Annotated in this window: 38 protein-coding genes, 3 pseudogenes and 1 riboswitch; of the genes and pseudogenes, 20 read left to right on the top strand and 21 right to left on the bottom strand. The window is 68.9% G+C overall.

The window, feature by feature from the left end:
• Positions 1-31: 31 nt before the first annotated feature.
• From ABZV91_RS15750 to ABZV91_RS15730, 5 genes are all read right to left on the bottom strand, one after another.
• A complete protein-coding gene (locus tag ABZV91_RS15750) occupies positions 32-1,468 on the bottom strand; it encodes a wax ester/triacylglycerol synthase family O-acyltransferase (protein WP_355241354.1) in 1,437 nt (478 codons plus the stop codon).
• 615 nt (positions 1,469-2,083) lie between these two features.
• On the bottom strand, positions 2,084-4,123 hold the full coding sequence (locus ABZV91_RS15745) for a glycosyltransferase family 39 protein (RefSeq protein ID WP_355241373.1): 2,040 nt from the start codon (positions 4,121-4,123) through the stop codon (positions 2,084-2,086).
• Between the two features lie 62 nt (positions 4,124-4,185).
• The gene (locus tag ABZV91_RS15740) at positions 4,186-5,439 is read right to left on the bottom strand and encodes a bifunctional glycosyltransferase family 2/GtrA family protein (RefSeq protein ID WP_355241351.1); all 1,254 of its coding nucleotides are present in this window, start codon (positions 5,437-5,439) and stop codon (positions 4,186-4,188) included.
• 341 nt (positions 5,440-5,780) lie between these two features.
• Positions 5,781-6,620 (bottom strand): bifunctional hydroxymethylpyrimidine kinase/phosphomethylpyrimidine kinase, encoded by an 840-nt coding sequence (gene thiD / locus ABZV91_RS15735; RefSeq protein ID WP_355241348.1) that lies wholly within the window; start codon positions 6,618-6,620, stop codon positions 5,781-5,783.
• 224 nt (positions 6,621-6,844) lie between these two features.
• Positions 6,845-7,402, bottom strand: coding sequence for a TetR/AcrR family transcriptional regulator (locus tag ABZV91_RS15730; protein ID WP_355241345.1), 558 nt, complete (start codon positions 7,400-7,402; stop codon positions 6,845-6,847).
• 39 nt (positions 7,403-7,441) lie between these two features.
• On the opposite strand from ABZV91_RS15730, the gene ABZV91_RS15725 reads away from it, so the two are divergent.
• Positions 7,442-8,686, top strand: a complete 1,245-nt coding sequence (locus ABZV91_RS15725) for a KasA/KasB family beta-ketoacyl-ACP synthase (protein WP_355241342.1) — start codon at positions 7,442-7,444, stop codon at positions 8,684-8,686.
• 172 nt (positions 8,687-8,858) lie between these two features.
• On the opposite strand, the gene ABZV91_RS15720 is transcribed toward ABZV91_RS15725, so the two are convergent.
• On the bottom strand, positions 8,859-9,212 hold the full coding sequence (locus tag ABZV91_RS15720) for a nuclear transport factor 2 family protein (protein ID WP_355241339.1): 354 nt from the start codon (positions 9,210-9,212) through the stop codon (positions 8,859-8,861).
• Positions 9,213-9,330: 118 nt separating this feature from the next.
• Between ABZV91_RS15720 and ABZV91_RS15715 the strand changes: the two genes are divergently transcribed.
• Together ABZV91_RS15715 and ABZV91_RS15710 are read left to right on the top strand one after the other, a co-directional pair.
• Positions 9,331-10,110: a helix-turn-helix transcriptional regulator gene (locus ABZV91_RS15715; RefSeq protein WP_355241336.1), complete on the top strand. Its 780-nt coding sequence runs from the start codon at positions 9,331-9,333 to the stop codon at positions 10,108-10,110.
• A gap of 123 nt (positions 10,111-10,233) precedes the next feature.
• Complete coding sequence (locus tag ABZV91_RS15710) at positions 10,234-10,857, top strand: SDR family oxidoreductase (protein WP_355241333.1); 624 nt, start codon at positions 10,234-10,236, stop codon at positions 10,855-10,857.
• Between the two features lie 301 nt (positions 10,858-11,158).
• Here the strand turns inward: ABZV91_RS15710 and ABZV91_RS15705 are convergent, their stop codons facing one another.
• Entirely contained in the window at positions 11,159-12,307 is a 1,149-nt protein-coding gene (locus tag ABZV91_RS15705) for a GTP-binding protein (protein ID WP_355241330.1), read from the bottom strand.
• Positions 12,308-12,560: 253 nt separating this feature from the next.
• Between ABZV91_RS15705 and ABZV91_RS15700 the strand changes: the two genes are divergently transcribed.
• Positions 12,561-12,980, top strand: a complete 420-nt coding sequence (locus ABZV91_RS15700; protein WP_355241327.1) for a hypothetical protein — start codon at positions 12,561-12,563, stop codon at positions 12,978-12,980.
• A gap of 100 nt (positions 12,981-13,080) precedes the next feature.
• Here the strand turns inward: ABZV91_RS15700 and thiC are convergent, their stop codons facing one another.
• Positions 13,081-14,709: a phosphomethylpyrimidine synthase ThiC gene (thiC, locus tag ABZV91_RS15695; RefSeq protein ID WP_355241324.1), complete on the bottom strand. Its 1,629-nt coding sequence runs from the start codon at positions 14,707-14,709 to the stop codon at positions 13,081-13,083.
• Positions 14,700-14,824, bottom strand: a riboswitch (TPP riboswitch). (Overlaps the previous gene by 10 nt.)
• Positions 14,825-14,889: 65 nt before the next feature.
• Between thiC and ABZV91_RS15690 the strand changes: the two genes are divergently transcribed.
• Positions 14,890-15,468, top strand: coding sequence for a Uma2 family endonuclease (locus ABZV91_RS15690; protein ID WP_355241321.1), 579 nt, complete (start codon positions 14,890-14,892; stop codon positions 15,466-15,468).
• Between the two features lie 5 nt (positions 15,469-15,473).
• Here ABZV91_RS15690 and ABZV91_RS15685 read toward each other — a convergent pair whose 3' ends face one another.
• The 3 genes from ABZV91_RS15685 to ABZV91_RS15675 are packed head-to-tail and all read right to left on the bottom strand — an operon-like array spanning position 15,474 to position 17,929.
• Complete coding sequence (locus tag ABZV91_RS15685; protein ID WP_355241370.1) at positions 15,474-16,289, bottom strand: exodeoxyribonuclease III; 816 nt, start codon at positions 16,287-16,289, stop codon at positions 15,474-15,476.
• 49 nt (positions 16,290-16,338) lie between these two features.
• A complete protein-coding gene (locus tag ABZV91_RS15680) occupies positions 16,339-17,349 on the bottom strand; it encodes a GNAT family N-acetyltransferase (protein ID WP_355241319.1) in 1,011 nt (336 codons plus the stop codon).
• On the bottom strand, positions 17,339-17,929 hold the full coding sequence (locus tag ABZV91_RS15675) for a peptide deformylase (RefSeq protein WP_039827051.1): 591 nt from the start codon (positions 17,927-17,929) through the stop codon (positions 17,339-17,341). The genes ABZV91_RS15680 and ABZV91_RS15675 overlap by 11 nt, the downstream gene beginning before the upstream one ends.
• A gap of 246 nt (positions 17,930-18,175) precedes the next feature.
• Between ABZV91_RS15675 and ABZV91_RS15670 the strand changes: the two genes are divergently transcribed.
• The 5 genes from ABZV91_RS15670 (at position 18,176) to ABZV91_RS15650 (ending at position 22,671) form a co-directional block, all read left to right on the top strand.
• Positions 18,176-18,523, top strand: coding sequence for a DUF3263 domain-containing protein (locus ABZV91_RS15670; RefSeq protein WP_355241315.1), 348 nt, complete (start codon positions 18,176-18,178; stop codon positions 18,521-18,523).
• Positions 18,524-18,593: 70 nt separating this feature from the next.
• Positions 18,594-19,151, top strand: a complete 558-nt coding sequence (locus tag ABZV91_RS15665; protein WP_355241312.1) for a LytR C-terminal domain-containing protein — start codon at positions 18,594-18,596, stop codon at positions 19,149-19,151.
• 125 nt (positions 19,152-19,276) lie between these two features.
• The gene (locus ABZV91_RS15660; protein ID WP_355241309.1) at positions 19,277-19,960 is read left to right on the top strand and encodes a superoxide dismutase family protein; all 684 of its coding nucleotides are present in this window, start codon (positions 19,277-19,279) and stop codon (positions 19,958-19,960) included.
• A 22-nt stretch (positions 19,961-19,982) separates the two neighbouring features.
• A complete protein-coding gene (locus ABZV91_RS15655) occupies positions 19,983-21,128 on the top strand; it encodes a glutamate--cysteine ligase (RefSeq protein WP_355241306.1) in 1,146 nt (381 codons plus the stop codon).
• An 88-nt stretch (positions 21,129-21,216) separates the two neighbouring features.
• Positions 21,217-22,671: a DUF5933 domain-containing protein gene (locus ABZV91_RS15650; protein ID WP_355241367.1), complete on the top strand. Its 1,455-nt coding sequence runs from the start codon at positions 21,217-21,219 to the stop codon at positions 22,669-22,671.
• Here ABZV91_RS15650 and mnhG read toward each other — a convergent pair.
• From mnhG to ABZV91_RS15615, 7 genes and pseudogenes are all read right to left on the bottom strand, one after another.
• The gene (mnhG, locus tag ABZV91_RS15645) at positions 22,631-22,978 is read right to left on the bottom strand and encodes a monovalent cation/H(+) antiporter subunit G (protein ID WP_355241303.1); all 348 of its coding nucleotides are present in this window, start codon (positions 22,976-22,978) and stop codon (positions 22,631-22,633) included. The two genes, ABZV91_RS15650 and mnhG, sit on opposite strands and share 41 nt — an antisense overlap.
• Entirely contained in the window at positions 22,975-23,235 is a 261-nt protein-coding gene (locus ABZV91_RS15640; protein ID WP_355241300.1) for a monovalent cation/H+ antiporter complex subunit F, read from the bottom strand. Before ABZV91_RS15640 ends, mnhG begins: the two co-directional genes overlap by 4 nt.
• On the bottom strand, positions 23,232-23,786 hold the full coding sequence (locus tag ABZV91_RS15635; protein ID WP_355241297.1) for a Na+/H+ antiporter subunit E: 555 nt from the start codon (positions 23,784-23,786) through the stop codon (positions 23,232-23,234). Before ABZV91_RS15635 ends, ABZV91_RS15640 begins: the two co-directional genes overlap by 4 nt.
• The gene (locus ABZV91_RS15630) at positions 23,783-25,378 is read right to left on the bottom strand and encodes a Na+/H+ antiporter subunit D (RefSeq protein ID WP_355241295.1); all 1,596 of its coding nucleotides are present in this window, start codon (positions 25,376-25,378) and stop codon (positions 23,783-23,785) included. The genes ABZV91_RS15635 and ABZV91_RS15630 overlap by 4 nt, the downstream gene beginning before the upstream one ends.
• Positions 25,379-25,416: 38 nt before the next feature.
• Positions 25,417-25,755, bottom strand: a pseudogene (locus ABZV91_RS15625) (Na(+)/H(+) antiporter subunit C); the annotation flags it as partial.
• Positions 25,752-28,541 carry a Na+/H+ antiporter subunit A gene (locus tag ABZV91_RS15620; RefSeq protein WP_355241292.1) on the bottom strand — a complete coding sequence of 930 codons (2,790 nt, stop codon included), beginning with the start codon at positions 28,539-28,541 and terminating at the stop codon, positions 25,752-25,754. The pseudogene ABZV91_RS15625 and the gene ABZV91_RS15620, both read right to left, overlap by 4 nt.
• Before the next feature lie 161 nt (positions 28,542-28,702).
• Complete coding sequence (locus ABZV91_RS15615; RefSeq protein ID WP_355241289.1) at positions 28,703-30,952, bottom strand: AAA family ATPase; 2,250 nt, start codon at positions 30,950-30,952, stop codon at positions 28,703-28,705.
• A gap of 277 nt (positions 30,953-31,229) precedes the next feature.
• Here ABZV91_RS15615 and ABZV91_RS15610 point away from each other — a divergent pair, with 277 nt between their 5' ends.
• Entirely contained in the window at positions 31,230-33,245 is a 2,016-nt protein-coding gene (locus ABZV91_RS15610) for a serine/threonine-protein kinase (protein ID WP_355241286.1), read from the top strand.
• Between the two features lie 33 nt (positions 33,246-33,278).
• Here ABZV91_RS15610 and ABZV91_RS15605 read toward each other — a convergent pair whose 3' ends face one another.
• Entirely contained in the window at positions 33,279-33,746 is a 468-nt protein-coding gene (locus tag ABZV91_RS15605) for a hypothetical protein (RefSeq protein ID WP_355241283.1), read from the bottom strand.
• Between the two features lie 107 nt (positions 33,747-33,853).
• Complete coding sequence (locus tag ABZV91_RS15600) at positions 33,854-34,015, bottom strand: hypothetical protein (RefSeq protein ID WP_355241280.1); 162 nt, start codon at positions 34,013-34,015, stop codon at positions 33,854-33,856.
• Positions 34,016-34,215: 200 nt separating this feature from the next.
• On the opposite strand from ABZV91_RS15600, the pseudogene ABZV91_RS15595 reads away from it, so the two are divergent.
• Positions 34,216-34,667, top strand: a pseudogene (locus tag ABZV91_RS15595) (SRPBCC family protein).
• On the opposite strand, the gene ABZV91_RS15590 reads toward ABZV91_RS15595, so the two are convergent.
• On the bottom strand, positions 34,642-35,688 hold the full coding sequence (locus tag ABZV91_RS15590; protein WP_355241277.1) for a beta-ketoacyl-ACP synthase III: 1,047 nt from the start codon (positions 35,686-35,688) through the stop codon (positions 34,642-34,644). The pseudogene ABZV91_RS15595 and the gene ABZV91_RS15590 sit on opposite strands and share 26 nt — an antisense overlap.
• Positions 35,689-35,947: 259 nt before the next feature.
• Here ABZV91_RS15590 and ABZV91_RS15585 point away from each other — a divergent pair, with 259 nt between their 5' ends.
• The 8 genes and pseudogenes from ABZV91_RS15585 to ABZV91_RS15550 form a co-directional block, all read left to right on the top strand.
• Entirely contained in the window at positions 35,948-36,208 is a 261-nt protein-coding gene (locus ABZV91_RS15585) for a GlsB/YeaQ/YmgE family stress response membrane protein (RefSeq protein ID WP_355241274.1), read from the top strand.
• A gap of 142 nt (positions 36,209-36,350) precedes the next feature.
• Complete coding sequence (locus ABZV91_RS15580) at positions 36,351-37,076, top strand: phosphatidylserine decarboxylase (protein ID WP_355241272.1); 726 nt, start codon at positions 36,351-36,353, stop codon at positions 37,074-37,076.
• Positions 37,076-37,999, top strand: coding sequence for a phosphatidylcholine/phosphatidylserine synthase (locus ABZV91_RS15575; protein WP_355241364.1), 924 nt, complete (start codon positions 37,076-37,078; stop codon positions 37,997-37,999). Before ABZV91_RS15580 ends, ABZV91_RS15575 begins: the two co-directional genes overlap by 1 nt.
• A 58-nt stretch (positions 38,000-38,057) precedes the next feature.
• Positions 38,058-38,816, top strand: coding sequence for a Clp protease N-terminal domain-containing protein (locus ABZV91_RS15570; RefSeq protein ID WP_355241269.1), 759 nt, complete (start codon positions 38,058-38,060; stop codon positions 38,814-38,816).
• A gap of 170 nt (positions 38,817-38,986) precedes the next feature.
• A complete protein-coding gene (locus tag ABZV91_RS15565) occupies positions 38,987-39,280 on the top strand; it encodes a hypothetical protein (protein WP_355241266.1) in 294 nt (97 codons plus the stop codon).
• Positions 39,281-39,648: 368 nt separating this feature from the next.
• Positions 39,649-41,274, top strand: a complete 1,626-nt coding sequence (groL, locus tag ABZV91_RS15560) for a chaperonin GroEL (RefSeq protein ID WP_355241264.1) — start codon at positions 39,649-39,651, stop codon at positions 41,272-41,274.
• 145 nt (positions 41,275-41,419) lie between these two features.
• On the top strand, positions 41,420-42,580 hold the full coding sequence (locus ABZV91_RS15555; RefSeq protein WP_355241261.1) for a tetratricopeptide repeat protein: 1,161 nt from the start codon (positions 41,420-41,422) through the stop codon (positions 42,578-42,580).
• Between the two features lie 240 nt (positions 42,581-42,820).
• Positions 42,821-42,998, top strand: a pseudogene (locus ABZV91_RS15550) (TCP-1/cpn60 chaperonin family protein); the annotation flags it as partial.

The raw sequence follows: 42,998 nt of genomic DNA, 5'->3' as shown, positions 1-42,998 counted from the left end.
CCCGCCGGTATCCGGCGGGGCCCGCGGCGCGTCAGCCGAGGGCTTCGGCCAGCTCGCGGAACGATTCCCGCAGCAGCTCCCGATAGCGGTCGGGGTCCGGCATCATCGCCTTGTCGACGCTGAAGGTGAGTACTATCTCCTCGCCCTGTGCCGAGATCAGGTGCCGCAGTCCGTCACCGTCCATCGGCGGGAGGACACCGAACACCCGCAGCACCGGCGCGCCGCGGAAGGACAGCCCGGCGCCCAGCGGCGGAACATTGCTGATCGTGGTGTTGTGCAGCGGAACCGAGGACAGATCGGTGAACGAGCGATGTGCTCGCGCCCAGCCCGCCGCCCGCAACAACCAGGCCGGGGCGGTCTCGACCCGCGCGGCATGCCGGAGCACCGCCGGATCGCTGTGCCGGCGACGCTCCCGGCGTACCGACTCCCGGATCGCCGCCAAACGGGCCCGCGGATCGCGGTGATCGGTGTGCAGATCGACCGTCATCTGGCACAGCTGGTTCGCCGAATCCCATTGCGCGACACGGCGCATCGACATCGGGACCATCGCCGCCAATGCCGCCGGTGGCGTCTCGTCCTTCTCGTCGAGGTAGGCGGCGAGTGCACCCGACACCACGGTCAGCACGACATCGTTGACCGTGACGCGTTCGGCGCACCGGTCGCGCAATGCCGTCACTTCGGACAACGGCAGGAACACCTGCTCGACCAGTACGGTCGGGCCGATGGTGCGGTTGAAGCGGGTCGCGGGGCGTAGTGGCGCCGGTTCGTGCAGCAGTCCGGCCTCGATCCGGGCTCGCGCCGCGGCGTTCGCCGCCCGGGTACGCGACAGTCCTCTCGCGAAACGGCCCATACGGTAGGGAAACAGCGCGGCGGCACGTAACCCCGCCGCCGATCTCGACCACCGGTTCGCCGTCGGTGCGGCCGGTGCCTCCCGGCCGCCGAAGAGCTCCAGTTCGAGTTCTCGGGTCGCCACACCGTCGCAGGCGCTGTGGTGGAATTTCAGCGCGACGACCGTGACTTCCCCCGGAATCTCCGGAACGGCGCGGACTCGGTCGAACACCTGGATCTGCCATGGCGGTCGCGTGAGATCCATTGGTGCCATGGCTATTCCCGCGAGCCGGGCTCGCACGGTGTCCCAGTCGGCTCCCGGAAGGCCGGCTACCACGTGCTCGGCGATATCGAGTGCCGGATCGGGCACCCAGTACGGCAGGTCCAGATCCAGTGGTACACGCTGCAATCGCCGCTGGAACAGGGGCGCGAAACCCAGCCGCGCTCGCGCCCAATCCCGCAACGCGGCGGAATCCACCGGCTCGGTCCCGGTGGAGTCGAAAATATAAACCGCGACGATATTGGAAGGGTGCCGATCGGTTTCGTCGTAGACGAACACCGCGTCGCGGGCCGCCAATTGCTCTTTCGCCACAATGCCTTTGGCTCTTTTCGTGGCGAGAACTCCACTGTTCCCGTACATCACCATGTTTCCTGCCGAGCGGTATCGATATGAGGAATTGCCTGGTCGTGCCAGGCGGCTGAGTCGATCCTAGCGTTCCGGCGCGCGGCGTCCGGAGTGAATCGAACTGTCAGGAACATCGAAATTTCAGAACTCGGTGAATTAGCGGGGATGTGCGGAGGAGTGCCGCCCGGAATTCTTCTCTGTCTCGGACGGCGTATCGGGATAGTACATCCCGGTCGGTTTCCCGAATGGGTTCCTTGTTTCCGATCCCGGGGCATTGTCTCGTTCGCCCGGGGGTGTGCGGCCGGCCCGTGCCGCTCGCCGGGGCCGCCGCTCGGCGGTGGGCCGAGAACCTCGCGTAATAGCGGGGAAGAATCAACTGGACCGGATCGCCGGATATTTGCTCCAGGAGGCGTTGGATCGTGGAACCACGTGCGCCGCCACCGTGTTCCGGCCGGCGGGGCGGAACATGACCCGCCCGGCGGGTGGGCGGTGCCCGACTCGGACAATCGAGCCGGGCAGTGCTGCTACGGCGTTCTCGACGAGTGGTCCTCCCGGCCCGAGCGGCACGGCGGGCGGGACGCCGACGGCCCGGACCGAACAAGGTACGGGCCCTCGGCGTTCGCGGCCGGCTCATTTCGGCGCGGTGAGATCGTAGAGCGTGACTCCGTCCACTTCCTTCGCGGTGAAGTTGTCCGCGACCCACTGGGATATCGCGGAGGTCGTGCCCTGCCGGCCGCCCGGCCCGAATCCGCCGCCGCCGATGAAGTAGTGGATCTGTCCGGCGGCCACGTACTGCTGGAACTGCTCCAGCGTGGGCGAGGGATCGCTGCCGTTGAACCCAGCGATCGGCATGACGGGCAGTTCGGCGGCCAGCTGATATCCGGCGGCGCCGTTGGAGGAAATGGTGGCCGCGACCCAGGTGTAGGCGTCGCCGTTCTCCTTCAGCAGTGCCACGACCGCGTCACCGGGACTGCTCGCGTTCAGGAATCCGCCACCGGGCCCGCCCCGGCGGTTGCCGTCGCGTCCACCGTCGGTGCCGGTGGCCCGGGCACCGGGCGCGGTCCCGCCGTCCGTCGTCCCGGGCATACCGTCGGGACCACCGTTCGTTCCCGGCCTCCCGCCGGGCCCGCCGTTCATTCCGGGCATACCACCGGGACCACCGTTCATACCCGGCAGTCCGCCGTCGTCCATGCCGACCGGAAAGCCCGGCATCTCGCCACCCATACCGGGCGGACGCATCCCGCCGAACATCCCCGTGTTCGGTCCGGCGGTCGGAATCGCGCCGGCGTGACCGGTGTTCAGAGTATCGACGGTGTAGGCGACCGGCCCGGCCAGACCCACCGCCGCGGCGAGTACCGCGGCCGCCGCGGCCGCCCGACCGCGCAGCGGAACGATGAGCGTGACCGCCGCGACGATGCCACCGGCCAGCACCGCCCACCGCAGCCACGGCAGGAATTCCGCACTGCGCGAGAGCAGCATCCAGGCCGTGGCGGTGGTCAGCCCCACGGCCGCCGCGGCCGCCGCGCGCACCCACCACCGGGACCGTTCGCGCCAGAACAGCACCGCGCCGATGCCCACCAGCGCGGCCACCGCCGGAGCCAGCGCCACCGTGTAGTACTGGTGGAAGATGCCGGCCATGAAGCTGAACACCAGGCCGGTGCCCAGCAGCCAGCCACCCCACAGCAGCACCTGTGCGCGCGGACCGTCGGCGCGGGGGGCGCGCCCGCGCAGCAGCAGTCCGGCGGCCGACACGACCAGCGCCGCGGGGATCAGCCAGGCGATCTGTCCGCCCTGCATCTGGTCGAACATGCGGGTTATCCCGGTCCGGCCCCACATACCGTTGCCGCCGGGCGGTAGTTCACCGCCCGGGCCGACACTGCCGGTCTCGTTACCGTTCAATCGGCCCAGCCCGTTGTAGCCGAGAGTCAGTTCGATGATCGAATTGTGCTGCGAACCACCGATATAGGGCCGAGAATCGGCAGGCCACAGCTCCACGGCCAGTATCCACCAACCGGCCGCCACCACCATGGCGGCACCGGCGGCGAACAGCTGCGCGATACGTGTGCCTAGCCTCGGCGGTCCGGCGAACAAGTACACCAGCGCCAGGACAGGCACCACCAGCATGACCTGCAATTGTTTGGCCAGGAAGCCGAACCCGATGAAGGTGCCGGTGAGCAGCAGCCAGCGCCAGCGCCCGTCGTCGAGCGCGCGCGTCATCGCCCACACCGCGGCGACCATCAGCAACACCAGCAGCGCGTCCGGATTGTTGAACCGGAACATCAGCGCGAACACCGGGGTCACCGCCAGCGCCGGCCCGGCGATCAAACCGGCCGACGGGCCGAACGAGCGTCGCACGATCGTCCGGACCAGCGCTACGGTCGCCACGCCCAGCAGGACCTGCGGGACCAGAATGCTCCAGCTGCTCAGGCCGAACAGGCGCACCGACAGCTCCATGAGCCACAGCGACGCGGGCGCTTTGTCCACGGTGATGGAGTTCGCGGCATCGGAGGAACCGAAGAAGAACGCCTTCCACGACACCGAACCGGCCTGGATGGCCGCCGAGTAGAAGGAATTGGCCCAGCCGTTGGCGCTCAGGTTGTAGAGGTAGGAGAGGCCGGTGGCGAGTAGCAGTACCGCCAGCGCGGGGTACTCCCAGCGGTTCGCGCCCATCGGTCCGGGAGCGGACGCGGCGGCCGCGGGCGCCCCGGTTCCGGCGGAAGTCGCGGTCACCGTCATCGAGCGACCTCCCCCGCGACCGGTGCCGGGCGGCCGCTGTCCCGGAACACCCAGCGCAGCCCGACGAACCGCATGAGGGTGGCGATCAGGTTCGCGACGACCAGGACGCACAGCTCCAGCTGCACCGGGGCACCGGGCGCCCAGTGGTGCAGGGCGAACAGGGAGCCGCTGGTCACCAGCAACCCGAACCCGAAGATCAACAGGCCCTGGAACTGGTGCGACACCATCCCGTTCTGTCCGCGCACCCCGAAAGTGAACGTCCGGTTGGCGGCGGTATTGCCGATCGCGGTGATCAACAGGGCCGCGAAATTGGCGGTCTGCGCACCGGCCATCGGCTGCCACAGCAGGTAGAGCAGCATGTAGGCGAGCGTGGAACCGACCCCGACCAGCGCGAACCGCACCAGCTGGCCCACCATACCGAGCGGCACCCCGGGTACCAGCGGCTCCCGGCCCACCGCCGCGCGGAGTTCGGCCAGCGGCAGCGATCCGGTGGCCAGTGCCCGGCCCATCCGCCAGATACCGCGCAGATCCTTGTACGCGGTATCGACGATGTCGACGCGACTGTCGGGGTCGTCGATCCAGTCCACCGGCACCTCGTGGATCCGCAGCCCGGCGCGTTCGGCGATGACCAGCAGTTCGGTGTCGAAGAACCATTCCCCGTCCTCGACCAGCGGCAGCAGCTTGCGCGCCACCTCGGTGCGCATGGCCTTGAACCCGCACTGGGCGTCGGAGAAGCGGGCCCGCAGCGAGGCTTTCAGCAGCAGGTTGTAGCAGCGGGAGATGAATTCGCGCTTCGGTCCGCGCACCACCCGGGAGCCGGAGCCCAGCCGGGTGCCGATCGCCACATCCGAATGTCCGGAGACCAGCGGCGCGACCAGCGGCAGCAGCGCGTTCAGATCGGTGGAGAGATCGACATCCATATACGCGACGACCTGCGCGTCCGAGTCCTGCCACACCGTCCGCAGCGCCCGCCCGCGGCCCTTGGCGTCCAGGTGGACCACCCGGACGCCGGCCAGCTCATCGGCGAGCAATTCGGCCACCGCCAGCGTGGAATCGGTGCTGGCATTGTCGGCGACGGTGATCCGCGCCGGGAACGGGAACCCGCTGTCGAGACAGTCCCGGAGCCGGCGCACACATACGCCGAGGTCGGTTTCTTCGTTGTACACGGGAACCACCACATCCAGCACCGGCGGCGCCGCGGTGTCTTCCCTGAGGTCCGCCGCTGCGGCGAGGGTCACGGTCTCGGTCATGTGGACCAGAGTCGGTGGGCGGGCTGGGGCCAGGCTCCAGCCGACCTGCGAGGTTGCTGTGTATATCGCCCCGCTTTCGGCGGGGCGGGTCGGGGCCCTCGTGACCCCGATTCTTCCCTCCTCCGCTCAGTCCGGAATCGGGGCGGGCCCCGACCACGAATGCCGACCGTGCGGAGCGGAAGTGAGGTATACGCGGATGGGGCGGGAAGGCGGCGCGCCGGGCCGACCCGTCCGGTGTCACTGTGCGAACGTCGTTGTTCGGGTCTCCACTCCGTTGTGGGGATGTTCGTGACACCCCGAGTATGGACCCGCCCACCGACAGGTTCGCCGTGGCGGCCGGGTCAGCCGAGCCGCCACAGCGGGGACACCGGTCCGTGGCCTTTGCCGAGGTCGTAGGCGGCTGCCAAGCTGCGCCGGGTCCATTCCTTGGCGAATTCGAAGGCGTCGGGGACCGAATAGCCGTGGGCGAGCGCGCAGGCCAGGGCCGCGGCCAGGGTGTCGCCGCCGCCGTGGTCGTTGCCGGTCTCGATCCGCGGGGCGGAGAACTCCAGGAACCGCTCTCCGTCGAACAGCAGATCGGTGCTCTGCGCCGAGGTGCGCAGGTGGCCGCCCTTCACCACGACCCAGCGGGGTCCGAGCGCGTGCAGCGCCTCGGCCGCGGCGCGCGCGGTCGCCGCGTCGGTGACCTCCACCCCGGTCAGCAACCGCACCTCGTCCAGGTTGGGGGTGACGATGGTCGCCAGCGGGAACAGCGTGTGCCGCACGGCGTCGAGTGCTTCGGTGTGCAGCAGCGGGTCGCCGTGCATGGAGGCCGCGACGGGGTCGACCACCAGCGGTATCTCGGCTTCGTGCCCGATGCCGACCTCCCGGCAGACCCCGGCCACCGCTTCGATGATGTCGCTGGAGGCGAGCATGCCGGTCTTCACGGCGCCGATACCGATATCCCCGGCCACCGAGCGCACCTGGTCCGCGACCACCTGCGGGGGAATTTCGTGGAACCCACTCACGCCCACCGTGTTCTGCACGGTCACCGCGGCCACCGCCACCAGGGCGTGCACCCCGCACAGGGCCATGGTCCGGGTATCGGCCTGGATTCCGGCCCCGCCGCCCGAATCGGTACCGGCGATGGTGAGCACCCGGACCGGGGTCTGTCCCGGGGGTGTCAACGGCAACAATCTCACCCGGTCACCCTACGTGGGCGGGGTTCGGGCCCGGGTGGGTGTCTCGAGTCGGTGGGTATCGGGCCCAGGCTGTGAGCGGTTCGGTGTCCAGGGTCGGGCCGACGGGTTCGGGCGGTTCTGCTCCCGGCGATCCCGCTGTTCGGTGTCGCTGTCGCGGGACACTCCACCACCATGCGGACAGGCTCCGGGGCGGTCCGTCCCCCTGCCCGACGAATGCGCCGGTATCAGCGGATGGTGTGGTCGATGAGTCGCCGGGCCGCCCGGTCGGTGCGTTCGACATCGCCGGTGATGAGCCGGTCCTGCAGGATGCCGCGCAGCCCGGAGACCAGCACGGTGGCCACCACTTCGGGTTCGTCGTCCGGGTCGAGCGCGCGCAGGCCCGCGGTGAGGGAGGTGACGAACGCCGCCGTGGCCTTGCCGGCGTAGCCCGCGTACGGGCCGTGCGGCGCACAGGCCGCGCCGAGGACCTGGAGCATCACCCGCACACTGACCGATTCCGGGCCGGTGGTGTTCGAACGCCAGAAATCCCAGAGCCGCTCCCGCAGCGCGGCGGCGTCGTGCACTTCGGCGAAGACGGCCGTGAGATCCGGGCGATGGGTTGCCAATGCCTGGACCAGCAGTTCTTCCTTGGTGCCGAAGTAATAGATCAGCATCCGCGAACTGGTACCCAACGCGGCGGCCAGCGGACGCAGTGAGAGGTCTGCGAGTCCGCGTTCGGCGATGTAGCGCACGACAGCGTCGAGGATGGCGGCGCGTTTGGCGTGGTCTAGTGGACGGGCCATGGGTTGACTGTAGCGAACGCTACAGGTATCCATGAGCTCGTGAATGTACCGATCGCTTCAGAAACTCCGGCGGCGGCCCAGGTGGTCGTCACCGGGTACGCGGGCGCCACCTCGATCGCCGGCGATATGGACGAGACCTGGTCGGGCCTGCTGAACGGCCGATCCGGTATCACCACCCTCGATGACGAATTCGTGGCCGAATACGATCTGCCGGTACGTATCGGCGGGACATTGACCGCCCACCCGGGGCCGCAGCTCACCCGGGTCGAACAGCGCAGGCACTCCTACGTCGAACAGCTCGCCCTCGTCCTCGGACGGCAGGTCTGGCACGCGGCGGGGCGTCCGGAGGTGGAAGGCGAGCGGCTCGCCGTGAGCATCGGCACCGGGCTGGGCGGCGGCGACGCGCTCATCGACGCGGTCGACGCGATGCGCGCCGGCGGCTACCGCAAGGTTTCGCCCATGGCGGTACCCATGGTCATGCCCAATGGCCCGGCGGCGACCGTCGGCCTGGAAATCGGTGCGAAGGCGGGAGTTTTCGCGCCGGTCTCGGCGTGCTCGTCCGGTACCGAGGCCATCGCGCACGCCTGGCGGCTGATCGCCACCGGTGAGGCGGATGTGGTGGTGGCCGGTGGGGTGGAGGGGCATATCCATGCCGTGCCGATCGCGGGTTTCGCCATGATGCGGGCGATGAGCACCCGCAACGACGACCCGGCCGGCGCCTCGCGGCCGTTCGACCGGGACCGCGACGGTTTCGTCTTCGGCGAAGCCGGTGCGCTGATGGTGCTGGAATCGGAGCGCCATGCCCGCGCCCGGGGCGCCCGCGTCCACGCCCGGGTGCTCGGCGCCGGAATCACCTCCGACGCCTATCACATCGTCGCCTCCGATCCGGCGGGCGAGGGCGCGGCCCGCGCCATGCGCAAGGCGATCGCCGTCGCGGGCCTGGCGCCCTCCGATATCCGGCACGTCAACGCGCACGCCACCTCGACATCCATCGGTGACGCCTCGGAGGCGGCCGCGATCGAGGCGGTGACGCCCGAGGCCTCGGTCTACGCGCCCAAATCGGCGCTCGGGCACTCCATCGGCGCGGTCGGCGCCCTGGAAACCGTCCTCACCGCCCTCACCCTGCGGGAACAGGTCGTACCGCCCACCCTCAACCTCGAGAACCCGGATGTCGACCTCGATATCGTGCACGGCCGCGCCCGGCCGCAGCGGATCGAGTACGCACTGACGAATTCGTTCGGATTCGGCGGCCACAATGTGACGCTGGCGCTGGGCCGCGCCTGACGCGACGCCCGACGCGCGGACATGTGCCGCCACGAGCCGGCGCCGCGGCGCCCGGGGCCGGACGGGCGCCGCGTCCGGCCCCGGACGCCTCACCCCGCAAGGCCGGACCGGCGCAGCCGACGGCCGCCTCGGCTCCCGGCCGCCACCGGGTGCGGGACCGGCCGTCCCGCGATCAGCCCGGCACCTTGTCCAGGAAGCCCAGCACCGTGTCGATCCGGCCCTGCTCGTCGGTGACCAGAACGTCGAAACCGATGATCAGCGGTTCGGCGTCCGCGGGTCCCAGACCCCACTGGAACCGGACCTGACGGTGGTGGGCATCCGGCTCCCCGACCGGTGTGAAGACGAACCCGGGGAATTGTTCGTGCACCGCGCCGATGGTCGCGCCGATCGCGTCGAGACCGGCCGCCTCGGCCAGCGGATCGACATAGGACGCTTCCGGGGCCCAGTACGTGTTCAGCAGTTCTTTCCGGGCGGCCGCGTCGGTGGCGTTCCAGGTCTGCAGGTAGGCGGTGACGATGTCTTTCATCGGTGAACCTTTCCGGGGTTGTGTGAACCAGGTGCCATAAGCATCGGCGGGATCGGCCGCCCGGGCGATTACCTCGGAGGTAATGGGATCGGTTACCGGCGTGGCTACGATTGCGGGTGTGGTGATCTCGGATACCGAACCCTCGGTCGGCGGCCTGCTGCGGTCCTGGCGAGAGCGACGCCGGCTGAGTCAGTTGCAGCTCGCGTCCGTGGCCGAGGTGTCCACTCGACATCTCAGCTTCGTGGAAACCGGGCGCTCCCGGCCCACTCGCGAAATGGTCGAACGCCTGGCCGGGCATCTGGACGTCCCGCTGCGCGAACGCAACGATCTGCTGCTCGCGGCCGGTTACGCGCCGAGCTACGGCCAGCGCGAGGTGGACGCACCGGAACTACGTTCGGTGATGGACGCCTTCCGGATCCTGCTGGACGCGCATCTGCCGCATCCGGCCCTGGTGCTGGACCGGTGCTGGGATGTGGTCGACCGCAATTCCGCCACCGACGCGCTGCTCGACGGTTGTGCCCCCGAACTACTGGAACCACCCGTCAACGCCATTCGTATCTCACTGCACCCCGGCGGTCTGGCGCCCCGGATCCGCAACCTCGGTCAGTGGCGCGACCACCTGCTCGGCCAGGTGCGCGGCCGGTTGGACTCCACCGGCGACGGCCGGTTGAAAGCGCTGCTCGACGAGGTATCCGCCTATCCGTGCCACGGCGGTGGCACCCGGGCGCGCACCGATGTGGTGGTGCCGTTGCAACTGCGGGTGGGCGAGGCCGAACTCTCCTTCTTCAGTATCACCGCCTCGGCTCTCTCGGCCACCGATGTCACCATCGACGAACTCCATATCGAAGCCTTCTACCCCGCCGACGAGGCGACGGCCCGGCTGTTGCGCACCAGCTGAGCCCCGCCCGGAACCGTAGACGCTCGCTTATGCGGACGAGCGTTCGAGCCATGGTTCGTCTCGCCTCCGATTGCTGTACTGGAACAAGCCGAAAGGCAACAGGTTTCGAGTCAAGGAGCAATCATGCGAATCGCGGTTTTCGGAGCGACCGGTACGGTCGGGCAGCACATCGTCGAGCAGGCGCTGGCACGCGGGTACGAGGTCACCGCACTCACCCGCGACGCCGGCCGGATCACCCGCACCCACGAGAACCTGCACATCGTGGAAGGCGATGTGCTCGACCCGGGTGCGGTCGAGCGGACCGTCTACGGCCAGGACGCGGTACTGGTGGCGCTGGGCAACGGCCGCAAGGGCGTGGTGCGGGCGGAGGGAACCCGCGCAGTCATCGAGGCGATGAACCGCACCGGTGTGAAACGGCTGATCTGCCAGTCCACACTGGGAGCCGGTGACAGTCGCGCCAATCTGAACTTCCTCTGGAAATACATCATGTTCGGCCTGCTGCTGCGCCCCGCCTACGCCGACCACCAGCAGCAGGAGTCCTATGTCCGGGCCAGTGGACTGGAGTGGACCATCGTGCGGCCCAGCGCTTTCACCGACGGTCCGCGCACCGGCACCTACCGGCGTGGGTTCGGCGCCGACGAAACCGGGCTGAGCCTGACGATCGCCCGCGCCGATATCGCGGAGTTCCTGCTCGACCAGATCACCGACCGCACCTACGTTCACCGGGCGCCCGGGATCTCCCACTGAACGATTCCAGGAGCGACGCCGGCGCCCGCGAGCTCGGTGGCCGGGGGTCCGCTGTTGTCGTGGTCTGTTCCGAACCTAGCCCCGCCGCCGGAATCGATATACCGAACGCCGGAACGACCGCGGCCCGGTCACCTGTGCGGCGCCCCTCTCGATCTCTCGTCGGCGAGCCGAATCGACGCGACGAACGATTCGGCGCTCGGGGACGGGCCGATGCCGCGATGAGAGTCCGGCCGGGTGCCGGCACGGTGTGGAGTGGTATCGGGCAGACCGGGGTCGGGGCGACCGAGCGCGCACCTCGGAATCAACTGTGCTGGTGCAGTGTGTCCCAGGCGGGAAACGGGTCCGGGTAGCGCACCCAGGCGCGCGGCCCGGCCGCGTATTCGGCATCGGTGAGCAGCGCCGCGTCGAGCGCGCCGCGCAAACCCTCCCGATCCAGCTTCACTCCGATGAACACGATCTCCTGCCCGGCCGGGATATCCAGGGCCGACCACCACGCCGCGGGCTCGAAGGTGAGGTTCGGCCCGGCCTGCGACCAGACCGCGGCGATCTCGGGACGGGCGGCGATCCAGCAGAAGCCCTTGCTCCGCAACAATCTGCGCAGGCCGGCCAGGACATCGGCGAGGCGTTGCGGGTGGAACGGACGGTCGGCGGTGTAGGTGAGACTGCTGATTCCGAATTCCTCGGTTTCGGGAGTGTGCCCACCGGCCAGTTCCGCGTCCCAGCCTTCGGCGGTCGCGGCGACGGCCGGGTCGTAGCGCCCGGTGTCGAGTACCTCGGCCAGTTCGACGATCCCCTTGCTGGTGCGGATGAGTTCGGCGCGCGGATTCATCCGCCGTAGCGTCGCCTCCACCGCGCCGGCCACCGCCGGGCTCACCAGATCGATTTTGTTGAGCAGTAGGACGTCGGCGAATTCCACCTGATCGGACAGGAGTTCGGCGATACCGCGTTCGTCCCCGGCGCCGGCCTCCAGCTTCCGGGAGGCGAGTGTCTCCCCGCGGGTCACCTCGGTGAGGAAGGTCGAGGCGTCCACCACGGTGACCATGGTGTCGAGCCGGGCCAGTTCACCCAGGGAGAACCCGTCCTCGAATTCCCATTCGAAGGTCGCGGCCACCGGCATGGGCTCGGAGATACCGGTGGATTCGATGACCAGCTGGTCGAATCGTCCTTCCCGGGCCAGCCGGCCCACCGCCTCGATGAGGTCCTCCCGCAGGGTGCAGCAGATGCAGCCGTTGGTGAGCTCGACGAGCTTCTCCTGGGTCCGGTCGAGATGACCCTGCCCCGCGATCAGTGCCGCGTCGATGTTCACCTCGCTCATATCGTTCACGATCACCGCGACACGCCGTCCCTCCCGGTTGGCGAGGATGTGGTTGAGCAGGGTGGTCTTACCGGCGCCGAGGAACCCCGACAGGACGGTTACGGGCAGGGGAAGGCGGGGGCGGTCGGTACGCATATAAGTAATGATAACGGTTTTCATTAAGGTTCCGTCGGCCGCCCGGCAACGGCCAACCGACGACCGTCAGTTCTGGGAAGCGGCCTGTGATTCGTCGAGGTGCCGCGCCTATACCTTTACGGGGGCTGCGATCCCGAATCCGCGTCGTCGGGTCGTTTCACGGTGGCGCGGACCACCGGCCCCGGCCGCGGAGACTGCGCCACCGCACCCGCGCTCGGGTGGCGTCGTGTGATGAACCGTCGGAACGGGAAATATGATCGTCGTAGAGATACTCGTATGGGGCTTGGTCGCGGGCCTGGTCAGCACTGCCGCGATGGCGGTCCTCTATGCGAACCCGTGGGTGGCGCGCGTACAGTCCCACCACCGGAGAACCGTTGATACCGGACAGAGCGCACCCCCGGCTCCACGGAGGTTCGCCGCGCACTTCCTGGGCACTCAACTCGAGGCGTACATCATGACCATCGGCTACGCGTGGCTGCATCCGCTACTGCCGATGAACGGCTTGCTCGGGGCGATGGCCTTGGCCGTGTTCTTCACGGCATTACGCGTCTGCGCGCCGGTGTGGGCACTGTGGATGCAGGGAAACTGTTCGAGCGGCTACCTCGCTGTGGAAGTCGCCGGCGGACTGCTCGGCAGCGTCGTCACCGTGCTGTCACTCTACGTGCTCATGTAACGATCCGAGCCCGCCGGCGAGCGCACCGCTGCGGACCCGAGCTGAGGACCGGGCGATTCTCGGCCCGGCTCCACCGAATCGGTGGAGCCGGGCACAACACTCAGGGGGCCAGGGGCAGGTACACCCGTTTACCGTTTTCGGTGAACTCGGCCGACTTCTCCGCCATCCCGGCCTCGATCGCGTCGGCATCGGTCAGATGGTGCTGCTCCGCGTAGGCGCGGACGTCCGCGGAGATGCGCATGGAACAGAACTTCGGCCCGCACATCGAGCAGAAATGCGCCGTCTTCGCCGGTTCCGCGGGCAGCGTCTCGTCGTGGTACTCGCGCGCGGTATCGGGGTCCAGGGACAGCGCGAACTGGTCACGCCAGCGGAATTCGAAACGGGCCTTGGACAATTCGTCGTCGCGGCGCTGCGCGTGCGGATGCCCTTTGGCGAGATCGGCGGAATGCGCGGCGATCTTGTAGGTGATGACGCCGGTCTTCACATCGTCCCGGTTCGGCAGGCCGAGATGTTCCTTGGGCGTGACGTAACAGAGCATCGCCGTCCCGGCCTGCGCGATCATCGCGGCACCGATGGCCGAGGTGATGTGGTCGTAGGCGGGCGCGATATCGGTGGCCAGCGGGCCGAGCGTGTAGAAGGGGGCCTCCTCGCAGAGCTCCTCCTCCAGCCGGACATTTTCCACGATCTTGTGCATCGGCACATGTCCCGGGCCCTCGATCATCACCTGGACACCGTGTGATTTCGCGACCTTGGTGAGCTCGCCGAGAGTGCGGAGTTCGGCGAACTGGGCCTCGTCGTTCGCGTCGGCGATCGAACCGGGACGCAGCCCGTCACCGAGCGAGAATGTGACGTCGTAGCGCGCCAGGATCTCGCACAGCTCCTCGAAATGGGTGTACAGGAACGATTCCCGATGGTGGGCCAGGCACCACGCGGCCATGATCGAACCGCCGCGCGAGACGATTCCGGTGACCCGTTTCGCGGTCAGCGGCACGTAGCGCAGCAGCACACCGGCGTGCACGGTCATATAGTCGACACCCTGCTCGCACTGCTCGATCACGGTATCGCGGTAGATCTCCCAGGTGAGCGCAGTCGGGTCACCGTTGCACTTCTCCAGTGCCTGATAGATCGGCACCGTGCCCACCGGAACCGGTGAGTTGCGCAGGATCCACTCGCGGGTCTCGTGGATGTTCTTGCCGGTGGACAGATCCATGATGGTGTCCGCGCCCCAGCGGGTGGCCCACACCATCTTCTCGACCTCCTCGGCGATCGAGGACGAGACGGCCGAATTGCCGATATTGGCGTTGATCTTCACCAGGAACTTCTTGCCGATGACGGTCGGCTCCAGTTCCGGATGCCGGTGGTTGGCCGGGATCACCGCGCGCCCGGCGGCGACCTCCGCGCGCACCAGCTCCGCCGGCACCCCCTCCCGGGCGGCGACGAAGCGCATCTCGGCGGTCACGATCCCGGCGCGGGCCCAGGCCAGCTGAGTGCGCGGGCCGGGTACATCCGGCTTTTCCCACTTGTCCCGGAGCGCGGGCAGACCCGACTCCAGGTTTATGGTCGCGGTGGGGTCGGTATACGGGCCGGACGTGTCGTAGACGTCGAAATGATCGCCGTTGGTCAGCTCGATCCGGCGCACCGGGATGCGCAGACCGTCGATATCCCGATAGTGCTTGACGCTGCCCTCGATCGGACCGGTGGTCACCGAATCGACAGGTGTGGTCGTCATATTTCCTCCCTACGCCGGCATTACCCGGTCAGGTTCATACGGTCGACGGCCCTGAACGCTCCGTGGAGCTAGCCGTCCTCTCAGCCCGCTGGTGCGAGCCCCCGTTGGCATGTGAAATTTTCCGCTGCCGACCATACCCGCCTCGGACCGTATGCACCGGTCGGGAGATAGGGTCTATCCGTGACCCTCTCGCATGGATCGCTGATGACCGTCGACGAGTTCGAAGAACTCGACGCGGCGGCCCAGCGGATTTCCGAAGGGCTGCGGCTCGAATACCTGAACGGCCTGCTGGCCGCGAAGGCACGACCGGATACCAACCACACCCGGGTCGTGCAGTGGCTGGCGCGCTTCCTGGTGCCGCGCCGGTCCGAACTGTGGCTCTTCGCCGATCGCGGCCTGCGGGCCGGGCGCGCCGGCGGTAGCCGGGTGCGGCCCGACGCCATCCTCGCGCCCGCCTCGGCCTTCGCCGGGGAAGGCGAATGGTCGGACCCGCAGCCGGTGATCATGACCATCGAGATCAGTTCCCGGGCTCAGCACACCGAACTGCGCGATCGGCTCGACAAGCCGTTCCTGTACGCGGCCACGGGTATCCCGCTCTACTTCCTCATCGACCGCGGCGCCGCGGAGGTGAGCGTGTACAGCGAGCCCGAGGACGGGCGCTACAGCACCAAGGTGACCGTGCCGTTCGGCACCGATATCGAGATTCCCGAGCCGCTCGGTGTCTTCCTCGCCACCGATCCGCTCGCGGACTGGTTGTAGCGGCCTCAGAGGGTGAATTCGGCGATCACCGGCGCGTGGTCGCTGGCGCCCTTGCCCTTGCGCTCCTCCCGGTCCACCCCGGCGTCGACCACCGTCGCGGCCAGGGCCGGCGAGGCGAGCACGAAATCGATACGCATCCCTTCCTTACGCGGGAAACGCAGCTGGGTGTAGTCCCAGTATGTGTACACGCCGGGGCCGGGGGCGAAGGGCCGCATCACATCGGTGAAACCGGTGTCGGTGATCGCGGTGAACGCGTCCCGTTCCGGTTGGGAGACATGGGTTCTGCCGGTGAAGAGCTCCGGCGACCACACATCGTCGTCGGTGGGGGCGATGTTCCAGTCGCCGACCAGGGCCGTCCTGGCCTGCGGGTCGGCGGCCAGCCAGCGGGCGGCGTTGTCGCGCAGCGCGGCCAGCCAGGCCAGTTTGTACTCGTAGTGCGGATCGGCCAGCGCGCGCCCGTTGGGTACGTACAGACTCCACACCCGGACTCCGCCGCAGGTGGCGCCCAGGGCCCGCGCCTCGACGGTGGGTGAGGGGATGAGCGTATCGGCGGCGTCGCGATCGAACCCGGGCTGGCCGGGGAATCCGATCTCCACCTCGTCGAGTCCCACCCGCGACGCGATCGCCACCCCGTTCCACTGGTTCAACCCCACATGCGCGACTTCGTAGCCGGCCTCCGCGAAACGCTCGAAGGGGAACTGGTCGTCCCGGCACTTCGTCTCCTGGATCGCCAGCACATCGATGTCCTGGCGATCCAGCCAGGCCAGCACCCGGTCCTGCCGGGAGCGGATCGAATTGACATTCCAGGTGGCCAGGCGCAGCACGATAACCTTTTCGCGAGTCGGGCGAACCGCAGTTCCGGGGCCGGCGTTACGGTCCGGCCACCCCGGAACTGCCGGGGACGGCGTAGCGGTAGCTGTGGTGATCGACGAACCCGAGTTCGCCGAACAGCTCCAGAGCGTCCACATTACCGGCCTCGACCTGGACGTACGCGTGGGTCGCGCCACGATCGCCACCCCAGCGCAGCAGTTCCCCGCAGACCAGTGCGGCCAGGCCGTGCCGGCGATGGGCGGCCAGCACCGCCACGCAGGTCAGGCCGACCCAGCGGCGGCCGTCGGAGGCGGAGGTGAGTGCGCCGCGGGCGATGGCGATGGGATTGGGCAGGCCGAGCGAGGCGAAACCCAGCTGCCCGTCGTGCACGGCGGACAGCACCTCGGGCAGTGGGACCGTGGCGGAGTGGCCGCTCGGCTCGTCACCGCGGTAGCGGTGGATCTCCAGCCACGCGATATCGGGTTCGGGCGCGATCCGCACCATGGACGGGCCCTGCGGCAGGACGAAATTCTCCAGGTCGATACCCAGGACGCGGGTTTCGCCCCAGCTGTTCCAGCCCGGCGGTACGGTGGCCAGCCGGTCCGGAAGGGCCAGCTGCAGCGGTAGGCCCTGCGCGGCGTACCAGGCGCCTATCCGGTGCAGGGTGTCCGGTGTGATGCGCGCGGGCCCGTTCGAATCACCTATGGGCACGGCGGAATTGGCGCGGCGGGTGTACCCGTGTCCGGCGCGCAGCAGCCAGCCGTCGATCCAGGCGGACTCGGTGCCGGGCCAGCCGAACGCGGCCGCGGTCTCCAGCGCGCGGATCTCCGAGGTGCGAATCGGCCGGGGCGCCAGCGATTTCATCGCCACCACGCTGGCCGCCGGGATCATCACCGGATGCCCGTCCGCGGCCAGCACGGTCAGCGGATTCGTCTCCACCACCTCGCCGATCACATCGGTGAGTGGCGGGCTGCTGCCCTCGGGGAGCCGGTAGCGCACCACGACCCGCTCGCCGAGCGGGATCTGCGAGATCGGGATGTCGCCGTCGCGGTCGTGCGGGTCAGTCGTCATGTCCGAAGGGGTCCGGGTCGCTACCGGGTAGCCAGGTGCGGCCGGGAACGCCCCAGCCGTTGCGTTTCACCGCCTTCTTCGCCGCCCGGGCGTGGCGTCCGACCAGGACGTCGATGTAGAGGTAGCCGTCGAGATGGCCGACCTCGTGCTGCAGCATGCGCGCGAAGAAACCGGTGCCCTCGACGGTGACGGGTTCGCCGTGCTCGTCGGTGCCGGTGACCCTGGCCCACTCGGCCCGGCCGGTGGGGTACTGCTCGCCGGGTACCGAGAGGCAGCCCTCTTCGTCGTCGTCGGGATCCGGCATGGTCTCCGGGATCGCCGAGGTCTCCAGTACGGGGTTGATCACGGCTCCCCGGCGTCGCGCCACCGTGCCGTCCTCGGCCCGGTCCGGGCAGTCGTAGACGAAGAGGCGCTTGGACACTCCGACCTGGTTGGCGGCCAGGCCGACGCCGTTGGCGGCGTCCAGGGTCTCGTACATATCCGTGATCAGCCCGGCCAGTTCCGCCGGCGATTCGGTCACCGGCGCGGTGGGGCCGTGCAGCACGGGATCGCCGACGATCACGATGGGCAGGATTGACATGACACGAGCTTATTGGGGGCGGTGGCGCCCGATGAAAAGGGCCTGCTCTGCGCGGTGGCCGTGACCGGTCCGGGCAGGTGGAACGGGTTCTCCCGGAATATGTGGTACTGCCGTACCGGACACGCCGGACGTCGACGGCAGCGCGGGCCCGGACGGCGTGGTTGAATATCGCAAGGCAGTAACACGGTGACCCGATCGTGTCCTGATACGGCGATCGCGTCCGGTGGTAACCCGGCGAGGAGCAAGATGGACGGCGCAGCAGCGCGGGATCTTTCCGCAATCCAGGGCGGTCCTCCGGCCAGCACGGCGAATACGAATCCCGAAGGGACCCAAGATCCGGAGAGCGGCCTGAGTCGCCGCGAACACGAGATCCTGGCCTTCGAGCGACAGTGGTGGAAGTACGCGGGCGCCAAAGAAGAGGCGATCCGCGAACTGTTCGCGTTGTCGCCGACCCGTTACTACCAGGTGCTCAACACCCTCATCGACCGGCCCGAAGCCCTCGCCGCCGACCCGATGCTGGTGAAGCGCCTGCGCCGGCTACGCGCCAGCCGGCAGAAGTCCCGAGCGGCGCGCAAGCTCGGCTTCCAGGTCTAGGACGTGATGATCCGGACGGTGGCGCCGTGCTTGCGCCCGTCCGGGCGGCCCAGGCGCTAGGCTCGGGCGGGTGAGCAATTCGAACCCTGGCTCCGGTGGACCGCCGCTGCGTGCGACGGCAATGGTTCTGATCGCCCTGTCGATCGTTTTCGCCGGTCTGGGCGCGATGTCGCTGTCGAGCGCGGACTCCGAGAGTTCGGACAACGCCGAGAGCACGGCGGCCTCGCCGACGACCGCGCTGGCCGCACCGCGCGCCACCACCAGCGGCGCGGCCGCGCCCACCACGCCGGCCGCCGAATCCGGTACCACCACCGCCGCCGCGCCGACCACCACGGCGGCGGCCGGCGGGGTCGATCGATCCGCCCCGGTCCGGGTGCTCAACAACAGCATGGTCGCGGGGCTGGCGTCCACGACCGCGAACGAACTCACGGCGCGTGGCTGGACCAACACCTCCACCGGCAACTACGCCGCCACCACGCTCGAGAAGACCACCGTGTACTACGGTCCGGCGCCGGCCGACGAGGCCACCGCCGCCGCGGTGGCGGCGGATATCGGCGCCACCACCGCGCCGATGATCCCGGGTCTGGGCGACGGTTCGGGAGTCGTCGTGGTGGTGACCGGTCGGTGACACGCGTCTCCGGAGGTCGGGGGTGTACCGGCCCGGCGGGGTCGGCGTGGCATCATCTTGTGCGTCGAAAGATCGTTGTCGAAACGCTCTACCCTTAAACTCGGTACTCGTAAAGGAGTTCCCTGATGGCACAGTCCACTTCTCGTCGCCGGCCCTGGCGGAGCGTGACCCCGGTGCTGGCTGTCGCGGCTTTCGGCCTCGTTGCCTGCACGAACAGTCAGGAATCCAGTAACGTGACGGGGACTACTCCGCCGGTGTGGACCTCGTCCCCGGCTCCGGCAGGTGCGGGGGAGCACAGCGAAGAGCAGGGTTCCCCGGCCGGTTCGGGGACCGAGGTCGAACTGAAGTCGCCGAGCGGCGCGAAGGTCGGGACGGCGAATATCGCCGACGAGGGCAACCATCTGCGGATCACCGTCGACACAACGGGTTTGACCCCAGGTTTCCACGGCCTGCACATCCATCAGGAAGGCAAATGCGAGGCGAATTCGGCCCCGCCGGCCGGTGGTGCGCCCGGTGACTTCCTGTCCGCGGGCGGGCATCTGCAGGTCGGCGGCGCCACCGGGCACCCGGCCAGTGGTGACCTGACCTCGCTGCAGGTCCGCAAGGACGGTCACGGCTACCTGGTGACCACCACCGATACGGTCACGCTGAGCGATATCCAGGGCAAGGCGATCATCGTGCACGCCGGCTCCGACAACTTCGCCAATATCCCGGACCGTTACACCCGCGAGGGCGGCGCCGGCCCGGACCAGCAGACCATGAGCACCGGTGACGCGGGCGGCCGGGTCGCCTGCGGCGTCATCGGTTAAAACGCGCGACGGAGGGGCCGATATGGGTGGGGCGCGGATCGAGCCGGTGCCGTTCCGTGGGTCGCCTCGGCCGACCGTGGGGATCGAATGGGAGATCGCGCTCGTCGACAAGACGAGCCGCGATCTGTCCAATACGGCGGCAGCCGTTTTCGACGCGGTGGGTGAGCTGCGGGCGCACGACGGCACCCCGCAGGTGACCAAGGAGCTGCTCCGCAACACCGTGGAACTCGTCACCGGGGTGCACGAGACCGTCGGGGCCGCCGTGGCGGATCTGTCGGGCACCATGGACACAGTGCGCCGGGCCGCCGACGAACTCGGCGTGGATCTGTTCTGCGCGGGCACTCATCCGTTCGCGCAGTGGTCCACCCAGCAGCTCACCCGGTCCGAGCACTACGACGAACTCATCGAGCGCACGCAGTGGTGGGGTCGGCAGATGCTGATCTGGGGCGTGCACGTGCACGTCGGGGTATCGCACCGGGACAAGGTTTTTCCCATCCTCAACTCCCTGCTGCTGTCCTATCCCCATCTGCTGGCGCTGTCGGCTTCCTCACCGATGTGGTCGGGTTCGGATACCGGTTACGCGAGCAATCGCGCGCTGATGTTCCAGCAGTTGCCCACGGCGGGACTGCCGTTCCAGTTCGAGAACTGGGGGGAGTTCGAACGCTATGTGCACGACCAGATGAAAACCGGCGTGTTCGAACAACTCGGCGGTATGCACTGGGATATCCGGCCCGCCCCCAAATGGGGGACCATCGAGGTACGGATCTGCGACGGGATCTCCAACCGGGCGGAACTGGCCGCGCTGGCGGCGTTCATCCACTGCTTGATCGTGCATCTGGACGAGCGGGTGGAACGTGGGGAGTCGCTGCCCACCCTGCCGCCGTGGCATGTGCAGGAGAACAAATGGCGGGCGGCGCGTTACGGTTTGGACGCCATCGTGATCGTGGGTGACGACAACCGGGAACGTCTGGTCACCGAGGATCTCGACGATCTGTTGAACCGGCTGGAGCCGACCGCGCGGCGGCTGGACTGTGTGGCCGAACTCGCCGCGGTGGCCGATATTCCCCGACGTGGGGCCAACTATCAGCGCCAGCGGCAGGTGGCGGCGGCCGCGCAGGGAGACCTGGTCGCGGTGGTGGACGCGCTGGTTCGCGAACTCGACAGCTGACCCGGCCGGTACGCTGCTGTTCAGCAGCCCGGTGACCTGCCGTTCACGTGCCGTTTACGATGGTCGGGTGCTAGTCGAAGACCCGAATATGGGAGCTGGAGCAGCGGTGCGCAGTGCTGTGCCGCGCCGGGGGGTTCGGGTCGCCGCTGTGGCCGCGGTACCGGTACTGCTGCTGGTGTTACAGGGCGTGGCGATGTGGCGGGATTTCGAGGGGCCGCTGACGAGCCTGGCCCGCGACTACATCGGTACCCCCAAATCGATGACCGTGCCCTGGGCCGGGCTGGTTCTCGCGCTGGTCGGTATCCCGGGCCGGCGCCGGTGGATCGCCGCGGGGGCGGCCGTGGCGATCGATCTGGTGTACGCGGGGGTGCGGCTGTTGCTGGGGCAACCGTTCACCGTGGGCAACGGGCCGGTTCTCGTGCTCACCGCGGTGGCACTGGTGGCCTGGCTGCGGTGGACGGGGGTCGAACGGCGCAATGCCCTGCACGCCGCCGCGTTGGGCGCGCTGCTCATCCTGGCGACCAAGGTCGGCGACGTCTGGTTGCACATCACCGTGGATCTGCGGCCGCGGGTGCTGGACCAGTACGTGATGCTGGCCGATCACGCGCTCGGTGATCCGGCGTGGGTGATGGGCCGGGTGCTGGAGACTCTGGGGCCGATACCCGACGCGGTACTGCACTGGGTGTACATCGAACTGCCGGCGGCGGCCATCGTGGTGGCGGTCTGGCAGTTGCGGTCGGTGGCGGCGAGCGGCCGGTGGCCGAACCACTACCTGGTGCGCACCTTCCTGGTGCTGGGCCTGGTGGGACCGCTGGTGTACATCCTGTTCCCGGTGGTCGGACCGATGTTCGCCTACGGGGTCGACGGGAACGGCTTCCAGCTCGGCAACTTCTGGCCCAATGTGCTGCCGCCGCTGGACCGCGCGCCGGAAGCGATGGCCTTCGATTCGTTCTCCCCGCGCAACTGCATGCCCTCGATGCACACCGCGTGGGCACTGGCGCTCTTCCTGCACACCCGCCGCAACTCCAATGGTTCGCTCGCGCCGACCTGGCTGCGCTGGGGCGGTATGTTCTGGTTGCTGTGCACACTGGCCGCGACCCTCGGGTTCGGCTACCACTACGGCGTGGACCTGGTCGCCGGGGCGGTGCTGTGCCTGACCGTCGAATCGGCGCTGCGGGAGCCGGAACGCGGCTGGGGCCGGTTCCGGGTCCGGCTGGTCGCCGGTGGCGCGGTGATACTGGTGACGCTGCTGGTCGGCTACCGGTACCTGGCGGTGCAGATGGCCGACTATCCGGTGGTCGCCGGGTCGATCGTCTCGGCCCTGCTCGCCGCGATGGCCGCGGGTTTCCACGCCACCTGGTTCGCCCGGCACCGGCGCGAGCGGACGGTTCCGGCGGCGGGCGCGACACTGCCGGATCGCGCCGCCGACGCGGTGGCCGCCACGGCCGATCCGCTCGACGCGGCGGCACTCGATACGGCGGCGGCCGACGGGGCCGCCGGGATCAAGGCTGCCGCTGATCCAGTTCGTCCTCGAGTTCGTTGACCACCAGCAGGTCTTTACGGTGCAGCTGCTCGCGGTAGGCGGTGCGGCCGATCAGGTGGGCGATCACCGGCGCGGTGAGCAGCGTGAACAGCCCGACCAGCACCAGCATCCAGACATTGGGGTCGTCGTAGACCCGGATACAGGTGCCGGTCAGCACCGAGATGAGGCCGATCACCTGCGGTTTGGTCGCCGAGTGCATGCGCAGCAGGGTGTCCGGGAACCGGACGATGCCGATGGCCGCGGTCAGTGCCAGGACAGCGCCGAGGATGATCAGGATGCCGGAGATCCAGTCGAATACGGCGCTCATCGGTCGTCCCGGACGCGGTAGCGGGTGACGGCGGCCGAACCGAGGAAGCCCACCAACGACAGCGCGACAATGGCGGGCACCACATCGGTGTCGCGACTGTAGGCCGCCCACACCGCGAGGCCGCAGATCGCCATCGCGATGATCGAATCGATCCCGACCACCCGGTCGAGGGTGTCGGGGCCGGCGAGAATGCGGTAAGCGGTGATCAACGCGGCCGTACTGAGCAGGACCGCGGCCACCACGGCCACGACGATCATCTGGTCACCTCCTGACCGGTCGGTGGCGGGAGCGGGGTGGCGCGACGCTCCAGCGCGTCGATGAGCAGCCGCTCCACCACCCGGATGGTGCGGTAGAACTTCGCCACCGCCTTCTCACTGCTCACATCGATGACGTGCACATAGACCACGCACTGTTCACGGTCGAGTTCCAGCACCATGGTGCCCGGGATCAGGTTGAGCAGGTTGGTGCACAGCACCAGGACCAGGTCCGAGCGGAACGCGAACCCGACCTTGAGCACGCCGGAGACCGGCGGCGGCCCGGGCCGCAGCGCGAACCAGGCCAGCTGGAAACTGGACTCCAGCCCGTAGTAGACACTCACCACGGCCAGTTTCACCAGAGGTAGCAGCCGCAACTGCCCGCGTACCGGGATCCAGGGCAGCGGCAGGGTCACCATGATGACCAGGCCGACCCCGGCGCCCGCCAGCACATTGGCGACGCTGACCCGGCCCCACAGTGCCACCCATACCGCGGTGAGCCAGATCAGGACGCCGATGCGCAGCACATTGTCGCGGTTCACCAGTCTTCTCATCGAGACCCCCCGCCGAGGACCGCGCCGATATAGACGCCGCGGTCCTGCAGTTCGGTCGCGGCACGGTCGGCGATCCCGAGGACCGGGCCCGCCCACACCGTCAGTGCCAATCCGACCGCGACCAGCGCCGCGGTCGGCAGCACCATCATGACCGGCAACCGGCCCGGATCGGTGCGTTCGTCGTAGAGCATGTCGGTGTTGTCCTCGACCAGCGACGGCAGGGTCGCGGCCACCAGATGGCCCTCGGGGGCCTGCTCCCGGGGACGCCAGAACGCCTTGCTCCAGACCCGCGCCATGACATACAGGGTCAGCAGACTGGTCACCACCGACCCGGCGACCAGCACCCACGCGAGCACGCTACCGTCCTGTGCACCGGCTTGCAGCAGCGCCACTTTGCCGATGAAACCGGAGAAGGGCGGGATCCCGCCGAGATTCAGCGCCGGGATCAGGAACAGCCCGGCCAGGAGTGGGCTCGCCGCGGCCAGCCCGCCCACCCGCCGCAGGGAGGTCGAGCCCGCCTGGCGTTCGATCAGTCCGGCCACCAGGAACAGCGCCGTCTGCACCAGAATGTGGTGCGCGATGTAGTACACCGTGCCCGCCAGCCCGACGGAACTGGCGATGCCCACCCCGAACATCATGTAGCCGATATGGCTGACCAGCGTGAACGAGAGCAGACGCCGGATATCGCTCTGCGCGATGGCACCGAAGATGCCGATCAGCATGGTGAGCAGGCCGCTGACCATGAGCAGGTTGTCGAATCCGCCGTCCGGGAAGAGCAGGGTCTGGGTGCGCACGATGGCGTACACGCCGACCTTGGTGAGCAGGCCGGCGAACACCGCGGTGACCGGTGCCGGCGCGGTGGGGTAGGAGTCGGGCAGCCAGTTCGACAGGGGGAAGACCGCGGCCTTGATGCCGAAGGCGACCAGCAGCACAGCGTACACCGCTTGCCGGACGCCGTCGGGGATGGCGTCCATCCGCTGGGCCAGTTGCGCGAAGTTGAGGGTTCCGGTGGCGCCGTAGGTGACGGCGGTGCCGATCAGGAAGATCAGGGACGACACCATCGAGACCATCACATAGGACACCCCGGCGCGGATACGCTCCGCGGTCGCGCCCAGGGTCAGCAGGACGAACGAGGCGACCAGCAGGATCTCGAATCCGACGAACAGGTTGAACAGATCGCCGGCCAGGAACGCCATCGCCACACCCGCGCTGAGGACCAGGTAGGTCGGCCAGAAGATGGAGGTGGGCTGGCGGACCTGGGCGTCGCTGATGTTCTGACCGGCGCCGTAGACGGCGACCGCAAGCAGCACGATCGCCGAGACCAGCAGCATGGCCGCGGACAGCCGGTCCACCACGATGGTGATACCGATGGGTGTCTCCCAGCCGCCGACCTGAACGGCTACCGTCCCGTCGCGGTCGGCCAGATACAGCAGCACCGCGCAGACGGCCACCGCGGCGCTCAGCGCGACCGTGGCCAGGATCCGCTGCACCCGCGCGCGGCGGCCGGCCACCAGTGTCGCGGCGGCGGCCAGCAGCGGGATGAGCACCGGAAGCGGGGCGAAGGCGGGGACCAGATCGGGGGACAGGCTCATTCTTCGGGTTCCTCCGGCTGGCGCGCGGCGATCCCGACATCCTCCGGGTCGTTCTCGACTTTTTCGCTCGTGGTCAGGATGTAGGAGCGATAGGCCAGCGCCAGCACGAACGCCGAGACACCCATGGTGATGACGATGGCCGTGAGCACCAGCGCCTGGGCCAGCGGGTCGGCCATGAGGTTGTGCTCGATATCGTCCGCGCCCCGGATCGGGGGCACCCCGTCGGGCCCGCCCATGGTGAGAATCAGCAGGTTGACCGCATTGCTGAACAGCAGGATGCCGAGCAGCATCTTCGTCACGGTTCGTTCGAGCAGCAGGTACACACCGCACGCCACCAGGACGCCGACGACGATCAGCAGGGTCGTATTCGCGCTCATGACTGCACCAACTCGTCGTCGAGGCGCGCACCGAGGCTGCGCAGTACGTCCAGTACCAGGCCCACCACGATCAGGTAGACGCCGAGGTCGAAGAACAGCGAGGTCACCAGTTTGACATGGCCGAGTACCGGGACCGTCGCCTCGAGAATGCTGGAGCTCAGCGGCGGCGCGCCCAGCAGCAGCGAGGCGCTGGCGGTACCGGCGGCGAGGATCAGCCCGGCGCCGAGCAGATGACCGGCCTCCACCGGTAGCGCCTCACCCAGTTCGTACTGGCCGCCCGCGAGATAACGCAGGACCAGCGCCAGCCCGGCGATGAGACCGCCGGCGAAACCGCCGCCGGGCGCGTTGTGACCGGAGAAGAAGAAGTAGACCGACAGCACCATGATGGTGGGGAACACCAGACGGGTGGTGATCTGCAGGACCATCGAGCGGTCGCGGCGGTCGACCAGCCGGCCCGCGGGCAGCCAGCTCACCTTGCCGGGCCGGTAGTTGGGCGCGTCGACGGCGCGCGGCGGCAGCCCGAACCGCCGACTGCGGAACACCAGCGAGGCCACCCCGGTGGCGGCCACGACCAGCACCGATATCTCGCCGAGCGTATCCCAGGCACGGATATCGACCAGCAGGACATTGACCGCGTTCTTACCGCCGCCGAACTCGTAGGCCGCGTCCGGGATACGTTCCCAGATGGGCCGGGCAGTGCGCGCCGAAGCCGCGAACGCCGCCAGCACCGGCACCGTGATACCGGCCGCGACGGCGATGGCCGCCCGGCCGATATGGAATCCGGCCTGCTGTTCGGGTCCGATCTCGGCCGGGAAGGCGCGCAGCACCAGCACGAACACCACGAGTGTCAGCGTTTCCACCAGGAACTGGGTCAGCGCCAGGTCGGGGGCGCCGTGCAGCGCGAAGACGACACCGCATCCATAGCCGGTGAGCCCGACCACCAGCACGCTGGCCAGCCGGTTGCGCAGGACGGTCGCGCCCAGCGCCATGGCGATCATGATGGCGCCGATCACCATTTGCAGCGGGGAGTCCCACAGCCGCAGTTCGATCCCGGACCGGGTGCCGACCGCCAGCACCACCGCGGGCACGATCACCAGGGTGCCGAGGATGACCGCCTGGGTGAGCGGCAGCGAACCGCGCTGGACGGCACCGGTCATGCGCAGCGAGAGCCGGTCGGCCGCCCGCAGCGCGGCATCGTAGCCGCGGTCGGCGTTGCCGAGCAGCTTCGCCGATTCGCCGAACCGGTCCCGCATCGCGAACAGCGCCAGGCCGCCGGCGATGATCACGACGGTGAGCAGCAGCGGCAAGGTCGGGCCGTGCCAGAGCTGGAGGTGTTCGGTCAACTCGCCCGGGAGGGTTTCGGCGTAGGGCGCCAGCAGTCCGTCCATCCAGGGCGCGGCGAGCCCGGCGCCCAGCGAGCCGGCGGCCAGCAGCACCGGCGCCGCGCTCAGCCCGATACCCGGCGCGTGCCAGTCTGGGACCGCGACCCCGGGTTTGTCGGCGAACGCACCCCAGATGAAACGCGCGCTGTAGGCGACGGTGAGCATGGAGCCGAGCACCAGTCCGGCGGCCAGCAGCAGTTTCACGGTGAGCGAGAGCGGCTCGGCGTGGAGTTCGGCGGCCAGCGCGGACTCCTTGGCCACGAACCCCCAGAGGGGCGGGATACCGGCCATACTCAGCGCGGCCAGCGACGAGGCGCCGAGGAGCACGGGGGCGCGCCGACCCAGCCCGGAGAGTTCCCGCAGGTCACGGGTCCCCGTCCCATGGTCGATGATGCCGACGACCAGGAAGAGGGCGGCTTTGAACAGGGCGTGCGCCACGATCAGGCCGATACCGGCGAGCGCGGCATCCGGGGTGCCCAGGCCCACCATCGTCACCAGAAAGCCGAGCTGGCTCACCGTGCCGAAGGCGAGGACCAGTTTCAGATCGGTGACCTGCATCGCGCGCAACCCGGCGAGCAGCATGGACGCCAGGCCGAGGGTGAGGACGAGCGGCCGCCAGACCGGGGCGTCGGCGAAGGCGGGCGCGAGCCGCGCGATGAGGTAGACACCCGCCTTGACCATTGCGGCGGCGTGCAGATAGGCGCTGACCGGGGTGGGTGCGGCCATGGCGCCGGGCAGCCAGAAGTGCAGGGGCACGATGGCGGATTTGCTCAGCGCGCCCACCAGGACGAGCACCACCGCGACCTGCACCGCGACGCCGCCGGGAGGGTCGGTGGCGGCGAGCAGATCCGATAGCAGGTAGCTGCCGTAGGACTCGCCGAGGATGACGATTCCGGCGAGCATGGCCAGGCCGCCCGCGCCGGTGACCAGCAGGGCCTGCAGGGCCGCGCGGCGGCCGGGCACGCTGTCGGAGTTGTGGCCGACCAGCAGGAACGACAGCACGGTGGTCACTTCCCAGAAGGTGAACAGCAACAGCATGTTGTCGCTGGTGACCAGGCCGAACATGGCGCCGGAGAAGGCGACCAGCCAGGCGGCGAAGGAGCCGAGCTTCGGTTCGTCGTCGGTGAAGTAGCGGGCGCAGTAGGCCAGCACCAGAGCGCCGATACCCAGGACGAGCGCGCTCATCACCGTGGCCAGGGAGTCGAAGCGCAGGTCCATGCCGAGATCGATGGTCGGCGCCCATTGCCTCCGAACCGTGATCTCGTCGTTCCAGTGGGCGATCACCCAGCCGAGGCAGCCGAGCGGTACCAGCGCCAGGGGATAGAACGCGTTGCGGCCCAGTACTCGCACGGCGGAGGGCGCGATCAGCGCGGCCAGGGCGTGTGCGAGCAGGACGGCGAGCAAGCGTTACCTCCGTCGAGATAGGGGCGGCGGGGTATTGCGCGCTCATCATAGGCGAGCACGAACTGGGACAATCGTACAGATTAAGAGATGCTCACTCGTATCCGGCTACCCTCTGGCAACGATTTCACCAGGTCAGGCATATCGGACAGAACGGGAACCGGTCAGCGACGCGACTCCGCGTACCGGCGCAGCGACTCCACCTGTTCGCGGTCCAGCGAGGGGCGCACCGCGCGGCGGGCGGCGGCGATATCCGCGGCTGTCACATCCGCGGCGTCCACATCGCGGCGCATGGCCGCCAGCGCCGCCTCGCGCAGCAGCGCCGCGCAGTCCGCGGCCGAGAAACCGTCCAGCTCGGCCGCGAGCCGGTCCAGGTCCACCGACTCCGCCAGCGGGACCGCGCGGCCGGTGGTGCGCAGAATCGCGGCCCGGGCCTCGGCGTCCGGCGGGGGCACGAACACCAGCCGTTCGAGCCGGCCCGGCCGCAGCAGGGCCGGGTCGATCAGTTCCGGCCGGTTGGTGGCGCCCACGACCACCACATCGCGCAGCGGCTCCACGCCGTCCAACTCGGTGAGCAGCGCTGCCACCACGCGGTCGGTGACTCCGGAATCGGAGCTCTGGCCGCGGCGCGGCGCCAGCGCGTCCACCTCGTCCAGGAAGATCAGCGAAGGCGCCGAGTCCCGGGCCCGCTGGAACAGCTCGCGCACCGCGCGTTCGGAGGAGCCCACCCATTTGTCCATCAGCTCCGCGCCCTTGACGGTGTGGACGCTCAACTGACCGCTACCCGCCAGCGCCCGCACCAGGAAGGTTTTCCCACAGCCGGGCGGTCCGTACAGCAGCACCCCGCGGGGTGGTTCGATACCGAGCCGCGCGAACGAATCCGGGTGGCGCAGCGGCCAGAGCACCGATTCCGTCAGCGCCTGCTTGGTCTCGGCCATATCGCCCACATCGTCGAGACCGAGACTGCCGATGGCCAATTCCTCGGTACCCGAACGCGACAGCGGCCGGATGACCTCCAGGGCGCCGCTGAGGTCCGCTTGCTCGAGCAGTGGTTCGGTGCCGTCCCGGCTCGCTCGCGCGGCCGCCCGCAGGGCCGCCTCCCGGCACAGCGCGGCGAGATCGGCGACCACGAATCCCGGGGCGGACGCGGCGATCTCGTCCAGGCGGAGCTCGCCGGTGGGTACCTTGCGCAGCAGCTGTTCCAGCAACGCCCGGCGCAACCCGGCGGTGGGCAGCGCCAGCGCGACCTCCCGGTCGCACAGATCGGGCGCCCGCAACCGCCGGTCGATCGCCGTCGGATGCGCTGTGGTGGCCAGCAGCGCCACACACGGTTCGGCCATCGCCGCCCGCAACTGGTCCAGGATCAGCGTCGCGACCGGTTCGGGCGGTTCGGGTAGCAGCGCGTCGATATCGGTGATGAGCAGGACGCCACCCCGGCCCGACCCCACGGCCGCGGTCGCGGCGGCGACCGCCCGCAACCGGGCCCCGCTCTCCGCCGCGCCCACCGACGGCCCGTCCAGCTCCACGATCCGGCGCGGCGCCACGACCGCTCTGGCCAGCGTGGTCTTTCCCACTCCGGCCGGTCCGGTGATGAGCACACCGAGGCGCGGGGTCGCGCCGAGTGCCTTGAGCAATTCGGGTTCGTCCAGGGCCAGGCTCAGCCATTCGGTCAGCTTCGCCGCCTGCTGCTGTACCCCGGCCAGATCCTCCACCTTCAGTTCGGGCGGCGGTGCCGGCGCGACCGGCACGGACCCGGGCAGCTCACCCGTCATCGTCTCGGGGTGGCTCGGCGGCAGTGGCTGGTGCGGGCCGGGATGCTCGTTCACCCGGAGGGGGGCCGGCTCGTCACCGGCGGCCACCCCGGCCGTCCAGTCGACCGCCGTGTTCGGTTGCACACTCACCGGCGCACCGGCCGGGTCGGTGGTGACCACGGTGAGCAATTCGGAGGTCCAGGCGATCCCGAACGCCCGCGACAACGCCTGACTCGCCACCGACGACGGAATATCCGGCCCCAGCTCGCGCGGCAGCAGGGACACCGTGTCGCCCACGGTCACCACCTTGCCGAGCAGCGCCTGGCGCAGCGTGGCCGCCGGGATCGACCGGGTGGCCTGCCGGGATCCGCTCACCGTGATGCGCCGGGCGCCGTACACCACGGCCGGCGACACCACCACCCCCGCGTTCTCCCGCAGGCCGGAATTGGACAGGGTCACATCGTCGAGAAGCGCGGTACCGGCCGGGGTCCCCGCGGGCGCCCGGCCCACCACGGCCGCGGTCCGGCGGGCGCCGACGAGTGAGACTCCGTCCCATTCGCGTAGGCCGAGAGCGGCGAGCGCTTCGGGATGCAGCCGGACCACCCCACGCCGGGCGTCGGCGGCGGAGGGATTCAGACGAACGGTCAACGCCAACTCAGCCACCGTGCCATTCTGCGCCGCATCCGGGAATGCGGGGGCGTGGGCCCGGTGACCGGGGCCGGAATCACCGTCTCGGGCGCCGAGGGGCTGCCGTGCCCGGAATCGGCGACCGGCTCACGCTTCCGGGAATCCGGCGGCTCATCGGCGTTGATGCGCTGTCCGTGCCGCGATACAGTCGCGGCGCCCGCCGGGCATGGCCAGTGGCCTGGCCGGGCCGGGCCGGGACCGCCGAGGCGGACCGTGGCGGACAGGCGCAGCCGCCCGGACGGGGAGGACGAGGATGGACGAGGTTTTCGGGCGCTACCGGTTGCGCGAGAAGATCGGCGAGGGCGGAATGGGGCAGGTCTACCGTGCCTACGACACGGTCACCGACCGGTTCGTCGCGGTGAAAGTGCTGCCCGCGCATCTCTCGGCCGATGCCGGCTACCGCGAACGCTTCCGGCGGGAGGCCCATGCGGCGGCCCGGTTGCGCGAACCGCATATCGTGCCCATCCACGATTACGGTGATATCGACGGACGCCTCTTCCTGGATATGCGGCTGGTCGACGGCGAGGATCTGAAAACCGTCCTCGACCGCTCCGGGGTGCTGCCCGCGCAGGCGGCCGTTCACCTCGTCGACCAGGTCGCGGCGGCGCTGGACGCCGCGCACGCCGAGGGGCTGGTGCATCGCGATGTGAAGCCCTCGAACATCCTGCTGGCCGAGCGTGGTTTCGCCTATCTGATCGACTTCGGTATCGCCCGCTCCGCCGCCGACGCCGGGTTGACCAGTACCGGCGTCGCCGTCGGCACGGTCGCGTACATGGCTCCCGAACGGCTCAGCACAGGACGTGCCGACCAGCGCGCCGATGTGTACGCGCTGGCCTGTGTCCTGTACGAATGCCTCACCGGCACCAGGCCGTTCGAGGGCGACAGTCTCGAACAGCAGATCGCCGGCCACCTGACCATGCCGCCGCCGGGACCGAGCGCCTCCCGGCCGCCACTGCGACCTTTCGACGAGGTCGTCGAGCGCGGTATGGCCAAGGATCCCGATCGGCGGTACGGCACGGCCGGAGAACTCGCGGACGCGGCGCGCGCGGCGCTCGAGAATCTCGCGTTTCCCGCCGGAGGTGACCACGCGCCGCGCTACTCCCGGACCGCGCCCACGGTCGCCGTGGCGCTGGGCGCCGATCCGACGGTCGAGCGGCGCGGTTCGGCCCGGCCGGATCTCGGTGCGGCCGCGGTCGGTGACGACAGCGCGATGCCGGGGGCGGCCGCGTTCCCGGGCGAGTCCCCGGTCGCGCCCGCCGCGGAGCCGATGGCGCGGCGGGCACCCGTGGAATTCGTTCTCGCCGCGGCGGCGCTGGCGCTGGCCGTGGTGGTCGTCGTGGTGGTGATCGCCACGTCCGGGCCGGAAGAGAAATCGGGGCCCGCGCTCGCCGGCACGATCCGCCTCGCCGGATCCGCGGATCGGATCGCCGTCGACCCCTCGACCGACCGGCTCTATGCCACCGATTCCGCCGGCGGCTCCTTATCGGTGATCGATACGACTACGCGAACGGTGACCGCGACGATTCCGGTCGGTGGAAAACCCGGTGCCATCGCGGTCGACCCGGGCACCCACAACCTCTTCGTCACCTTCGAGGACGAGGGTGGGTCGGTAGCGGTGATCGACCCCGGGGCACGCCGAGTTCTCGCGACGGTGGCGATCGGCTTCGCCGCCGAGGATCTGGTGCCGGACCCGGCCGGCTCCACCCTGTACGCCGTCGGCCCGCGTGGCGTGGCGATTATCGATATGGGCGCCCGCGCGGTGACGGCGACCGCCCCCGGCGACTTCTCCACCGGCCAGGCGGCTCTGGATCCGGCGGCGCGCGCCCTCTACGTCACCGATGACGAGGGGTTGGCGGTGTTCGACACCGGCAGCCGAGCGGTCACCGCGACGATCGCCCTCGGCGAGGACGCGCACGCTCTCGATGTGGCGGTCGACCCGACGACCCACACGGTCTACGCCACGCGGATGTCCACGGCAGGAGACGGCGACGAGCGGTTCTTCTCGATCGTCTCCGGGGATTCGCGCCAGGTCCGCGGCTCGGTCCCGGTGCACGGCAACGCACTGGATCTCGCCGCCGACCCCGATTCGCATACCGCCTACGTCGTCAACTATCACAACGTCGAGGTGATCGACACCCGCGCGAACACGGTCGCCGCCACCGTCGATCTCGGTTCCGCCGGTATCCCGAGCGACATCACGATCGATCCCGGCGCCGATACCGCCTATCTCGCCCACGGCAACGACACGGTCTCGGTGATCAGTAGCTGAAAGTGTGCGGCCGCGGCGGGCCGCACCCGTCCGTCAGCCGTTGACGACGATCCCCGCCACCGCGGCGACCTTCTGATCGGCCAGCTTCTCGGAATTGCACACCAATTTCGCGGTGCCGAGCGCAGCGTTGGGGTTGCCGACGAACGCGCTGTCGGGGTTCTCGGCGAGGATCTGGCCGATGAGTTGCTGCTGCTGCGGTTCGTCGAGCTGTGCGAACCGACCGCAGGTGGTGTCGGAGGCGCGGCCCGAGGCGGGGGCATCGCCGGTGGATTCGTCCTCGGTCACGGTGGTTTCCGGGGGCTGCTCAGAGGTTTGCTCCGAGCCGGGAGCGGTGGTTTCGGTGGTACCGCCGTCGCCGGATCCGGTCTGCGCCGTCTGCGCGGTCGCGGTGTTCTTGCGCAGGCCCGACGCTTCGGCCGGCTCTTCTTCGGCGGAGCAACCCGAAAGCATCAGCGCCGCGGCGGCGGCCGCGGCGAGCACAACAGTCGATATTCGCTTCATAACGCATTCCCCGGTGGTCAGCCACGCCGGAGCCTCCGGCGCGACCAGCAGCGTACCGGGTGGCGTGCGACGGCCCCGGCCGCAGCCGGGGTTCCGGACGCCGGGGTTCAAACTCGGTGGCGCAGGACCATATCCAGTTCGGTCGGGGTGAGCAGACGTTCCAGCCGTTCGTCGATCCTGGCGTTCGCGGAGGGGTCGTCGGGTTCGAGTGCCGGGAGTTGCGGCAGTCCCTCGGTGGTCTGGCGGCGCAGTAGCGAGCGAAAGTTCACGGCCCATCACCTCACGGGTAGCTGTGTGTTTGCTGGCGACGCGACTTGCTGGCGGTGGTTATCCGGCAACCGATGGGGTCCCGTCATCGATTCTGCTTCCGGATCGGTGATATCGATACACGGCGCGGGAAAATGTGACCGAGCCGTCGCCAACCGCTACTCTTTCTGATACTTGGAGTTTCACCTACCCGGAGGCAGTGTTGCCGAAGAATCTGGAAGCCAGCATCGATATCGCCGCACCGCCGGAGCGGGTCTGGGCGGTACTCGCCGACCCGAGCCGCATGCCGGAGTTCAGCCCCCAGTGTGTGCGGATGGTCCCGATCGGTAAGCCGAGAGCGGGCACGCTGACGGTCAATCTCAACCGGGACGGATGGAAATTCTGGCCGACCACCTGCGCATCCTGCGCTACGAGAAGAACAGCGCGCTGGCCTTCCGGGTGAGCCAGAACCGGACGGTCTGGACCTACACCCTCGAGCCCACCGAGAACGGGACCCGGCTCATCGAACGCCGGGATGTTCCCAACGGCACCACCTGGGTATCGCGGACCCTGATCGATGCGGTGCTCGGTGGGGAAGCGGCGTTCGAGGAGAACCTGGTGGCCGGGATGAACGAATCGCTGGCCAAGATCAGGACAGCGGTCGAGGCGCGCTGAACTTCGGCAGGTTCACGACCTGGGCGGCGTAGGAGAGTCCGGCGCCGAACGCGATGAGCAGTGCGGTGTCGCCGGGCTGGGACTGCCCGGTACGCAACAGGTTCTCCATCGCCAGCGGGATCGAGGCTGCCGATGTGTTGCCGGCCTCCTCGATATCGTTGGCCAGCGCGCAGTTCTCCGGCAGTTTCAGCACCCGCGCCATGATCTCGATGATCCGGCCGTTGGCCTGGTGGGGGATCATGGCGTCCAGGTCGTCGGTGGACAGGCCGGCGCGGTCGATGGCGTCGCGGCAGACCTTCTCCAGGGAGTGCGCCGCCCACCGGAACACCGCGGTGCCCTCCATGGCCAGATAGGGGCGGACGGCGTCGGTGCCCTTCTCCTCGATCTCGGCGAAGAACTGGACCCAGTCCTTGTCCTGGCGGATGACCCGGTGCTGGGTGCCGTCGGAGCCCCAGACCGTCGGCCCGATGCCCTGTTCCTCGGCCGCGCCCACCACCACGGCGCCCGCGCCATCGGCGAACAGGAACGCGGTACCGCGGTCGGCCGGGTTGACGGTGTCGCTGAGTTTCTCCACTCCGATGACGAGCACATGCGAGGCGGTGCCCGCGCGGACCAGATCCGAGGCCATGGCCAGGCCGTGGCAGAACCCGGCGCAACCGGCCGAGATATCGAAGGCCGCGGCGCCGCCGGTGCCGAGTTCGGTGGCGATCCGCGGCGCGGCCGCGGGCGTCAGCAGCAGATGGGTCGAGGTGGCGACGATGACGCAGTCGACCTGATCGCCCGCGATACCGGCCGAGTCCAGGGCGCCGCGACAGGCGGCCACGCTCATCGAATGGATGGTCTCGGTGTCGTCGGCGAAGCGGCGCGTGCGGATACCCGACCGGGTTCGGATCCACTCGTCGCTGGAATCGATCGGTCCGGCTACTTCGTCGTTGGTCACGACGCGTGCCGGGCGGTATACGCCCAGCCCCAGGATCGCGGTGTGCTGGGCCCCGGTCGTCTGGGCGATCTGAGTAGCCATGGTGCTTCTCCTATGTACCTGCGGCTGGGTCGCCGCGAGGGTGGACCCGATTTCGATGTGGATTCCTCACCCGTGGGCCGCGTGCTCGCGGTCACCGGGCAATCCGGAGACATGAGGCACCCTCATATTATCCCCAAGTGCGGGCGACGGCATCGCTTATTCGAGATTCGCCGGGGTTATCGAGATCGACTCCGGGTATTGCGGCGATACACGCCCGCGGCCGCGGGCGGGTACCCGGAGAACAAGCGAGGAACAACTCATGCTCGGACTCGGCATCATCGGCTGGATCATCATCGGCGGTATCGCCGGCTGGATCGCCAGTAAGATCATGAAAACCGACGCCCAGCAGGGCATTCTTCTCAATATCGTGGTAGGTGTCGTGGGCGGCCTGATCGGCGGCTTCCTGCTCTCGGCATTCGGTGTCGACGTGAACAGTGCCGGCTGGTTCTTCAGCTTCTTCACCTGCCTGGCCGGCGCCGTCATCCTCCTGTTCCTGGTGAAGTTGGTCGTACGGAGGTAGGTCTCGGTTCGACACCCGGTGCCACCGGCCCGTTCGGCGTAAGGTGTGAACGCTTGCGCCGACAGGGTCGGCCGGCCCGTGCGCGGGGACCGGTCGCCACCCGGAGTCCGCGCCGATCGAACCGAGTACGAAAGAGGAATCAGTGGCACGCCGTCCCACGCCGCCCGGCACCCCGGAAACTACCGGCCCGGCCCATCTGGCCGATCTGGTGCGCAGTGCGATCCCGCCGATGCATCCGGCCGGATTGCCCTTCGTGGCCGTTCCGCTGGGAGTCGCGGTCCTGGGCCGCAGGCGGCGCTGGCTCCGCCGGACCGCGCTCGCGGCGGCCGCGGCGAGCGCCGCCTTCTTCCGGCACCCCCACCGGGTCCCGCCGAATCGGCCGGGCGTGGTGGTCGCCCCCGCCGACGGTGAGGTCGCCCTGGTCGATACGGCCGCGCCCCCGCCGGAGTTGGGTCTCGGCGATCAGCCGCTGCCCCGGGTGAGCATCTTCCTGTCGGTCCTGGACGTGCACGTCCAGCGCACGCCGGTCTCCGGCGTCGTGCGGGATGTGCGTTACCGGCGCGGGCAGTTCAAATCCGCCGACCTGGCCGATGCCAGCGAGGTCAACGAACGCAGCAGCATGCTGATCGACACTGCCGACGGGCAGCAGGTGGTGGTGGTCCAGATCGCCGGGCTGCTGGCCCGGCGCATCGTCTGCGACGCCGCCGCCGGTGACCGGATCACCATCGGCGACACCTACGGCCTGATCCGGTTCGGGTCCCGGGTGGACACCTACTTCCCGGCCGGGACCGAACTGCTGGTGAACATCGGCCAGCGGACGATCGGGGGGGAGACGGTGCTTGCGGTTCTGCCGTCGGCGGGCGCGTGATGGAGCAGGTCATCGAAGGCAGGCGGCGCCGATCGATCCGGCTGCTGCCGAGTATCGTCACCATCCTGGCGCTGTGCTCGGGACTGTCCGCGGTGCGGTTCGGTCTCGAGGGTGAACTGAAGATCGCCCTCGCCATGATCGGCGCGGCCGCGGTGCTGGACACCCTCGACGGCCGGCTGGCGCGGTTGCTCTCGGCGACCACCAAGATCGGCGCCGAGCTGGACTCCCTCTCCGATGCCATCTCCTTCGGGGTGGCGCCGGCGCTGGTGCTGTATGTCGTGCTGTTCAACGGCGAGAGCAGCGGTTCGGGCTGGATCATCGCGCTGCTCTTCGCGGTGAGCGTCGTGCTGCGACTGGCCCGGTTCAACACCCTGCTGGACGACGACACCCGCCCCGATTGGGCGCGTGAGTACTTCGTCGGGGTCCCGGCGCCGGCCGGTGCCCTCATCGCGATGGCGCCGATCGCGGTGTACGTGCAGTTCGGCGACGGCTGGTGGACGAGTTTTCCGGTGGTCGCGGCCTGGACGGTCTTCGCCGCGGCGCTGTGCGTGAGCACCATCCCCACCCTGGCACTCAAGTCGGTGTCGGTCGCTCCGCAGGCCGCCGCGGGCCTGCTGGTGCTGGTCGCGCTGGCCGGCGCGGCGCTGATCACCTACCCCATCGTGCTGCTGCTCGTGCTGATCGTGCTGTATCTCGGGCATATCCCCTTCGCGTGGTACTCGCGGCGCTGGGTGGCGGCCCGGCCCGAGACCTGGCAGTACAAACCGGCCGAGCGCCGCGCGCAGCGCCGGGCCGACCGCCGGTTGACGGTGCTGCGCCGCCCGGAGATCCGGCGGCCGGTGCTGCGCCGCCCCGAGATCCGGCGGCCGGTGCTGCGTGGTGATTCGCGGTTGCGGTTGCGCCGGCCGGGCGGGCGGAACTGAGGGATTCTGTCGTCAACTTCTGGTTGACGGTGATCATGCGTCAACCTATAGTTGACGCATGACAACAGTACGTCTGGACGACCTCATCGACGTCATCAAGAAGGCTCGGCCCGACAACGCCCTGGAACAACTCGCCGACGCGGTGGTCACCGCAGGTCATCTCGGTGAGCTGGCCGACCATCTGATCGGTCATTTCGTCGATCAGGCCCGCCGTTCGGGCGCCTCCTGGACCGAGATCGGTGCCAGTATGGGCGTGAGCAAACAGGCCGCCCAGAAACGCTTCGTGCCCAAGCCGCCGGGTGATCCCTCCGCCGAGATGGACCCCAATGCCGGATTCGGCAAGTTCACCGCGCGCGCCCGCATGGTCGTGGTCGCGGCCCAGGAGGCCGCCAGTATCACCGGCAGTGCCGAGATCTCCCTCGGCCACCTGGTGCTGGGCCTGCTCAGTGAGGCGGACGGCCTGGCCGGTCGGTTGATCGTGGAACAGGGGGTCGCCCTCGCCGATATCGCGAGCGCGGCGCTGACCGCGGTGGGCGGCGACGCGACGGCCGGGCCGGAGGCGCTCAAGGCCGCGACCGCGGCCGGCACGATGAGCGGGCTCGTCCCCTTCGGCGCCGACGCGAAGAAAGCGCTGGAGCTGACCTTCCGCGAGGCCCTGCGGCTCGCGCACAATTACATCGGCACCGAGCACATCCTGCTCGCCGTCCTCGAACTGGAGAACGGCTCGGGTATCCTCAGCGATGCCGGATTGCGTAAGGAGCCGATCGAAACCCGGTTGGCCGAGCTGCTGCGGCAGATCGTCGCCGAGAAGGAATAGCCGTACGCCCGCCCGTGGAGACGCTCGGGACTTCGTGCGGTGTGATCACCGCTATTCGAACCGGCCTGCGGTGAGTCGTGCCGGGTGGCGCCGGCCCACCGCGCCGGTGTTACCGCAGGCGGGGGCTCCGATGCGCCCGATCCGGGCCGCTATCCCGGTAATCTATAGCAATGGCGGATGAAACGGACTCCGACCTGGTGGCCGGTGAGCACCGGGATGATCTGCTGCGCGCATTGACCTACGTCTCCACCGAATCGTTGTCGGACGGGAGCTATGTGGTCAACGGCGATCTACCGCGGGAAGTCGCGCCACCGTTCATTCGCGCCATCATGCGGGTCGAGGCCGAACTGCTGCTGCACGATGCCGAATTCGTCACGATCGACGAGGGTGAGCCGCGCACCCCGGAGGAGCGGCGCGCGGATGCCTTCCTGGCCCTTGCCCTGCGAGTGACCGACAGCCTCTGAATTGTCTTCGGGGCCATCTCCGAAGTAGTGGGGAGGCTGTGTAGTTCTCCGGGCCGATCGAGGTGGACCACAGGCTGCCCCTTCCTGTCTGCTCCGGATGGTCTGCCTCAGTGGGCGGACCGGCCCCGACCCGCCCCGCCGGAGGCGGGGCAAAAGAGCACGACCTTGCACTCGGCACCTGCGAGTGCTAAAAATGGCTTTGGCACTCCCCACCGGAGAGTGCCAAGGTCGGGACGGTGAGATCGGGTACCACGACACCCCTGGTCGTCCGTCGCGGGCACCGAACCTGGCCACAAGCGTAGCTAAGGGTGACCCGACAATGCGGTCATCCTGTGTGTCAGCCTCATTACTTGGAGGATCTCACCACAATGGCCAAGACAATTGCGTACGACGAAGAGGCCCGTCGCGGCCTCGAGCGGGGCCTCAACAGCCTCGCCGACGCGGTCAAGGTGACGCTGGGGCCGAAGGGCCGCAACGTCGTGCTCGAGAAGAAGTGGGGCGCCCCCACGATCACCAACGATGGTGTGTCCATCGCCAAGGAGATCGAGCTCGAGGACCCGTACGAGAAGATCGGCGCCGAGCTGGTCAAGGAAGTCGCCAAGAAGACCGACGATGTCGCGGGCGACGGCACCACCACCGCCACCGTGCTCGCCCAGGCGCTGGTGCGCGAGGGCCTGCGCAATGTCGCGGCCGGCGCGAACCCGCTGGGCCTGAAGCGCGGCATCGAGAAGGCCGTCGAGGCCGTCACCGCCAAGCTGCTCGACTCCGCCAAGGAGGTCGAGACCAAGGAGCAGATCGCCGCCACCGCCGGTATCTCCGCGGGCGACCCGTCCATCGGTGAGCTGATCGCCGAGGCCATGGACAAGGTCGGCAAAGAAGGCGTCATCACCGTCGAAGAGGCGCAGACCTTCGGTCTGTCGCTGGAACTCACCGAGGGTATGCGCTTCGACAAGGGCTACATCTCGGGCTACTTCGTCACCGATCCCGAGCGTCAGGAAGCGGTCCTCGAGGACCCCTACCTGCTGCTGGTCGGCTCGAAGGTCTCCACCGTCAAGGACCTGCTGCCGCTGCTGGAGAAGGTCATCCAGGCCGGTAAGCCGCTGCTGATCATCGCCGAGGACGTCGAGGGCGAAGCCCTGTCGACCCTGGTCGTGAACAAGATCCGTGGCACCTTCAAGTCCGTCGCCGTCAAGGCTCCGGGCTTCGGTGACCGCCGCAAGGCCCAGCTCGCCGATATCGCCATCCTCACCGGTGGCGAGGTCATCAGCGAAGAGGTCGGCCTCTCCCTGGAGACCGCCGGCATCGAACTGCTCGGCCAGGCGCGCAAGGTCGTCGTCACCAAGGACGAGACCACCATCGTCGAGGGCGCGGGCGACGCGGAGGCCATCCAGGGCCGCGTGGCGCAGATCCGCACCGAGATCGAGAACTCGGATTCGGACTACGACCGCGAGAAGCTGCAGGAGCGCCTGGCCAAGCTGGCCGGCGGTGTTGCGGTCATCAAGGCCGGTGCCGCGACCGAGGTCGAGCTCAAGGAGCGCAAGCACCGCATCGAAGATGCCGTGCGCAACGCCAAGGCCGCCGTCGAAGAGGGCATCGTCGCCGGTGGTGGCGTGGCCCTGCTGCAGTCGGCTCCGGCTCTGGAGGACCTGAAGCTCGACGGTGACGAGGCGACCGGCGCGAACATCGTGCGGGTGGCGCTGTCGGCTCCGCTGAAGCAGATCGCCTTCAATGCCGGCCTCGAGCCCGGCGTCGTCGCGGAGAAGGTTTCCAACCTGCCCGCCGGTCAGGGCCTCAACGCCGCGACCAACGAGTACGAGGACCTGCTCGCCGCCGGTGTCGCCGACCCGGTCAAGGTCACTCGCTCGGCTCTGCAGAACGCGGCCTCCATCGCGGCCCTGTTCCTGACCACCGAGGCCGTTGTCGCCGACAAGCCGGAGAAGTCGGCCGCCGCGCCGGCCGATCCGACCGGCGGCATGGGCGGCATGGACTTCTGAGTCCGGTCACCCGGCAACCTTTTCGAATCGCGGGGCCGGTCCACCGTCAGGTGGGCCGACCCCACGCTCGTTCTTGCCCGGCTGCTTGATCGACCGACCTACGGAGTAGAAATTCCGTTGCTGTGGCGAACGTTTCGTCCCTGACGTGATTCTTGCCGGACTTGCCCGGGGTGGAGGGGAGGGCAATCCACATGAGCGGATTCTGGATATTATCAGCGGGGCGAATATTTCTGGTGCGCTCGAAAACTCGGCGGTCAGGGAGAGTTCGTCCTCGATTCGGGTGGGAGGCGTGATGAATCCGAGGCAGCGGGCCGGGGCAGCGATGGTGGGCGCAACGGTGGGTGGCGGGCTGGCCACCGTGTTGCAGCTGACCGTCGCGGTCTGGTCGTGGTGGATAGTGGTGGCGATTGCGGTGGGCGCCGGAATTCTCGCGTGGTGGAGGTTCGGGGGGACGGTCCGTGTCCTGAATCGCCGCAACAACCGTGCCGGTGCCTACCGGAGCGCGGGCCGGGTACAGAAGGCCGTCCCGCTGTTCGAGCGGAATCTCGCGGATGCCGAGCGGATCTTAGGGCCGGACCATCCCGACACGGTGACATTTCGCTACAACCTTGCCGACGCATACCAAGCGGCCGGCCGGTCGGCAGCGGCCATCCCGCTGTTCGAGCAGCATATCGCGCGGCGGGCGGAAACCCTCGGCGCCGAGAACCCGAAGGTTCTGACCTTCCGCAACATCCTCGCAGGCTGTTACGAGCAGGAGTACCGGTTCGACGAGGCGATCGCGTTGTACGAACAGACCCTCAGCGACTCGGTTCGCGTACGCGGGCCCGAACACAGCGCTACCCTGGCTGTTCAAGGTAATCTCGCTTATACCTACCGGAGGGCGGGTCGGTTCGCGGAGGCGGCCGATCTGAGCGAGCTCAATCTCGCAACGACGACGCGGGTTCGTGGACTCGACCATCCGGATACGCTCACGTCCCGCAACAATCTCGCGGGTGTCTATGCGCAGACCGGGCGGTTGAGCGAGGCAATCGCGCTACATGAACAGAATGTCGCCGAGTCGGTTCGAGTTCTGGGACCCGGCCACCGCGACACGTTGGTCAATCAGCTGAATCTCGCCGATGCCTACGAGAAGGCAGGTCGTTCGCGGGAGGCACTCGCGCTGTATGAGAGCCTCGCCGACTCGGTGCGGTCCCTCGGGCCCTCCTACACCGCGGGTGTCCAGGTGAGTCTCACCGCGCTCCGCCGGGAAGTGGGTCGCGCCGGTAGCGACGATCCGCCCGCTCGCTCGGGTGGCCACGACGTCTGATGGGACTATCACCTCGCTGTTCTGTCACGGCGGTGTGCTCACGACCCTTCTCCGGGATGATCGGAATGTGCGGCTCGCCATCGCGCGATAACACCATCGATTTCGCATTGAGTGCCGGGCCGATGGGATCGGGAGTGTGTGTTGAGGTTGCGTAGACCTGCTGCGATACGCTCGAGAACGCTGCTGTCGTAGCATTCGCCTTCCTGCCGAAGGCGGAGCGTGGACACCATCGCGCGATTGGTTTCCCACCTGCCCGCCGGCCAGGGCCTCAACGCCGCGACCAACGAGTACGAGGACCTGCTCGCCGCCGGTGTCGCCGACCTGGTCAAGGTCACTCGCTCGGCTCTGCAGAACGCGGCCTCCATCGCGGCCCTGTTCCTGACCACCGAGGCCGTTGTCGCCGACAAGCCGGAGAAGT

Source organism: Nocardia sp. NPDC004568 (assembly GCF_040609955.1).
In the GTDB taxonomy this organism is placed as follows: domain Bacteria; phylum Actinomycetota; class Actinomycetes; order Mycobacteriales; family Mycobacteriaceae; genus Nocardia.
Note: the sequence above shows the minus strand (reverse complement) of the source record. Positions and strands in the feature narration are given on the sequence as shown.

What these genes read in the sequence shown, in the direction of transcription:
- ABZV91_RS15720 (WP_355241339.1), bottom strand. Translation starts at nt 9,212, where the DNA reads ATGAAAGACATCGTCACCGCCTACCTGCAGACCTGGAACGCCACCGAC.
- ABZV91_RS15750 (WP_355241354.1), bottom strand. Translation starts at nt 1,468, where the DNA reads ATGTACGGGAACAGTGGAGTTCTCGCCACGAAAAGAGCCAAAGGCATT.
- ABZV91_RS15660 (WP_355241309.1), top strand. Translation starts at nt 19,277, where the DNA reads ATGGCACAGTCCACTTCTCGTCGCCGGCCCTGGCGGAGCGTGACCCCG.
- ABZV91_RS15570 (WP_355241269.1), top strand. Translation starts at nt 38,058, where the DNA reads ATGACAACAGTACGTCTGGACGACCTCATCGACGTCATCAAGAAGGCT.
- ABZV91_RS15585 (WP_355241274.1), top strand. Translation starts at nt 35,948, where the DNA reads ATGCTCGGACTCGGCATCATCGGCTGGATCATCATCGGCGGTATCGCC.
- ABZV91_RS15630 (WP_355241295.1), bottom strand. Translation starts at nt 25,378, where the DNA reads ATGAGCCTGTCCCCCGATCTGGTCCCCGCCTTCGCCCCGCTTCCGGTG.
- ABZV91_RS15745 (WP_355241373.1), bottom strand. Translation starts at nt 4,123, where the DNA reads ATGGGCGCGAACCGCTGGGAGTACCCCGCGCTGGCGGTACTGCTACTC.
- ABZV91_RS15575 (WP_355241364.1), top strand. Translation starts at nt 37,076, where the DNA reads ATGGAGCAGGTCATCGAAGGCAGGCGGCGCCGATCGATCCGGCTGCTG.
- ABZV91_RS15565 (WP_355241266.1), top strand. Translation starts at nt 38,987, where the DNA reads ATGGCGGATGAAACGGACTCCGACCTGGTGGCCGGTGAGCACCGGGAT.
- thiC (WP_355241324.1), bottom strand. Translation starts at nt 14,709, where the DNA reads ATGACGACCACACCTGTCGATTCGGTGACCACCGGTCCGATCGAGGGC.
- ABZV91_RS15640 (WP_355241300.1), bottom strand. Translation starts at nt 23,235, where the DNA reads ATGATCGTCGTGGCCGTGGTGGCCGCGGTCCTGCTCAGTACGGCCGCG.
- ABZV91_RS15740 (WP_355241351.1), bottom strand. Translation starts at nt 5,439, where the DNA reads ATGACCGAGACCGTGACCCTCGCCGCAGCGGCGGACCTCAGGGAAGAC.
- ABZV91_RS15650 (WP_355241367.1), top strand. Translation starts at nt 21,217, where the DNA reads ATGGGAGCTGGAGCAGCGGTGCGCAGTGCTGTGCCGCGCCGGGGGGTT.
- groL (WP_355241264.1), top strand. Translation starts at nt 39,649, where the DNA reads ATGGCCAAGACAATTGCGTACGACGAAGAGGCCCGTCGCGGCCTCGAG.
- ABZV91_RS15710 (WP_355241333.1), top strand. Translation starts at nt 10,234, where the DNA reads ATGCGAATCGCGGTTTTCGGAGCGACCGGTACGGTCGGGCAGCACATC.
- ABZV91_RS15670 (WP_355241315.1), top strand. Translation starts at nt 18,176, where the DNA reads ATGGACGGCGCAGCAGCGCGGGATCTTTCCGCAATCCAGGGCGGTCCT.
- ABZV91_RS15635 (WP_355241297.1), bottom strand. Translation starts at nt 23,786, where the DNA reads ATGAGAAGACTGGTGAACCGCGACAATGTGCTGCGCATCGGCGTCCTG.
- ABZV91_RS15730 (WP_355241345.1), bottom strand. Translation starts at nt 7,402, where the DNA reads ATGGCCCGTCCACTAGACCACGCCAAACGCGCCGCCATCCTCGACGCT.
- ABZV91_RS15590 (WP_355241277.1), bottom strand. Translation starts at nt 35,688, where the DNA reads ATGGCTACTCAGATCGCCCAGACGACCGGGGCCCAGCACACCGCGATC.
- ABZV91_RS15655 (WP_355241306.1), top strand. Translation starts at nt 19,983, where the DNA reads ATGGGTGGGGCGCGGATCGAGCCGGTGCCGTTCCGTGGGTCGCCTCGG.
- ABZV91_RS15675 (WP_039827051.1), bottom strand. Translation starts at nt 17,929, where the DNA reads ATGTCAATCCTGCCCATCGTGATCGTCGGCGATCCCGTGCTGCACGGC.
- ABZV91_RS15610 (WP_355241286.1), top strand. Translation starts at nt 31,230, where the DNA reads ATGGACGAGGTTTTCGGGCGCTACCGGTTGCGCGAGAAGATCGGCGAG.
- mnhG (WP_355241303.1), bottom strand. Translation starts at nt 22,978, where the DNA reads ATGAGCGCCGTATTCGACTGGATCTCCGGCATCCTGATCATCCTCGGC.
- ABZV91_RS15680 (WP_355241319.1), bottom strand. Translation starts at nt 17,349, where the DNA reads ATGACGACTGACCCGCACGACCGCGACGGCGACATCCCGATCTCGCAG.
- ABZV91_RS15605 (WP_355241283.1), bottom strand. Translation starts at nt 33,746, where the DNA reads ATGAAGCGAATATCGACTGTTGTGCTCGCCGCGGCCGCCGCCGCGGCG.
- ABZV91_RS15705 (WP_355241330.1), bottom strand. Translation starts at nt 12,307, where the DNA reads ATGCGTACCGACCGCCCCCGCCTTCCCCTGCCCGTAACCGTCCTGTCG.
- ABZV91_RS15700 (WP_355241327.1), top strand. Translation starts at nt 12,561, where the DNA reads ATGATCGTCGTAGAGATACTCGTATGGGGCTTGGTCGCGGGCCTGGTC.